The sequence below is a fragment of the Streptomyces sp. NRRL B-3229 genome, from assembly GCF_000719505.1.
Classification (GTDB): domain Bacteria; phylum Actinomycetota; class Actinomycetes; order Streptomycetales; family Streptomycetaceae; genus Streptomyces; species Streptomyces griseorubiginosus.
Genome location: NZ_JOGP01000003.1, coordinates 285,704 through 343,374 on the forward strand (window position 1 = coordinate 285,704; position 57,671 = coordinate 343,374).

Below are 57,671 nucleotides of genomic sequence, written 5' to 3' on the forward strand. Positions count from 1 at the left end.
GGGGGAAGATGTACGTATACGCCGTAAATATACGGTTTAGGACCGTGGTGGACGAGCGGTGGTGGATCATGCGGCACGGGACACTGGTCCCCGGTTCGGGACGTCCGGTCGGTGACGCCGACTGGCCGGGCACGCCCCCGCGGGTGGCGTCGGCGGCGGAGCTGCCGCCGTCGCCGTCGCTGCCCCGCGTCAAGGTCCTCCATGTCATCACCCGCCTCGAGGCCGGCGCCGGCGGCAACACCCTGCTGTCGGCCCAGGGCATGGACCCCGCCCGCTACGAGGTCTGGATCGCCGGAGTCCCCGGCGGTCCCCTCTGGGGCCGGGCCCGGGCCGCCGGCCTGCGCACGGTCGAGATCCCGGGGTTCCGGCACACGCTGACCCCGGCGGATCTGGCGGTGCTGTGGCGGCTGACGCGGCTGATCAGGCGCGAGCGGTTCACCATCGTGCACACCCACTCCGCCAAGGGCGGATTCCTCGGGCGGGTGGCCGCCCGGCTGTGCCGCACCCCGGTGGTCGTGCACACCTTCCACGGCGTCAGCTTCCACCCGTACCAGTCCCGCGGCCGACGACTGCTCTACCGCCGCCTGGAGCGCGTCACCCGGCGCTTCACCCACCGCTTCCTCGCCGTCGCGCCCCGCCTGGCCGAGCAGGTCGTCGAGGAGCGCCTCGCCCCACCGGGGGCTGTCCGGGTCGTCCCGTCGGCGGTCGACCTGGCGCACATCCCCGAACGGTTCGACCCGCTCGCCCGCCGCGTGCTCGGGACGCCGCGCACCACCGCCCTCGTCGGCACCGTCGGCCGGCTCGACACACAGAAGGCCCCCCTCGACTTCGTCCGGATGGCCGCCGCGCTGCGAGCCGAGCGTCCGGACACCGCCTTCGTGATGATCGGCGAGGGGCCGCTGGAGGGGGACGTGCGACGGCTCGCCGCGGAACTGGGCGTCGACCTCACGCTCACCGGGCACCGCACGGACGCCGCCTGGCTGGTGGCCGGGCTGGACGTCTTCGTGATCACTTCCCTCTATGAGGGACTCGGCCGGGCGCTCACCGAGGCCCTCGCCACGGCCCGCCCGGTCGTCGCCACAGCCGTCAACGGCGTACCCGACCTGGTGGAGCACGGCGCCACCGGGCTGCTCGTCCCCCCGGCCGACCCGGACGAGGCCGCGCGGGCCGTGCGCTGGCTGCTCGACCATCCGCACCAGGCGGCTGACATGGGCCGTCAGGGCCGGCGCCGGGCCCGCCGGGGCTTCACCCCGCAGGCCATGTGCGCCGCCGTCGACGCCTGCTACCGCGAGCTGCTCGGCCTCCCGCCGCCCACTCCGGCCCCCGCCCACTGACTCGGCCGCCCCCGCACGGCCCACCCCCGGCCCCCGGAGATCGACATGCGCCTCACCGTCATCGGCACCGGATACGTGGGAGCCGTCCACGCCGCCTGCATGGCGGACCTCGGTCACCAGGTCCTCGGCGCGGACGTCGACCCGGAACGGATCGCGGCGCTCACCGCGGGCCGGCCGCCGTTCTTCGAGCCCGGTCTGGGCGGACTGCTCAAGCGCGGCGTGGACAGCGGACGGCTGCGCTTCACCACCTCGACGGCCGAGGCCGCCCGGTTCGCCGCCACCCACTTCGTCTGCGTCGGAACACCGCCCCTGCCCGGTTCCGGCGCCGCGGACCTGCGGTACGTCGAAGCGGCCGTGGACGAGCTGGCCGCACACCTGCCCGAGGAACGGGACGAACGGGTCCTCGTCGTCGGCAGATCCACCGTGCCGGTGGGGACGGCCCAGCGCCTGACCGGGCGGCTCGGCAGCGCCGCCGACGTCGCCTGGAACCCGGAGTTCCTGCGCGAGGGCTGTGCGGTCCAGGACGCCACGCGGCCCCTGCGCATCGTGGCGGGCGTCGGGGCCGCGTGGGCGGAAGCACGGCTGCGGGACGTCTACGCGCCCCTGACGAGGCTCGGCACTCCCTTCGTCGCCACCGACCCCGCCACCGCCGAACTGGTCAAACTCGCCTCCAACTCCTTCCTCGCCACCAAGGTCTCCTTCATCAACGCCATGGCGGAGATCTGCGACGCCACCGGCGCCGACGTCCTGACCCTGGCCCGGGCCATGGGTGCCGACCCCCGCATCGGGCCGGGCTCCCTCGTCCCCGGGCTGGGTTTCGGCGGCAGCTGCCTGCCCAAGGACATCCGGGCCTTCGCGGCCGGGGTGGAGGACCTGGGCCTCGGGGAGTCGGTGGCCTTCCTCCGCCAGATCGACGCGATCAACTCCCGGCAGCGGCTGCGGACCGTCGAACTCGCCGCGCACCTGGTCGGCGGGTCCTTCACGGGCCGCCGGATCGGCGTCCTGGGCGCCGCCTTCAAACCCGGCAGCGACGACGTCCGGGACTCGCCCGCGCTCGCCGTCGCCGAGGCCGTACGACGGCGGGGAGCGCTGGTGCGCGTCCACGACCCCGAGGCGGCCGACAACGCGCGCGCCGTGCACCCGGCCCTCCTGTTCGCACCGGACGTCACCAAGGCGTGCGACCAGGCGGATCTGGTGCTGCACCTGACCGACTGGCCCCAGTACCGGGACCTCGACCCCGCCGAGCTGGCCGAGGTGGTGCGCACCCGCGCGATTCTCGACGCCCGCCACACCCTCGACGCGGCGGCCTGGCGCGCGGCGGGCTGGACCCTGCACGCCCCGGGGCGGCCCCGGCAGGCTGTGCGACGACAAGGCGGAGCACCATGACCGGGCCCACGGCGGCCACGCACCCACGCCCGCGCCCGCTCGGCTCCCGCGGCGGGGCCCGGCCCTCCACACGTGCGGCGACCCCGTCGGTGTGCCGCACTCACCGCAGGGCGCCGGTCCCGTCATGACGCGCACCCGCATCCTGGTCACCGGTGGAGCCGGGTTCGTCGGCTCGCACTACGTCCGTGCGCTGCTCGGCCCCGACGGCCCCGCCGACGTCACGGTGACCGTCCTCGACGCGCTCACCCACGCCGGCCGCCCGGCCGGCCTCGACGACCTGCGCCGTACGGATCACTTCGCCTTCGTCCGGGGCGACATCTGCGACCAGGAACTCGTCGACGACCTGCTCACGGCACACGACCAGGTCGTGCACTTCGCCGCCGAGACCCGCGTCGACCGACCGGGCCACGAGGCCGAGGCCTGCGTGCGCACCAATGTGCTCGGCACCCAGACCCTCGTCGACGCGGCCCTGCGACACGGCCCGAAGCGGTTCGTGCACATCTCCTCCGACGAGGTGTACGGCTCGATCCGCGCCGGATCCTGGCCGGAGACCGACCCGCTGCGGCCCAACTCGCCCCGCGCCGCCAGCAAGGCCGCCTCGGACCTGATCGCGCTGGCCTGGCACCGCACCCACGGCCTCGACGTCCGGGTCGCCCGGGGCTGCACCACCTACGGGCCCCGGCAGTTCCCCGAGCGGCTCGTGCCCCGCTTCATCTGCCTGCTGCTGGAGGGCCGGCCGGTGCTCCTGCACGGCGGCGGACACGACGTCCGCGACTGGATCCACGTCGACGACCACGTCCGGGGCATCGAACTCGTCCGCACCCGCGGCCGCCCCGGCGAGGTCTACAACATCGGCGCCGGGAACGAACGGTCCGTGCGGGATGTGACCGCCCTGCTGCTGCACGCGTGCGACGCCGACTGGAGCCGGGTCGGCATCGTCACCGACCACACGGTCCACGACCGGCGCTACGCGGTCGACGCCAGGAAGATCCGCGACGAACTCGGCTTCGACCCGCGCCGGGACCTGGCCGCCGGTCTCGCGGAGACCGTCGACTGGTACCGCACCCACCGGTCCTGGTGGGAGCCGCTGCTGCACCTGGCCGAACGCGACGAGGGCAGGGCGGGGGTGTACCTCCGGTCATGAACGCACCCATGAACACACCGATGAACACACCCATCAGCGCGCCCATCGAGGACTACGCCCTCGTCGGCGACCAGGAGACCGCCGCCATGGTCGGCAGGGACGGTTCCGTCGACTGGCTCTGCCTGCCCCGCTTCGACTCCCCGGCCTGTCTCGCCGCCCTGCTGGGCACCGAGGACAACGGGTTCTGGCGTCTCGCGCCGACGAGCGGCGGCCGCTGCACCAGCCGTGCCTACCGGCCGGGCACGCTGGTCCTGGACTCCCTGTGGGAGACACCGGCCGGCACCGTCCGCGTCACCGACTTCATGCCGCCCCGTGCCCGGCTGCCCAGCCTCGTGCGGGTGGTCGAGGGGCTCTCGGGCACCGTGACCGTGCGCAGCGCGCTGCGGCTGCGGTTCCACCAGGGGCGGGTCGTGCCGTGGGTGCGGGACCTCGGCCACTGCACCGTCGCGGTCGCCGGGCCGGACGCCGTCTGGCTGGGCGCCGACGGCATCGTCCGGGTCGCACCCGGCCCGGACACGGTCGACTGGGACATGACCCTGACCGCAGGACACCGGCTCACGCTGACGCTGGTCTGGGCCCCCTCGCACCGGCCCGAGCCGCCCGCACCCCTGCCCCTCCCCGCGGAGACCGTGCTCAAGGAGACCGTCGACCACTGGCACCGCTGGACCGCCCGCTGCCGGTACCAGGGGCCGTGGCGGGACGCGGTGGTGCGTTCCCTCGTCACCCTCAAGGCCCTCACCTACGCGCCCACCGGCGGCATCGTCGCGGCCGCGACCACCTCACTGCCCGGCAGTATCGGGGGAGAGCGCAACTGGGACCACCGGTTCTGCTGGCTGCGCGACTCGACCCTCGCCCTGTCCTGCCTCCTGCGCAGCGGGTACCGCGACGAGGCCAGGGCCTGGCTGGACTGGCTGGTGCGGGCCATCGCGGGGGACCCCGGCGACCTCCAGACCGTCTACGGCGTCGGCGGGCAGCGGCTCCTGCCGGAGACGGAGGCCCCCTGGCTGCCCGGTTACGCCGGCTCACGACCGGTCCGGTTCGGGAACTCCACAGCACACCAGTTCCAACTCGACGTCTACGGCGAGGTCCTGGACACGCTCTGGCTGGCCCTGCGCGCGGGCATCCCGATCGCCGCCCATATGTGGACCCTCGTCGAGGCGTTCATGGACCACCTCCGACGGCACTGGCGCGAACCGGACCACGGACTGTGGCAGGTGCCCGGCCCCGGCCGGCGGTTCGTGCACTCCAGGGTCATGGCCTGGGTGGCCGCCGACCGCGCCCTGCGCATGGGGGAGGCACTGGGCCGTACCGGCTCCTCGGCCCGCTGGCGGTCACTGCGCGACGAGATCCACCGCGAGGTCTGCCGGCAGGGCTGGGACCCCGGGCAGCGGTCCTTCGTGCAGTCCTACGGCTCGTCGGCGCTGGACGCCTCGGCCCTGCTGATCCCCCGTCTCGGCTTCCTGCCCGCCACCGACCCGCGCGTCCTCGGCACCGTGCACGCGATGCGCCGTCTGGAGCACGGCGGGTTCCTGCGCCGCTACGGCCAGGGCCGCACCGGCGACGGCGGGCAGGACCTCGACGGTCTGGGCGGCACCGAGGGCACCTTCGTCGCGTGCTCCCTCTGGTACGCCGAGGCCCTCTCCGCCACCGGGCAGCCGGAGCGCGCGCGGGAGCTCTTCGGACGGGTCCTGGACGTACGCAACGACGTCGGACTGCTGGCGGAGCAGTGGGACCCGGACGCCGGACGGCACCTCGGCAACACCCCGCAGGCGTCCAGCCACATCGCCCTCGTCGAGACGGCGTTCGCCCTGACTCCGGCGCTCAGGGCCTGACCAGCAGCTGGAAGTCGAAGGCGTACCGCGAGGCCCGGTAGATGTGGGTGCCGTACTCGACCGGGCGGCCGGTGTCGTCGAAGGCTGTGCGCTGCATGGTCAGGACCGCGCTGCCCTCCTGTTCGTCGAGCCGGGCGGCCTCCTCCCCGGTGGCGCGGCGGGCGCCGATGGTCTGGCGGGCGCTGTGCAGGGTGATGCCGGCCGTGCGGAGCATGCGGTAGAGGCCGGTGGACTCGAGGCGGTCGCTGTCCAGGGCGAGCAGCCCGGCGGGGAGGTAGTTGCAGAGCAGCGCGACCGGCTGGCCGTGGGTCAGGCGCAGCCGTTCCAGGAGCATGACCTCGCCGCCCTCCGGTACCGACAGCGCGGCGGCCACGTCGGCGGACGCCGGTACGGTCTCGTTGCGGACCACCCGTGTCGCCGGACCCTGGCCGGCCGCCTCCAGGTCGTCGTAGAGGCTGCTGAGCTCCAGGGGGCGCTTGACCTGGCTGTGCACCACCTGGGTGCCCACCCCGCGCCGCCGGACCAGCAGGCCCTTCTCCACCAGGGTCTGGATGGCCTGGCGGACGGTCGGGCGGGACAGGCCGAGGCGGATCGAGAGGTCGATCTCGTTGCCCAGGAGGTTTCCCGGGGCGAGCACGCCGTGCTCGATCGCCTCCTCCAGCTGCCGGGCGAGCTGGTAGTACAGCGGCACCGGGCTGCCCCGGTCCAGGGCGAAGTCCAGCGAGTCGAGCGCGGGCGCGGTCGCGGCACGGGACATGGCACCGGGCTTCGCCATGGGGGTACCTCCCTCAGCGGGTCGGGGGCGGGGCAGAGGTGGGTGCGGCGGGGGCCGTCTGCCGGTCGTGAGGTCAGAGGTGGGTGCGGCGCGCGGCCGTCTGCCGGTCGTACTCCGTCCGCGCGGCCACCGCGGCCTCGCGCGACGCCGTCTGGGCCACCGGTACGTCCCACCAGGCCTCGGCCGGGGGAGCGGCCGGGTTCGCGGTGTCCGTCTCGACGTAGACGCAGGTCGGGCGGTCCGAGGCGCGGGCCGCGGCCAGGGCCTCGCGCAGCTCCCGCACGGTCTTGGCGCGCAGCACGTCCATGCCGAGGCTCGCCGCGTTGGCGGCCAGATCGACCGGGAGCGGGGCCCCGCTGAAGGTGCCGTCGGCGGCCCGGTAGCGGTAGGCCGTGCCGAAGCGCTCACCGCCCACCGTCTCGGAGAGGCCGCCGATCGAGGCGTACCCGTGGTTCTGGACGAGCACCAGGTTGATCGGCAGGCCCTCCTGGACGGCGGTGACCAGCTCGGTCGGCATCATCAGGTAGGTGCCGTCGCCGACCAGCGCCCACACGGGGGTGTCGGGGGTGGCCTGCTGGACGCCGATCGCCGCCGGGATCTCGTAGCCCATGCAGGAGTAGCCGTACTCCAGGTGGTACTGGCGCGGGCTGCGGGTCCGCCACAGCTTGTGCAGGTCGCCGGGGAGCGAGCCGGCCGCGTTGATCACCACGTCCTCGTCGCCGACGGCCGCGTCCAGCGCGCCGAGCAGCTGGGTCTGGGTGGGGACGGCGTGCTCGTCGGGCGCCTCGAAGGCCCGCGCCACGACCTGCTCCCAGCGCTCTTTGCCGCTGCCGTACTCGGCCTCGTACGCCGCGTCCACGCGGTGGCCCGCCAGTGCCGAGGTCAGTGCTTCCAGACCCGCCCGCGCATCGCACACGACCGTCCGCGCGGCCAGCTTGTGGGCGTCGAAGGCGGTGATGTTGAGGTTGAGGAAGCGTACGTCCGGGTTCTGGAAGAGGGTGCCGGAGGCGGTGGTGAAGTCGGAGTAGCGGGTGCCCACGCCGATGACCAGGTCCGCGGTGCGGGCGAGGTCGTCGGCGACGGCGGTGCCGGTGTGGCCGATGCCGCCCAGGTCGGCGGGGTGGTCGTGGCGCAGCGAGCCCTTGCCCGCCTGGGTGGACGTGACGGGGATGCCGGTGGTGTCCACGAGGGCCTTCAGGGCCTGCTCGGCCTCGCTGTGGTGGACGCCGCCGCCCGCCACGATCACCGGGCGGGCCGCCGCGCGGATCACCCGGACCGCCTCCGCCAGTTCCACCGGGTCGGGCGCGGGACGCCGTACCCGCCACACCCGCTCGGCGAAGAACTCCTCGGGCCAGTCGTAGGCCTCCGCCTGGACGTCCTGGGGGAGTGCGAGGGTGACCGCGCCGGTCTCGGCCGGGTCCGACAGGACGCGCATGGCCTGGAGGGCGGACGGGATAAGGGCCTCGGGGCGGTGGATCCGGTCGAAGTACCGGGAGACCGGGCGCAGGGTGTCGTTCACCGACACGTCCGCCTCGGTGGGGTGCTCCAGCTGCTGGAGCAGCGGGTCGGCGGGGCGCGTGGCGAAGTAGTCGCCGGGCAGCAGCAGGACCGGGAGGCGGTTGATGGTGGCCAGGGCCGCGCCGGTGACCAGGTTCGTGGCGCCCGGGCCGATCGACGTGGTGACCGCCTGGGCCGACAGCCGGTTCAGCTGGCGGGCGTGGCCGACCGCCGCGTGGACCATGGCCTGCTCGTTGCGGCCCTGGTGGAACGGCATGGCGTCCTCGCCGGCCTCCAGGAGGGCCTGTCCGATCCCCGCCACGTTCCCGTGGCCGAAGATGCCCCAGGTCCCGGCGATCAGCCGGTGCCGTACGCCGTCCCGCTCCGTGTACTGGACGGACAGGAACCGCACCAGGGCTTGGGCGACGGTCAGGCGGGTGGTGGTGCTCATCAGGACTTCTCCGGTGCCGTGTCGAGGGGGAGGCGGTGGTACAGGTCGTACCGGCGGTACGGGGCGAGCGGGCCGGTCACCGCAAGGCGCCGTCGAGAGAGGTGCGGGCCGTGTGGGCGTAGCGGACGGTCCTCTCCAGCTCCCAGCCGGAGAGCAGGCCGTGGCACAGCGCGCCGCCGAACCCGTCGCCCGTGCCGTTGGCGGCCGCGGGGGCCTCCACGGGGGCGGACGGCACGTCGGCGGTGGTGCCGTCGCGGTGCACGGCGAGGACGCCCTTCGGGCCACGCTTCACCACGGCCAGCTCCACTCCCGCCGCGAGCAGCGCCTCGGCGCAGCCGTGAGGGTCACGCACTCCGGTGGCGATCTCGCACGCGTCGAGGTCGCCGACCGCGACGGTCGCGTGCCGCAGGGCCTCGGCGTACGCGCGCCGCAGGGCCTCCGCGTAGTCGGCACGGGGTTCGTCAGGGCCCGTCCGGGCCGGGTCGCTCCCCGGCGCGGGCCGCCAGTCCAGCTCGATCACCGTGGTGGCCGCCCGGTCCCGGCACTTGAGGGCGGCGAGCGTGGCCGACCGGCTCGGCTCCGCGCTCAGCCCGGTCCCGGTGATCCAGAAGATCCGGGCCGCGCGGATGGCGAAGTAGTCGAGCTCGTCCGTGTGTATCTCCAGGTCGGGAGCGTCGGCGACCGGCGTCGCGGAGGCCGCCGTCCGGGTCACCCAGCGGTTGTCGACGCCGGACTCGGTGAGGGTCTGGTGGAGATACGCGCCGAAGGAATCGGCGCCGGTGCGGGTGATGACGGCGGTGGAGCGGCCCAGCCGGGCGGCGGTGACCGCGACATCCGCGGCCGGACCTCCGAGGAACCTCCCGGAGGACCCGTTCCGGGGCCCTGGCACCCCAGGCCGGTGCGGGTGGAGATCAACTCCGATACGGCCCATACTGATCACGTCGAACTGCTGCACTGGCTCGACCATGCGCGACGCTCCTCGGTCCGGACTGGGGATGCGAGGCCCTCCGGGCCCGTTGCATCCCAGGTGTAGGACTCGAAGGGTGAGCCTGTCAATAGTTTGTACTTACATTCGGACCTGTTCGTGAAATGATGTCTTAACAAAGTATTGACAGCGGCAGCGCCAGGGGAGTTGTATCCCGTCCCAACACAAGTTGGCGCGTTTTCACAGCTCCCACCCCCTTTCCCGACGTACTCCCCGTCGCACAGTGAGGTGCAAGGAAAGATGGACCGCTCTTCTCTCTCCCGTTCGCGGAGATTCGCCCCCGTCGTGGCCCTCGCCGCGGCCGCGGCCCTGACGCTCGCCGGCTGCTCCAGCAGCTCGGGCGGCAAGAAGTCCGAGGAGAGCGCGGACGGCGCCTCCGCGGGCAAGGCCACCACGCCCCGGATGACCATCGCCCTGGTCACCCACCAGTCGCCGGGCGACACCTTCTGGGACATCGTCCGCAAGGGCGCCCAGGCCGCCGCGAACAAGGACAACGTCAAGCTGGTCTACTCGGCCGACCCGAGCGCGGGTGGCCAGGCCAACCTGGTGCAGAACGCGATCGACCAGAAGGTCGACGGCATCGCGATCACCCTCGCCAAGCCCGACGCCCTCAAGGACGTCGTCGCCAAGGCGAAGGCGGCCGGCATACCCGTCGTCGGCCTCAACTCCGGTGTCAGCGAGTGGCAGAAGCTCGGCCTGATGGAGTTCTTCGGCCAGGACGAGACGGTCGCCGGTGAGGCGCTCGGCAAGCGGCTGAACCAGGAGGGCGCCAAGAGCGCCGTCTGTGTCATCCAGGAGCAGGGCAACATCGGCCTCACGCAGCGCTGCGACGGCGTGAAGAAGACCTTCACCGGCAAGTTCCAGACGCTGAACGTCAACGGCGCCGACATGCCGTCGGTGAAGTCGACCATCACCGCCAAGCTCAGCCAGGACAAGTCCATCGACTACGTCGTGGCCCTCGGTGCGCCCATCGCGCTGACCGCGTCGCAGGCGGGGTCCGACGCGGGCAGCAAGGCGAAGGTCGCCACCTTCGACCTCAACAAGGACCTGACGACCGCCATCAGCAAGGGCACCATCGCCTTCGCCGTCGACCAGCAGCCCTACCTCCAGGGCTACCTGGCGATCGACTCGCTGTGGCTGTACAAGAACAACGGCAACTACATGGGTGGCGGCGAGCAGCCGGTGCTCACCGGCCCGGCCTTCGTGGACAAGTCGAACGTGGACGCCGTGGCGAAGTTCGCCGCGAAGGGCACCAGGTGATGGGTATGACCCAGCACGCCGAGCCGGCGGTGACCACACCGCCGGCCCCCGGCCCCGGCCAGGTGAAGGACGGCCGGACCGCGGAACGACCGCTCGCCCTGCGGCTGTTGGCGCGCCCCGAGGTCGGGGTGTTCCTGGGCGCTGTGGCGGTGTGGGTGTTCTTCCTGATCGCCGCTCCGCCGGTGCGCGAGGGCAGCGCGATGGCGAACATCCTCTACCAGTCGTCCACGATCGGGATCATGGCGCTGCCGGTCGCCCTGCTGATGATCGGCGGGGAGTTCGACCTGTCCTCGGGTGTCGCGGTGATCACCTCGGCGCTGACCGCGAGCATGTTCGCCTTCCAGCTCACCCTGAACGTGTGGGTGGGCGTCTTCGTGGCGCTGCTGGTGGCGCTGGGAATCGGGTTCCTCAACGGCTGGCTGGTCGTCAGGACCGGGCTGCCGAGCTTCCTGATCACCCTGGGCACGTTCCTGATCCTCCAGGGCGTCAACCTCGCGGTGACCAAGCTGGTCACCGGGAACGTGGCCACCGACGACATCAGCGACATGGACGGCTTCGACCAGGCCAAGAAGGTCTTCGCGAACTCCTTCGAAGTGGCCGGCGTCCAGATCAAGATCACCATCGTCTACTGGCTCGTCTTCGCCGCCCTGGCCACCTGGGTGCTGCTGCGCACCAAGTACGGCAACTGGATCTTCGCGGTCGGCGGCAACAAGGACTCCGCCCGCGCGGTCGGCGTGCCGGTGAACTTCACCAAGATCAGCCTGTTCATGCTGGTCGGCTTCGCCGCCTGGTTCGTCGGGATGCACAACCTGTTCTCCTTCAACACCGTGCAGTCCGGCGAGGGCGTGGGCCAGGAGCTCATCTACATCTCGGCCGCGGTGATCGGCGGCTGTCTGCTGACCGGCGGCGCGGGCTCGGCGATCGGGCCGGTGTTCGGGGCGTTCATGTTCGGCATGGTCCAGCAGGGCATCGTCTACGCCAACTGGAACCCGGACTGGTTCAAGGCCTTCCTCGGCGTGATGCTGCTCGGCGCCGTCCTGATCAATCTGTGGGTCAGCCGCACGGCGACCCGGAGGTGACCCACCCATGACCACTGAAGAGACCGGCACGCACGGCGCGATCCTCGCCGACACCCCCGACACCGCCGCGGGGGACGGGGCGATCGTCGAACTGCGCAACGCGGGCAAGTCCTACGGCAACATCCGCGCCCTGCACGGCGTCAGCCTGAAGGTGCACCCCAGCCAGGTGACCTGCGTGCTCGGCGACAACGGCGCCGGCAAGTCCACCCTCATCAAGATCATCTCCGGGCTGCACCAGCACACCGAGGGCGAGTTCCTCGTCGACAACACCCCGGTCCACTTCACCACCCCGCGCGAGGCCCTCGACAAGGGCATCGCCACCGTCTACCAGGACCTCGCCGTCGTCCCCCTGATGCCGGTCTGGCGCAACTTCTTCCTCGGCTCCGAGATGACCAAGGGCCCCTGGCCGATCCGTCGCCTCGACATCGAGAGGATGAAGAAGACCGCCGACGAGGAACTGCGGAACATGGGCATCGTCCTCGACGACCTCGAACAGCCCATCGGCACCCTGTCCGGCGGCCAGCGCCAGTGCGTGGCCATCGCGCGTGCCGTCTACTTCGGCGCCCGCGTCCTCATCCTGGACGAGCCCACCGCCGCCCTCGGCGTCAAGCAGTCCGGCGTCGTCCTCAAGTACGTGGCCGCCGCCCGCGACCGCGGACTCGGCGTCATCTTCATCACCCACAACCCGCACCACGCCTACATGGTCGGCGACCACTTCAGCGTGCTGCGCCTGGGCACCATGGAACTCTCCGCCTCCCGGGATCAGATCACCCTGGAGGAACTCACGAACCACATGGCCGGCGGCGCCGAACTCGCCGCGCTCAAGCACGAGTTGTCCCAAGTGCGAGGCGTCGACACCGAAGCCCTCCCGGAAGAGGGAGACCTCACCGTGGCGGCCGGCGGCGAGGGGAAGTCCTGACGTGGCGGCCCCGCTCGACCGCATCCGCGTCGGATCGGCCCCGGACTCCTGGGGCGTCTGGTTCGCCGACGATCCGGCGCAGGTGCCGTGGGAACGCTTCCTGGACGAGGTCGCCGAGGCGGGCTACTCCTGGATCGAGCTGGGGCCGTACGGCTACCTGCCGACCGACCCGGCACGGCTGACCGACGAGATCGCCAGGCGTGACCTGAAGGTCTCGGCGGGCACGGTCTTCACCGGCCTGCACCGCGGCCCCTCGGTCTGGGAGTCCACCTGGGCGCACGTCAGCCAGGTCGCCGCGCTCACCCAGGCCGTGGGAGCGCGGCACCTCGTCGTCATCCCGTCCTTCTGGCGGGACGACAGGACCGCCGAGATCCTGGAGCCGCCCGAGCTGACCCACGAGCAGTGGGCCCACCTCACCAAGGGCATGGAACGTCTCGGCCACGAGGTCAAGGAGACGTACGGACTCGACCTCGTCGTCCACCCGCACGCCGACACCCACCTCGACACCGAGGACCACGTCGAGCACTTCCTGGACTCGACGGACTCCGAACTCGTCAACCTCTGCCTGGACACCGGGCATTACGCCTACTGCGGCGGCGACAGCGTCAAGCTCATCGAGAGCTACGGCGAACGCATCGGCTATCTGCACCTCAAGCAGGTCGACCCGGAGATCCTCGCGGACGTCGTGCAGAACGAGATCCCCTTCGGCCCGGCCGTCCAGCGCGGCGTGATGTGCGAACCGCCCTCGGGTGTACCGGAGTTGGAGCCCGTGCTGGTCGCGGCGCAGGGGCTCGGTGTGGAGCTGTTCGCGATCGTCGAACAGGACATGTACCCGTGCGAGCCGGACAAGCCGCTGCCGATCGCGGTGCGCACCCGCAGGTTCCTGAGGTCCTGCGGCGCCTGAGAGGGATGACCATGACCGAGCGAGGCACCCTCGGTGTCGCCGTCATCGGCACCGGCAAGATGGGCGCCGACCACGTCCGGCGTCTCCACGAGGTGGTCAGCGGGGCCCGGGTGAGCGCCGTCGTCGACCTCGACGCGGACCGCGCCAAGCAGGTCGCCGCCCGCGTGGACGGCTGTACGGCCCACACCGACCCGGCCGCCGCGATGGCCGCGCCCGACGTGGACGCCGTCCTCATCGCCTCCTCCGGGCCCGCCCACGAGTCGGCGCTGCTGCTGGCCCTGGAGCACGACCTGCCGGTGCTGTGCGAGAAGCCGCTCACCCCCGACGCGGCCTCCGCGCTGCGCGTCCTTCAGGCCGAGCAGGCGCTCGGTCACCGGCGCGTCCAGGTGGGCTTCATGCGGCGCTTCGACGCCGAGTACGTGAAGCTCAAGTCCTGCCTGGACACGGGCCAGTTGGGGCGGCCGCTCATGCTGCACAACCGGCACCGCAACGCCGCCAGCCCGCCCTTCTTCACCAGCTCCATGCTGATCAGCGACTCCGTGGCGCACGAGACCGACGTGACCCGCTGGCTGCTCGGGCACGAGATCACCGCGGTGACGGTACTGCGACCGACCCCCTCGGCGAACGCCCCGGACGGCCTCCAGGACCCGCAGTTCGTCGTCCTGGAGACCGACGGCGGCGCCCTCAGTGACGTCGAGATCTTCGTCAACTGCGGCTTCGGCTACCAGGTCCAGGCCGAGGTGGTCTGCGAACGCGGCACCGCCCGCATCGGCGACGGCCACGCCATGGTCACCAACATGGCAGGGCGCTGGGGCGGCACCATCGCCCAGGACTTCGTCGAACGCTTCGCCGACGCCTACGACCGCGAGGTCCAGGCCTGGGTCGACGCCACCCGCCGCGGCGAGGTCACCGGACCCAGCGTGTGGGACGGCTACGCGGCGGCCGCGGTGTGCGAGGCCGGCGTGCGCTCGCTGAACGACGGCGGCCGGGTGCCGGTCGAACTCGTGGAGCGGCCCGCGCTGTACGGCTGACCGGCCGCCGCGCAGGGGGAGTTCGGCGAAGTTCCCTCGTGCTCGCTAAGCACTCCTCGAATCGCGGCATCTTCGGGACGCCCTGTGCCACCATGGCGCGGCTGTCCTCGGCGGGGCGGCGAGGGGGTGTGCATGGGAGTCGTACGGATACTGCTGCCGTTGCCGCGCGCGGCGGCCAGGTGGGCGCCGGAGAAGGGCGGACCGCTGCTGGGGGCCGCGCTGTCGTACTGCGTCACGCCGTCCTGGGCGGGACTGCCGCCGCCCTCGCCCGCGCGGCGGCTGGCCTGGGCCGAGGAGGCGGTCGCGGCCTACCGCGCGACGTCCGACACGGCCGGCCTGAGCCGCGCTCTGGCACTGCGCGCCCACGCGCTGCTGCTCTCCGGCCGCTTCGAGGAGGCGTGCGGGGCCGCGGACGAGGCGACCGTCGCACAGGCCCCGCAAGTGGACACGGCGGTCGGCGGCAGCGTCGGCGTACCGAGCGAGGTGTCGGCGGCGGTGGGTGCCTTTCTCGGGGATGTGCGGGCGCAGGCGCTCGCGGGGCTGGGGCGGGCCGAGGATGCCGTGCCGGTGGCGCGGGCGAGTGTGGCGGCCTACCGGCGGCTGCCCGCCCCCGAGCGGAGGGACCGGGCGCTCGGCAGTCTGCCGGGTGCGCTGCGGACGTACGGCATGCTGCTCGCCACGACCGGCCGCCGCGAGGAGTCCGTGGCCGTCTACGAGGAGTGCGCCGCCCTCCTGGCCGCCATGTCGCTGCGGGAGCTGGCGCACGTCGAACGGGTGCGGCCCCAGGTGCTCGCCGAACTGGTCGGTGTGCTGCGGGCGTCGGGGCGCCACGAGGACGCGCTCGGCGTCGGCCCTGAGGCGCGGGAGGCGCTGCGGGGGCCCCTCGCGTGGACCGTCCCCGAGACCGTGCTGCCGCTGCGGGTACGGCTTCTGGTCGATCTCGCCCGCTGCCACACCGCCACCGGCGACCCGGCCGAGGCCCGCGCCTGCGCCCAGGCGGCGGTGGCCGAGGCCCGCAAGCCGCACGGCACGCGCGAGTTGACCTCGGCGCTGGACTGCCTCGCCGACGTGCTCGGTGAACTGGGCCAGACCGACAAGGAGTCGCTCGCCCGGCGTGAACTGGCGGAACTGCGCGACGCCTAGAAGGACATGCGCGGCCGCGGCTCGAACCCCGCCGCCCGGTAGGCGGCGTCGACGAGGGTCATCGTCGCCACCGCGTCGTCCGCGTCCAGCGGCAGCGCCGCGCCCCCGCGCACCCGGTCCGCGAACGCCTCCAGCTGGTAGGTGTACGACGACCGGGTGCCGAGCCGCTCGGTGCGCTCACCGTCCGCCGTGCGCACCACGAGCCGGTCGTCGAGGTGCGGCAGCACGAAGTTCGGCGCGAGCACCTCGCCCAGGGACCCGGTGACCCGGCAGCTCATCTCCAGCCGGTCGTACGCCATGTGACAGCGCGCCGACCCGGTCGCCCCGCCGGGGAAGGCCAGGTCGGCGTCGAGCCACTCGTCGAGCCCGGGCGCCTGCGCCCGCTCCCCGCCCCGCGCGGAGACCAGCCGCGGTGTGCCACCCGCCCAGGGGGCCAGCATCCGCAGCGCGTGCAGGCTGTAGCAGCCGAGGTCCATGACCGCGCCCCCGGCCAGGGGCAACGACCAGCGCGGGTCGCTGTCGGGCGGTGCCGGGATCGCGACCAGGGCCTCGACGTGCCGCAGCTCGCCGATCTCCCCGCTCGCGAGGATCTCGTGGAGGCGCCGGGTGACCGGGTGGAAGAGGTAGTGGAAGGCCTCCATGAAGACCGTCCCGGCCTTCGCGGCCGCCTCCCGCACCTCGGCGGCCTCCTCCGCGTTGCTCGCCGACGGCTTCTCGCTCAGGACGTGCTTGCCGGCCGCGAGCGCGGCGAGGTTCCAGGGCCCGTGCAGGCCGTTGGCCAGCGGGTTGTAGACGACCTCCACCTCCGGGTCCGTGATCAGCTCGGCGTACGACGCCGCCACCCGCTCCACACCGTGCTCGGCCGCCCAGACCTCGGCACGGGACCGGTCGCGCGCGGCCACCGCGACGACCCGGTGACCGGTCGCCCGGGCCGGACCGATCAGCGACGACTCGCTGATCCGCGCCGCTCCCAGCACTCCGATGCGCAGCGGTTCACTCATGTCCGCGGTTCCTCCTGGCTGAGGGCGGGACGGTCGTCCCGCCGGATCGGTGTGCCCTGAGCGGGCGGGAAATGACGGCGTGCGAGGTCCTGGGCGTGGGCCACCACGCACTCGACGAGCTCGAAGGCGGGCAGTCCGCCGACGTGGTAGGTGCGGTCACGGCCCTGGAGCGCGTCGAGGCGGTCCAGCGCGCCGTCCCGGAGGTCGTCGGACCCGAAGTGCGGCATGAACGCCCAGCCGCGCACCAGGTGCACCTCGCCGAGCCGCCCGCCGAGCGCCTCGACGTCCTCCCGCAGCAGCGCGGTGACCTCGTCTGGGCGGCCGTAGGAGTAGAAGGTCCGCAGCTCGCTGCCCGGGTAGCGGTGGTGGTACGACACACAGTGACCGGTCGTCTCGCGGCTCGCCGTGTGGGCGGCGAGGAAGTAGAAGGCGTCCCCGGGCAGGCCGGACGCGCCGGCGAGGGTGGTGTGGTAGGCGTGGGAGCGGATCCGCGCGGCCAGGTCGCGTTCCTCGTCGTCGGCGTCCGAGGCCGGCAGGATCCGGTCCGGCGGCACGGCCAGCACCACGTCGTCCGCGTCGACCGGCCCCGAGTCGGTGTGCACCCGCACCCCGTCGGGACGCCGCTCCACCGAGGTCACGCGCACGCCGCACCGCACGTCCTTCAGCTCCTGAGCGACCCGGCGCCACAGTGTGGCGAACCCGCCCACCACCGTGAAGTCGCCCCTGTGGCCGAGGAGTTCGGGGGCGGGGTCCAACAGGCCGGTCATCTCCGCGTACTTGACGAAGTACAGCGCGGGTACGCCGTCGTCGAGGTGGCCGTACCCGGCGGCCGTGAAGCCGGTGCCGAAGGAGTCCGCCATCGACTCCAGGCCGTGCCCGGCGAGCCACTCGGACACGGGAGCGGCCAGGGCCCGGGCGGAGTGGGCGAGCCCGGGTTCGGCTATGCGCGGGAACTCCCGTTCGCGCAGCGCCCGGTAGCGGTGCAGGGAGCCGTCGCGCAGGAACGTCATCGGCTGCCGGGCCCCGGCTCCTCCGGGGGCGTCGAGGACGCGGTAGCGGCTGGTGCGCTCCGTCTCCACGTCCAGTTCCGTCAGCAACTCGGCGATCCGTTCGTACCTGTTGGTGCAGATGTGGCCGCCGAGGTCGTAGGCGCGGCCGTCGGCGTGCACGCTCTGGCACTTCCCGCCCACCGACTCCCGCTCCTCCAGGACGGTCACCCGGTGGCCGGCCCGCTCCAGTTCGCGGGCGACGGCCAGGCCGCCCGGTCCGGCGCCGACGACGGCCACGGTACGGGGGGCTGCGGTGTCGGGTAACTCCTGCATGCTCGTGACTCCTGGATCGGTCGGACGTGGCGGGCTCTCATGGTCGTACGGAGAGATCACGTGACCGTAAACGGGCGTCGCGGGCGCGTCCAGCGCCGGACCGGGCCCCGGGCACGGGCGCCCGGGACCCGGCGGTGGCGTCAGGCGGAGCGGACCTCGGCGATGGTCACCGGGCGGTGCTCGTGCAGGGACAGGGTGCACGCCTCGGCGATCCAGCCCGCCTCCAGGGCGTCCGCGATGGTGCACGGCGAGGGGCGGGTGCCGGCCACGACCTCCGTGAACGCGGTGAGTTCGGCGCGGTAGGCGGCCGTGAAGCGGTCCATGAAGAAATCGTGCGGAGTACCCGCCGGGAAGGTCACACCGGGCTCGACCGAGCGCAGCGGCAGCTTGTCCTCCAGACCCACCGCGATGGAGTCCTGGAAGCCGTGGATCTCCATGCGGACGTCGTAACCCCGGGCGTTGTGGCGGGAGTTGGAGACCACCGCGATGGTGCCGTCGTCCAGGGTGAGGATCGCCCCGGTGGTGTCGGCGTCGCCCGCCTCCTTGATGTACTCGGCGCCCCGGTTGCCGCCCACGGCGTACACCTCGACGACCTCCCGGCCGGTCACCCAGCGGATGATGTCGAAGTCGTGCACCGAGCAGTCCCGGAAGATGCCCCCGGAGGCGGCCACGTACGCGGCCGGCGGCGGGGCCGGGTCCAGCGTGGTCGAGCGCACGGTGTGCAGCTTGCCCAGCTCACCGCTCTGCACGGCGGCCCGCGCGTTGACGAAACCGGTGTCGAAGCGGCGGTTGTAGCCGATCTGGATCGGCACCTCGCTGCCCTCGACGGCCCGGAGGACCTCGACGCCCTCGCTCATGTGCTTGGCGACGGGCTTCTCGCAGAAGACGGGGATGCCGGCCTCGACGCCGGCCAGGATCAGGCCGGGGTGGGCGTCGGTCGCGGCGGCGACCACGATGCCGTCCACGCCGGCGGCCAGCAGGGCCTCGGGCGAGTCCACGACCTCGCCGCCGAAGCGCTCCGCGGCGGACTTGGCGGCCTCGGCGAACGGGTCCGTGAGGACGAGGGACTCGACGGCGTCGAGTCCGGAGAGGGTCTCGGCGTGGAAGGCGCCGATGCGGCCGAGGCCGAGGATTCCGATACGCATGGGGGTGCAGCTCCTTGAGGGTTTTCCGGTGAGCGGTGTGTTCGGTGAGCGGGGAGTCTCACGAGGTCTTGCGCGGGTGGGGAGGGGGGAGGTCAGTCGAGGCCGCCCAGGACGTTCTGGTCCCAGTCGATCACCGATCCGGTCACCACGCCCGACCGGTCGGACAGCAGGAGGACCACGAAGTCGGCGATCTCGTCGGGCTGGCCCAGCTTGCCCATCGGGAGCCGGGCCGCGGCCTCCTCGCGCCAGTCGTCGCCGGCGCCGTGGAAGGCCTTCTGGGTGGCGTCCTCGCCCTCGGTCGCCGTCCAGCCGATGTTCAGGCCGTTGATCCGCACCCGGTCCCAGCGGTGCGCGTGCGCCGCGTTGCGGGTCAGGCCGATCAGCCCGGCCTTCGCCGCCACGTAGGGGGCGAGGAAAGGCTGTCCGCCGTGCGCCGAGGAGGTGATGATGTTGACGACCGTGCCGGGCGCGCCCCGGCCGACCATGTCCGCGACGGCCGCCTGCATGGCGAAGAACGGCGCCTTCAGGTTGATCGCGATGTGCTGGTCGAACAGCTCGGGCGTGGTGTCGAGGAGGGTGCCCCGGGAGGTGAGCCCGGCGGAGTTCACCAGGCAGTCGACCCGGCCGTACGCCTCCACGACCCGGGTGACGGAGGCCTTGGCCTGCTCGGCGTCGGCGAGGTCGGCGCGCACGAAGAGCGCCTTGCCGCCGGCCGCCTCCAGCTCCGCGACCAGCGCCTCACCGGGTTCCGGCCGGCGCCCGCTGACGGCCACGACCGCCCCCTCACGGACGGCGGCCCGGGCGATCGCGGCACCGACGCCCTGGCTGCCGCCGTTGACGAGGACGACCTTGTCGTCGAGAAGTCCCATGGATGTGCCATGCCTTTCAGCTCGTGCGCCGCTCGGCGCCTGCCCGCAACGCGTCCCTGAGGACCCGCGCGTTCCAGTCCTCGGCGAGCGCCCGCCGCACGAGGTCCGCCTGCGAGGGCGGGGCCAGTCCGTCGACCGGGGGATCGCTGTCGAGGTTGGTCGGGAAGGGGTAGCCCTCGGCGCTCGCGGCGATCACGTTCTCCAGCCACTCCGCGTCCGCGCCCTCCGCCTTGCGCCGCAGCAGCGCCGGGTAGACCGCGTTGGACACCGCCTCCCGGTCCACCGTCTCCATGGCCCGCCCGAACGCCGAGGAGATCTGGAGCAGGTTGGCCGTGCGTCGCACGTCCGTGGTGCGGTTGGTCCCGGCCGCGTGGAACAGCGCCGGGTTGAAGAAGGCGGCGTCGCCCTTCGCGAGCGGCAGCTGGACGTGGTGCTCCTTGAAGTACGCCTGGAACTCCGGCCGCCGCCACGCCAGGTACCCGGGCTCGTACGCCTGCGAGAACGGCAGGTACAGCGTCGGCCCCGACTCCACCGGCATGTCGCAGTGCGCGACCGCGCCCTGGAGCGTGAGCACGGGGGAGAGACGGTGCACGTGCGCGGGGTAGGAGGCCGCGACCTCGTCGGAGAGGAAGCCGAGGTGGTAGTCGCGGTGCGCGGTCTGCGCGAGACCGCCCGGGTTGACCACGTTGACCTGCGAGGTGACCTGGTAGCCGGGGCCCAGCCAGGCCTCGGACACCAGGGCGAGGACGGGGTTGGCGTAGTAGTCGGCGAAGGCCGCGGGGTCGTAGAGGGCCGCCTTCTCCAGCGCGTTCCACACTCGCTCGTTGGCGCCGGGCTTCGCGAAGTGGTCGCCCGCCGTCGCGCCCGCCGCGTACTGCTCGCGAATCAGCGAGTCGAAGACCTCGGTGAACCGGTCCACCACCGCCGGATCGGGGAACGCCCCCCGGAAGACCACCACCCCCGGCCCGTCGGTCAGGGCCCGCACCAGCTCCTCCTGCACGTCACGGCGGTCCCTCGCGCCGCGGACGCGCTCGGCGTCGTACAGCAGCACGTTCCGTTCCACGGCACGGGCGTGCGGGTACTCGGCGGGATCGGCCGTCCGCTCGACGAGCGCGCGGAAGGAGCCGAGGTCGCAGTCCTGCTCGGACAGCCAGGCGCGGCGGTGTACTGCGGTGAAGGACATCGGCGTCCTCTCGGTGACAGGGGCGACTCAGCGCTGTCATTCTTGTCATGACAAAGCCGTCGAACAACCGGCAGGCGGCCATCAAAAACCCCTCAAGGAGCAGACGCGTGGGACACCCGTTCCCCATTCGGGAGATCGCACGACAGGCGGGGCTCAGCGAGGCCACCGTCGACCGGGTCCTGAACGGCAGGGGCGGGGTCAGGGAGAACACCGTCCGCGAGGTCCATCAGGCGATCACCGACCTGGACCGGCAGCGCACCCAGGTCCGCCTGGTGGGCCGCACCTTCATGGTCGACATCGTGATGCAGACGCCGGAGCGCTTCTCCACCGCCGTCCGCGCCGCCCTGGAGGCGGAGCTGCCCGCGCTGCACCCCGCCGTCCTGCGCTCCCGCTTCCACTTCCGCGAGACGGGCCCGGTGACGGAACTGACGAGGATCCTCGACCGCATCGCCCGGCGCGGCTCCCAGGGCGTGATCCTGAAGGCCCCCGACGTCCCCGAGGTCACGGCCGCCGTCGGCCGGCTCGCCGAGGCCGGCATTCCCGTGGTCACCCTGGTCACCGACCTGCCCTCCACGGCACGGCTCGCCTACGTCGGCATCGACAACCGGGCCGCCGGGGCGACCGCCGCCTATCTGACCGGCCAGTGGCTGGGCGACCGGCCCGGCAACGTCCTTACCAGCCTCAGCAGCGGGTTCTTCCGCAACGAGGAGGAACGCGAGATGGGCTTCCGCAGTGCCATGCGCGCCCGGCATCCCGACCGTGCGGTGGTGGAGATCGCCGAAGGCCAGGGCCTGGACGCCACCCAGTACGAGCTCGTCCGGGCGGCCCTGGAACGCGACCCGGACATCCGCGCGGTCTACTCGATCGGCGGCGGCAACATCGCCACCCTGAAGGCCTTCGAGGACCTGGGCCGGGAGTGCGCGGTGTTCGTGGCCCACGACCTCGACCACGACAACGACCGCCTGCTGCGCGAACACCGCCTGTCCGCCGTGCTCCACCACGACCTGCGCCAGGACATGCGGGAGGCCTGCCACATCGTGATGCGCGCGCACGGGGCGCTGCCACCGGCGGGCCCCACGACACCGTCGGCGATCCAGGTGGTCACGCCCTACAACATGCCGTACTGAACAGGCCCTTCACAGCTCCACCCACGCACCGCTCTCCGCGGACCGCGCCATCGCGTCCAGTACGGCCGCGCTGTGCACGGCGTCCGTCAGCGTGGCCCCGTACGACGTGCCCTCGGCGACCGAACGCAGGAAGCGGTACGCCTCCACCACCTTGAGGTCGTCGTAGCCCATGGCGTTGGCCGCGCCCGGCTGGAAGGCCCCGAACTCGCCGTCGCCCGGGCCGACGTACACCGTGGAGACCGCCTGGTCCTGGTAACCGGTGCCGCGACCGACCCTCAGCTCGCCCATGCGGCGGAAGTCCCAGAACACCGCGCCCCGGGTGCCGTGCACCTCGAAGCCGTAGTTGTTCTGCTCGCCGACCGAGACCCGGCAGGCCTCCAGGACACCCCGGGCCCCGGAGGCGAAGCGCAGCAGGCAGTTGACGTAGTCCTCGTTCTCCACCGGCCCCAGTTCCCCGGTGGCGAGGGTGTGCCCGGCGGTGGCGCCGGTCGGGCGGGCGCGCTCGGGGACGAAGACCGCGGTGTCGGCCGTGAGGGAGGTGATGTCGCCGAGCAGGAAGCGGGCCAGGTCGGCGCCGTGCGAGGCGAGGTCGCCGAGGACTCCGCTGCCGCCGCGCTCCCGCTCGTAGCGCCAGGTCAGGGCGCCCTGGGGGTGGGCCGCGTAGTCGCTGAACAGCCGCATGCGGACATGGGTGATCGTGCCGAGCTCGCCGGCGGCGATCAGCTCGCGGGCGGCCTCCACGGCGGGCGCGTTGCGGTAGTTGAAGCCGACCGCGCTGCGCAGGCCCGCCTCGGCTACCGCGTCGGCCACCGCGCGGGCGTCCTCGACCGTCAGGCCCACCGGCTTCTCGATCCACAGGTGCTTGCCGGCCGCGGCCATCGCGACACCGATCTCGCGGTGCAGGAAGTTGGGCGCGGTGACGCTCACCGCCTGGACGCGCGGATCCGCGGCGACCTCCCGCCAGTCCCGGGTCGCGGAGGCGAACCCGAACTGCGCGGCGGCCTCCTCGGCCCGCCCCGGCACCTCCTCGGCGACGGCCACCAGCTCGGGGACCAGCGGGAGCCGGGGGTAGTGGTGCCGTACACGGGCGTAGGCCTGGGTGTGCACCCGTCCCATCCAGCCGAATCCGACGACGGCGACACCGAGCGTATCGACCATGGGGAACCCCTCTGTGAAACCCTTTTTGGACCGTTCCATAGCGTGTCCAGGTCACCTTGAGTGCCGTCTTCCACCCATGTCAAGCCTCCCTCGCCCGCAGCCAGGCCTTTGACAAGCCACCAGAGCTCATGGAACGGTCCATCCCATGAGACCGCCGACGATCCGCGATGTGGCCGAACGGGCCGGAGTGTCGAAGTCGCTGGTCTCGCTCGTGCTGCGGGGCTCGGACCAGGTGCGCCCGGAGAAGCGGGAAGCCGTGCTGAGGGCCGTGCGCGAGCTCGGCTACCGCCCCAACGCCGCCGCCCGCAGCCTCAGCGAGCAGCGCACCCGCACGGTTGGCGTCCTCCTCCACGACCTGCGCAACCCCTGGTTCGTCGAACTGCTCGACGGCATGAACTCCCTCCTCCACGACAACGGCCTGCGCATGCTCCTGGCCGACGCCCGCCTCAACCGCCGTACCGGACAGGACCCGGCCGGCCCCTTCCTGGACCTCGGCGTCGACGGACTCGTCGTGGTCGGCACGCTGCCGGAGGCCACCGCGCTCGGGGCGGTCGCCGAACGCCTTCCCGTGGTGGTCGCGGGCGCGCGCGAGCCGCACCTGCCGGGGGTGGACGTCGTCGCCAACGACGACGTGCGGGGCGCCCGCCTGGTCGCCGAGCATCTGATCAGCCTCGGGCACCGGCGCATCGCGCACATCGCGGGGTACGGGGCGGTGGGCGAGCTGCGCCGGGAGAGCTTCGAGGCGACCATGCGGGCCCACGGGCTCGCCGACGGGGCCGTCGTCGAACCGAGCGACATGACCGAGGAGGGCGGCTACCGCACGACGGTCCGGCTGCTGAGCCGCACGGACCGGCCGACGGCCGTCTTCGCCGTGAACGACATCGCCGCGATCGGCGCGGTGTCGGCCGCCGAGGAACTGGGCCTGCGCGTGCCGCGCGACCTGTCCGTCGTCGGCTACGACAACACCAGCATCGCCCGGCTGCGGCACGTCTGGCTCACCACGGTCGACAACGCGGGGCACGAGGTCGGCCGTCGTGCCGCGCGATGTCTGCTCGACCGGTTCGAGAGGCGCGGGGGAGCGGGCCGTACGGAACTCGCGGTACCGGTGCTGGAGGTGCGGGGGACGACGGCGGGGCCGCCGGACGGTGACGGCCACGGCTCCTGATCCGGCGCCGGTCAGAGGTTGATCGCGTATGCCTTCCGCAGGGTCTCGTGGACCGTCCAGGTCGTGCGGTCGCCCTCGCGCAGGACGGCCATGTCGCCGGGCCCCACCCTCAGCGTCGGGCCGTCCTCGACCTCGATGGTCGCGGAGCCGCTGACGACGACGAACAGCTCGTCCGCCTCCGTGTCGGTGACGACCCCGGGGGTGATCTGCCAGATGCCCCGGATCTGGCGTCCGTCCGGCGACTCCCAGATCACCTTGCCGGTCACCTCGGGCGTCCCGGAGACGATCTGCTCCCGCGCGAGGGGCTCGGACTCGAGCTCGGCGTCGGGGACGTGGAGTACGAAACTGTGGTCCATGGGGCGACCCTAGCGAGATCGTCCGCGGCCGGTCCGTCGACAGTGTGTGGAGTGTCGGCGCAGGTGGGAGGACACTTCGTCGCGGACTGGCGGGGTGTGTCGGCCCGGGTGATCGTGGAGGGCATGGCGGACACCCAGGCTGCCGCGCCTCCGGCGCACCGGCACGACACCCGCGAGGCGGTCCTGTTCGGCGGGGTCTACGGCTCGGTGCTGGCCTGCTCCATGGTCGCGGCGCTCACGCAGTACGGGCACACGTCCCGGGACAGCCGCCGCTACGACGCCGCGTGGCTGCTGGTCACCGCGCTCGCCTCGGCCCTCGCGCACGGCTACGCCCACTACATCGCCGAGCGCACCCCGCACCGGCGCGGGGACGCCCTGCGCGTGCTGACCGACGAATGGCCCCTGGTCGCGGCGGTCGTGCCGACGGTCGTCCTGCTGGCCGGCGCGGGCTGGGGCTGGTGGCCGGCCAACGGCGTCGAGTACGCCGCCTTCACCCTCAACATCACCCTCCTGTTCACCCTCGGCCTGGTCACGGCCCGCTGGTCCCACCGCGGTTGGCTCCCGGCGGTGACGATCGGTGTGGTGGACGCGATGCTGGGGGTGGTGGTCGTGGTGGCGAACGCGGTGATCAAGTAGGGGGCGGGGCGGGGCGGCGGGCGCCGGCGAAATCGGCTGCGGCCGGCCGGTCGAGGGGACAGCATGAGCTGATGCCCGACCTGTTGTGGGACGACGTCAGGAACTTCTTCGACCCCGATCTGATGGGAGCGCTGCCGGACGTGCGGGTGCCGGGTACCTCGGTGGCGGACTGGCAGGCGGTCTTCGATCTGGTGCGGTCGCGCGGGTGGGCGTACGCGTACTCCGAGGACGGCGTCGCCGGGCGGCTGCCGCGAGTCGAGGATCTGGTGGCGCGCGGCGCTGGGACGTGCGCCGAGCTGCGGGTGCGGCCAGAACCCGGCTTCCTCGTGATCTTCCGGATGTACGAGGTCGAGGCGATCGACTTCGACGTGGATCTGCGGGAGTTGCAGGGGCAGGCCGGTGTCGACGTGCTCTGCCGGCTGTTGCGGGTCATAGGGCGGCGGCTGGGAAAGCCGGTGCTGGTGGCCCCGGAGTCGGATTCGTCGCACCCCGTGCTGGGCTTCGATGTCGCGGTCGGGCGGGTTGTGCTGCTCGCCGAACCGTAGCCGGAGCCGGGGATGCGCTCATCGTGGCGTGGAAGCCGGTTGAACCGAGGCCCGGTGCACCCGGCCAGGGGCGCGGGGAACTGCGCGACCAGCCCCACGACCCGCACCCGCGAGCGGCGACACGGACCCGGTTTCTCAGGCGTCCGCCGCTCCCCGCACCCGCACGCCGTCCAGCGCGATCGCCAGCACCCGGTCGCGCTGGACGTCGTCGTCGAAGGTCGTCGCCGTGATCCCGGCGACCATCCGGAGCAGGTCCACGAAGTCCATGTCCCGCCGTGCCTCCCCGGCTTCCTGGGCGCGCTCGAACAGCGGACCCCCCGCCGCGTACATCGAGTCCCGGCACGCGGCGAAGATCTCCGACTCGTCGTTGAGCGCCTCGCGCACCGCCCGCTTGGTCACCATGTAGCCGGCGAACCGGTCGAGCCAGGCGGTGAGCGCCTGCCAGGGCTCTTCGTCGGCGAGCTGCCGGGCCACCTCGACGAGCGTGTTCACCTCGTCCGCGTAGACGGTCTCGAAGAGGTGCCGACGGGTGGGGAAGTTGCGGTAGAGCGTACCGATGCCGACGCCGGCGCGCCGCGCGATGTCCTCCAGGGACGCCTCCGCCCCGTGCTCGGCGAACGCCTCGCGCGCGGCGGCCAGCAGGGCGTCGTAGTTGCGGGCGGCGTCCTTCCGGTGGGGCCGGCGGGACGCGACGATCTCGCTGACGGGGAATGACGACGGGGCGGTCACGGCTGCCTCCCGAGGCGGAAACGGAGGTCTACCTCCGGAACGGGTTGAAGCGGAGGTGTGCCTCCGCTAGAGTGGAGGCGTACCTCCACTTTAGCAGTCGAGGTGCTCCCACCGTCCTTTCCGCGACCGCTTCCCCAGAGGCTCCGGCCGCACCCCGTTCGTTCGGAGAGGCTCTTCATGCGCCGCAAGTCCACCCGTCTCACCTTCGCGGTCCTCGCGACCGGTGCAGGCGTGTTCTCCATGCTCCAGTCGCTGATCGCGCCGGCCCTGCCGACCGTCCAGCACGCACTGCACACCTCGCAGTCCACCGCGACCTGGGTGATGACCGCGTATCTGCTGTCCGCCTCGGTCTTCACACCGATCCTCGGCCGGGTCGGCGACCTGGTCGGCAAGAAGCGCACGCTGGTCGCCGTCCTGGTGACCGTGGCCGTCGGCTGTCTCCTCGCCGCGCTCGCCCCGAGCATCGGCGTCCTGATCGTCGCCCGGGTCGTCCAGGGCGTCGGCGGTGCCCTGTTCCCGCTGTCCTTCGGCATCATCCGCGACGAGTTCGCCGCGTCCGAGGTCAGCGGCTCCATCAGTAACCTGTCCGCGGTGATCGCCGCCGGCGGTGGCGTCGGCATGGTCGCCGCCGGGCCCATCGTGACCGCGCTCGACTACCGCTGGCTGTTCTGGATCCCGGTCGCCATCGTGATCGCGGTGACCCTGATCGCCGTACGGTATGTGCCCGAGTCGCCCCGCAGGGCCGAGGGGAACGTGAACTGGCCCGGTGCCGTGCTGCTGTCCGCGTGGCTGGTCGCGCTGCTGCTGCCGCTCAGCCAGGCGGGCAAGTGGGGCTGGGGTTCGGCCCGGGTGCTCGGCCTGTTCGCCGCGGCCGTCGTGCTGTTCGCGCTGTGGCTGTCCTCCGAGGCCCGCTCCCGCACCCCGCTGATCGACCTGAAGGTGATGCGCCTGCCCGCCGTCCGGACCACCAACACCGCCGCGCTGCTCTTCGGCGCCGGGATGTACTCGATCTGGTCCTTCCTGCCGGGCTTCGTGCAGACGCCGTCGTCGGCCGGGTACGGCTTCGGGGCGAGCGTCACCGCGGCCGGACTGCTCATGCTGCCCATGCTCGTGGCGATGTTCCTCTCCGGGGTGCTCAGCGGCCGGCTCGAGCCGGTGGTCGGCGCCAAGTCCCTGCTGGTGACCGGTGCCGCGCTGGGTGCGGTGGCCTGCGGCTTCCTCGCCCTGTGGCACGACGAGCGGTGGCAGATCGCCGTGGTCGCGGGCTTGTTCGGCCTCGGTATCGGACTCGCCTTCGCCTCCATGGCCAACCTGATCGTGGGCAGCGTCCCGGCCGACCAGACCGGCGCCGCGACCGGTATGAACGCCAACATCCGCACCATCGGCGGCTCCATCGGCGCGGCCGTCACCAGCGTCCTGGTCACCGGTCATCTCCAGCCCTCGGGCCTGCCGTACGAGTCCGGCTACACCCACGGGTTCGCCCTGCTGGCGGTGCTGTGCCTGGCCGCGGCGCTGGCCGCCCTGCTCGTTCCGGTCCGGCGGGCAGCCGTCCGCCGGGTCGTCACCGAGGCCCCTGACGTGCGGGAGTCCGTCGCCACCCGGGGCTGACGCGGTGCCCGCCGGCCCGGCCGCAGGCGTGAGGTAGGGTTTACCCGCGCGATCACACGGACGACCCGTGGGAGACGCGGCCGGGACGTGGCGCAGCTTGGTAGCGCACTTGACTGGGGGTCAAGGGGTCGCAGGTTCAAATCCTGTCGTCCCGACTTTGTGAAGTCGGAGATCAGGGGCCGCTTCAGGAGAAGGCTGAAGCGGCTCCTGATCATTCTTGGGGACCAGTTGGGGACCAGGATGCTTGGCGGCGGTTGGAGCGCACTTTGACCCGGTCAAGATGCGCCATGGAGCGGGCAGTAGGGCGCAAGCGCTCGTTTGACGCTTGTTCTGATGGCGTGTCAGGCGCCTGACCGGCTGGTCGGACCCTGTCAGAAGCGCGAGCATCGATAAGCCCACGGGGCAGGTGACGCCGACCGTAGACCTGCTGCGTTGTTTTCCCGGCCGCCTGCGGGCAGCCCCCGGTGAGCTTCACGCCACCGGCCTGAGCCCGGGCCGGATTGCATGCGGCCGCCGGGCGCGATCCTCCTCGACGGTGCCGTGCTCGGCAGCGGCCTGCGCGGTCGCGACCGGGAACAGCGGCAACCTGTCCAAGCCGTGACGCAGCTCTCGGCTGTCGGTGCGTCGGGCTGAGCACGCTTCAGAGCTTCGGGATCCTCAGTGCGGCCCAGGTTCTGGGGCCCGGAATCCCGTCCGCGTCGCCCTCCAGTCCGGGCCGGGAGCGCTGGAAGTCAGCGACGTTGAGCCTGTCCGCCTCCGACCATGCGGGCCCGGGACCGGAGGTGTAGTGCTTGCCGAAGCCGAGGTCCACCAGGCGCCTGCCGAGGGCGGTGACCAGGGGGCTGCGGCGACCGGCATGGAAGAACGCCGCCCCGGGAAACGGCTCGTACAGCGGTGTCGGCGGCTTTGCCGGGGCCGCCGTCGGCAGTTTCAGTCTCTGTCCCACGGTGATCTCGTCGGCGTTCTTGATGCCGTTGAGAGACAGCAGAGCACTCACGGTGGTCCGGTGCGCGGCCGCGATGGAGGTCAGGGTGTCGCCCGCCTTCACGGTGCAGGTAGCGGAACCGGTGTCCGGGCTGGTTCCCTCGCCGGCGCTGCGGAGCCTGCCCGGCACGATCTCGGTGTCGATGGCCCCGGGGTCCCAGTGGTCCTGGCCGGGGATCTGGGAGTGCCCGTAGTGGCCGCCCTTGTTCTCCCAGGTGGTTCTGGGACGCTCCGTCGCGAGGGCCGCGGTGGCCGGCGGGGCCCCGACGGGCCACACGTCCGGGATGCCGTGCGCGCGTAGCGCGGTGAGCAGCCGCTGGAAGTTCGGCTTGGCCTTCGGGGCGAACCCTGTCGTCCACGGAGCCCGCGCGCGGCCCAGCACCTCGATCTGGATGCAGACCTTGCCGGTTCGGTTCGTGCGCTTCGTGCCGTCGTTCCTCAGCGCCCTGGACGACAGGTTCAGGGGGCCGAACTGGCCCAGCCGGTCCGTGACAGGGCAGTAGATCACCTGCGGTTCCACCCCGGCACGCATCAGGAAGGCGGCCACGGACGTGAAGTAGTCGCCGCCGGCCGGGGATTCGGTGGTGTGCCAGACGGCCCGTGGCGGCTCCAGCGGGGTGTCCATCGGGCCGCCGATGCGCTGGTCGCCGAAGCGGGTGACGCCGTCGATGTACGCGGGGCCCGAGGCGGGGGGCGGGGCGTCGGTCAGGGTGGGGCGGCTCTTCGGTAGTGGGCTGGTGGCCGGTTCGGCGGGCTCGTAGACGTCCAGGGCGCCGTCGTCGCGCAGGACCATGAAGGCGCCCGCCTGCCGGGGGTGCTCCTTGACGTGGCGCGTGGAGCCGGGCAGGGCGGCGATGGCGCGTACCTCGTCGATGTGGGCCTGGTCGACGGTGCCGAGGCAGGTGGTGGTGACGGCGTGGGTGCCGGGGTCCGGGTGGTCGACCGCGACGTGGAAGGCGGGCATGGCGAGGCTCCGTTCTCGGGGCAAAGCGAAATCGGGTGGTGGGCCGTGGAAAAGGCGAGAGGGGGCGGGCTCGGTCAGGAGCTGAGGAAGCTCACCCGCTCGGCCGTCTCGATCATCTGGCGGGCGAAATCGCCGGAGCCGATGCTGCCGCGTTTCATCGTCGAGGCGATGCTGTCGGCGAGGTCCCCGATGGGCAGCCGGCCGCCCGGGCCCAGGGGGAGAGGCGCCAGGGCCGGACCGCTGCCGCCGTCGGGCCCGCGCAGCGACTTGCCGAACCGGCCGTCCCCGGGGAGTTCCACCGCGAAGTGCACCGCCTCGGGCCGCTGCCGGACGTCGAGGCGGGTCAGGGTGCCGGCGAAGAGGCAGAGCATGATGTCGGGGGTCAGACGGGTGGCGCTGAGCTGCTCCAGCGGAACGTCCTGATCCGCGCCGAACGCCTCGACGGCCAGGCCGGGGTAGCCCGACACGACGCCGGACCTGATCAGGGCCCCGGTCACCGTCTTCGCCAGGTCCACCAGTGGCCCCGACCGGTCCAGTTCGGCGTCCGCCGAGGTCAGGCGGCCAATGCTGAACGCACCGTCCAGCAGTTGGCGTATCCACTGCACGTCGAGGCTGACGAAACGGATGCTCTCCACCGGCAGCAGCCGCTCGTCGGGCACCAGGTACATCAACGGGACGCCGGACAGGCCCGCCAGGCCCTTCAGCCAGGTACGGACGGTGTCGGGGAGCGCGTCGTCGATGGCGGGGACGTCGAGCGGGTAGCCCGTGACGGGTTCCAGGGTCGCCCGGAGCCGTTTCTGGCTGCGGCGGCGTTTCCAGTCGTACAGCGCGGTCGCGTAGTCGGTGCTCTGGAGCGCAAGGAGTCTGCCCAGTTCCCAGGCGGCGGCGTACCCGGTCTCGAACATGCCGATGTCCGGGCGGAAGCGCAGCAGGCGGTCCGAGGTGCGGGTCGCCTGGAGGGGAGCCGTCGCCACCGGGCCCGTCGTCAGGGGGCCTCGGTACCAGGACACCGTCGTGCCGCCCTGCCGCAGGGTGTGCCGTACGGGGATCTGGCCCTGGCGCAGCAGGTCGTCCGCGGCGGCGTTGCCGCTGTCGGGCAGCCGCAGGGGGCTGCCGTGCCGGGCCAGGTCACGGACGAGGCCGGCGAAGTTCTGGTTCTCGGCCACGCAGGCGAACCGCCAGGTGGCGAGGGTGACCAGGCGTACGGACGCGTCGGGTGCATCGGGGCCCAGGTCGAACCCGTCGGCGCCGTAGCGGCCTTCCAGCGACACCAGGTGCACGGTGCTCGACTCGTTCGACGGGGGCAGCCTGTTGCCCAGGACCACGGCGACGTCGGGGGCGCCCTCGGTCCGCCGGAGGTGCGCCAGGTAGGGCAGGTCCGCGGCCGAGGGGAGGACCTCCGCCAGCACGCTTCGGGGGACGTCGATGACGGTGGCCCGGTCCTCGGGGGACTGATGTGCCTCCAGCGGGGCGGCGGGGAAGTACGCCGGCCCGGCGGCGAGGTCCGCGAGCCGGACGGACGTCGGGTCGGGCCGCTGGGACTCGTCGAACAGGAGCAGCGCGAGCCAGGGGCCCTCGATGCCGGGCGAGCGTTCCCAGGGCAGCGTCGGGCGGTCCAGCATGACGTGCGGCAGGACGTTGTGGTGGTCGCCCAGGCTGCCGTCCGGCGGGAAGAGCGCCGTCACCCGGGCCGCCGGCAGCGAGAACCTGTCCGCGCTGACGGTGAACCGGCGGGTCGCCGCGAACGGTTCCGGGCTCTCGGCGATCGTCTGGGTGGTAGTGATCTCGTACTCTCCGGCCGGCAGGACCGGCTTGGAGTGATCGACGAACGTGATGGTGTCAGCCATGGGTGACCACCTGCGGGACCTCCAGGAACTGGTCGGCGCCGAATCCGCCGAGGTCGATCGGGACGCCGCCGAGCACCGCGTCGATCAGGGACGCGCGGGCCGTCGTCACAGCGGGGTCGTGGAGCGCGCCGGTGATCGCGGCGGCGTCCTGTACGAGGACGGGGCCCGGTTCCGCGGACGCCCAGCGGATCGCGTCCGGTTCGGTGAACAGGGGGGTCGCGCTCTGGAGTGCGGCGGCGGGGAGGGTGGGTGAGACGGACGGCTCCGTCGGCGGCAGCGGCCGTACCGTGTAGCCGGTGAGCAGCTCTCCCACCAGCTGCGGCCGGTTCAGCGAGGCGCCGAACTCGCTTCCCCACAGCGCCGACGGGAGCTGCTTGCCGACGGGCGCGAAGTCGAACAGGCCGTCCATCGGCCTGCCGTCCCTGGTGATCTCGATCCGGTGCGTCGCCGTCGTGGACGCCACGTCCATCGGGCTGATCCCGAAGGCCGTACCGGCGGTCCCGGCCGGCAGCGTCCGGTCCTGGCCGTCCGGGCCGCGCAGCGCGCGGGTACTGGGGACGACCGAGTCGGTGACCAGCACCAGTCCGTGCGGGTCGACGACACCGAGATCCGTGCCGCCGCCCGGGGCCAGCGCTCCGCCGCCCAGCGAGACGGTGGTGATCTCCTCGGCGGGCGGCAGCAGGGTCGCCCGGAACCGGTCCCAGGGCATGGGGGCGGGCGCGGCGGTGCCCGAGGCGCCGAAGGAGATGGTGAACGAGATGACGCTCAGGTCGATGTGGGCGCGACCGCCGAAGTCCGGGCCCCAGAAATCCACGTCCGCGCCCACATGGGCGCTGATGGTGTGGCTGCCGAAGAACGAGAACGTGTACGAGGCGCCGACCGAGATGTGCGCGGACGCCTCGTAGTGGTACGGCTGCCACGCGATGAGGAAGTCCATCGACGCGTCGAACCACGCCTGGAGCGAGCCGTCGTGCCAGGTCGCGCTCAGGCTGCCGCCCGCCATCAGCGCCGCCGGTGTCAGCGCGAAGTAGGCGCTGCCGGTGAGCTGGAGGTGGGAGCTCACCTGCCAGTGGAAGCCGAGGCGCGGGACGGCCGGGTAGTGCGCGGGCACGGTGAAGTGCGGGTGGTAGCCGCCGACGCTCAGGACGAAGTCGCCGCTGTTCGGCCCCGCGAACCAGGTGCTGAACGCGAAGCCGCCGGTCAGCTTGCAGTCCCGGGACAGCAGATAGGAGTTCGGGGTGAGCTGGGCGGCGATCGAGAAGAACCCGTCGTCGGGGACGAAGGTGCCGCGCAGCGCCAGTTGCACTTCGGCGACCGGGGTGACGTTCGCCGCGCCCGCGTCCGACGCCGGCAGGATCAGCGTCGACAGCCCCATCATGTTCAGCTCGAACCGGTGACCGAAGCCGGCCGACAGGAGCAGGAACGAGTCGACCATCTCGAACGAGGTGAACCGGATCCCGAACATCAGGAAGATGTCACCGGGGGACGGCGGCAGCGAGTCGTTCAGCCGCGCCAACTGCCCGCCCACGTCGGTGGCGGGCGAACCGCCCCCGACGACGTCCGCGATCAGTGGGAACTCGGCGAGCCGGTCCACAGCGGGCGGGATCAGCCTGCGGTTGTAGCCGAAGCCCGCGGCCAGCCCGCGCACGAAGAAGAACGCCGGCCCGCCGATCGGTTTGTCGAGGAACGCGTACACGAACAGGGAAGGGCCCTGCGGGAGCTGGAGGTAGGACCCGATCGCGCCGATGGAGAAGTCGGCGGTCTGGATCGTCGCCGCCCCGCCGTACGCCGGGTAGGACGCGCCCTCGAACTCGACGGTGTCCTTCAGGAACGAGCCGCCGATCTCCACCGGCCCCGCCGCGTACGCGAGATCGAGCCCCGCCAGCCCGAAGGCCGGTGTCGCGGCGGGGTCGGACAGCGGGACGCCCGCCTCCAGGCCGGTCAGGGCGAGGGTCAGTCCGGCCGCCGCGATCGAGGCGTCCAGCAGGACGGCGAGTTCGGCGCCCTGGCCGGGCGGGTGGTCGTACCGCATGCCGACCCGCTGGATGTGGATCGGCCCGAAGGAGCGCTGCACCTTGTACCAGAGGGCGCTGTCGGTGGTCTGCGTCGACTTGTCAGGTACAGGTGCCGTGGGTTGGCTCCCCGCCACCGGCAGGGCCAGGGGCTTCTCCAGCGCGCCGAGCTTCAGCAGCCCGCTGATCAGGAACCCGGCGGACAGGTCGCCGTCAGGAAGCTTGGCCACCCGGTCCGGGAGCATTCCGTTGACGGCGGTGACCTCGGCCGAGGCCAGGGCGGCGGAGGCCGCGACCAGCCGGAGCGGGTCGAAGCCCATCTCACCCGCGCCGAGATGGTCGCCGACGACCGGCAGGTGCGACAGGTCGACCGTGAGGGCCAGATCGGCGCCGAACAGGTACGCCGGCCCGTCCACGGCGAGGAAGGCGTCCTTCAGGTCCACGGTCAGCCCGTCCGGGACGAAGGCGGCGGCGGACGGCAGCAGGGCCGCGACCATGTCCTTCAGCGCGGGAACGGGGTCACCGGCCGCGTGGCTGTAGGCGGCGGTGAACAGGGTCGCCCCCGGCGCCTGCGCGAACCTCAGGTCGAACCGGGGCCTGAAGGGGCCGTGCGCTGTCGGTACCGTCGCGGCGAGCGCGGCGGTGAGGCTGCGCTGCCCGGTGTCGATCGCGAGGGTGACGTCCACCTGGGCGGTGTCGAGGGGGAAGAGTGCCTCGCCGGTGAAGAAGACGCGCCCGGTGCCGGTGGTCACCTCCATGCCGAGGTTCTCGATGACCAGCTGGGCGATCGGCGCGGGCAGGGCGATCGCGCCGAACCGGTCGGCGATCTCCTGGAACAGCGCGCCGATCGCGACCTGCTGGTCGGGTCCGGTGTCGCCGGTGAACTGCCACCCGCTTGCGCCGGGGTCGTGTGTCGCGGAGATCCTGAGGAAGACATCGGCAATGACGAAGATCGCCAGGGCCCGGAAGGTGGTGTCCTGGGCGTGGTCGACGGAGAACATGACGTTGTGCAGCGCGACCGAGTCCGTCAGCTGCCACTCGCCGTCCAGTTCCAGGAAGGCGTGGTAGACGGCCGCCTGGTCGTTGGTGGGGAGGGTCAGGCCGAAGTCGAACTTCAGTACCGACAGGTCCGGCAGCGGCGAGGGGTCGGCGCCGGTCAGGTCGGTGTAGACCTCGCGCATGCTCAGCGGGCCGTCGCCCTCGCGCAGCGCGCCGCCCAGTGTGCCGGTGAGGGTGTCGGCGGTGATCTCCAGGGTGCCGTCCCTGCCGATGCCGAACAGCCCGGTGACGAGGGCGGACGGACGCGGGGAGGACAGCGGGCTGTCGATCCGGAAGGTCAGGTCGATCGCCTGCAAGTCCAGCAGGTCCGGGACGACCGTCCACTCCTCCTGGGTCTCCACGGTCAGGCTGATGGAGTCGATCGACAGGGCGGCCGGGGTCACCCGCATCGAGACCTTGGTGAGCCGCACCGGGCTGGTGACGGCGAGGCCGAACGGGACCGGCAGGGCGGACTGGCCGGCGAATCCGGCGACGTCCGCGAGGCTGATGGCACCGAGTTCCCTGAAGTCCCCGGTGAACAGCAGGCTGTCGCCCCAGCCGAAGATCCGCGTGTCGATGAGGATGTCGTGCCGTGTTCCGGCCACCGTGATCGGGACGGCCGCGGTCACCGTGACCGAGCAGCGCGCCGTCCAGTCGATGTGGTGGTAGTTGAAGACGGGGTCCGCGGTGATCTCGTACCGCAGCTCGGTGAGGGTGAACAGGCCCAGGTCGAGGGTCAGCTTCTCGGGCCCGAACAGCATGATGTCCGGCACGGGAGTCGTCGGGAAGCCCAGCTCCTCCCGGCCGTTCACCATGGTGATCTTCCCGGTGAGGGTGTGGGTGACGCCCGGCATCAGCAGGTCAAGCGGCGCCATCGGCGTGGTGATGACCAGGACGCCGCCGAAGGTCATGGCGGTGGCCGTCGAGTCCAGGACCAGCACCGGCGACCCGAACCGCAGGGTGTCGAAGACCGAGCCGCGAAGGGCCGGGAACGCCCGCGAGAACGTCCAGTCCGCGGCGCCCGCGGCCCGCACCACGACGTGCACGGAGCCGGGTGCGGCGCTGAAGGTGACGTCCAGAGCCATCCCGGTGAACGGGCCTGACGCACCGGTGCCCGTCACCCTGACCCCGTCGGCGGTCTCCGTACGGGCCGTCACCGGGTCGATGACGAAGCCCTCGTCGGGGAAGAACGAGGCGAAGAGGGCGCCCACGCCGGTCAGCGCGCCGATCGCCACCTCGATCCTGGGGCCGGTCTGCCGCACCGCGGTCCGAATCTCGTCGGGAGTCATCGGCTCGCCCTGAAATCGCGGGTGATGGTGCCCCGGGACCCGGTGGAGAACACGCTCTTGGTGCTCGGGTAGAGATATGCCTCCCCCAGTCCTTTAGCCGGCCAGACGTACGTGACGTGCTGGGTGATGTCGGGGCGCTTGTCGAGCCTCTCCACGTACCGCAAGATCACCTCCTTGCTCGGGTGACGGTGTTTCACGAGTTGCCGTCCGGAGCTCGCGACAGCCTCGACCGGGTTCACCGCTTTGACGAAATCCTGGGAGGACGAGGTCAGGACGCTGCCGTGGTGAGCGATCTGCACGATGTCCAGTCCCGCGATCCGCTCCGCGGCCGTGTTCAGCAGGAACTTCTCGGTGTTCTTGGTCGAGTCGCCCATCATCAGCAATTTCTTGCCGTGGGCCTGGACGAGGGTGACGATGCTTCCCCGGTTGGTTTGGTTGCTGCCGTCGTTCACGTATTCATACGTGACGCCGGCGGCGATGATGGATATCTGGCAGCTCTCACCTTCGTCCACGATCAGGATGCCGCCGTCGTCGTCCAGCCGGTCGACGGTGACAGGATCGACGATGACAGGGACGTCCTTTTTCCGGACGGGCTTCCCCTGAAGGGTGACCTGCCCTTTCACCTTGCCCGCCTGGTCATCGTTCTTGACGACCTGTTGAGTGAGTCTGGTGCGGGAGAACAGGAACTCGCTTGTTTTGGCCGCAGTGTATTGATCGAAATTGTCGCTGTGATAGCACTTGTCGATCGTGTAATCGTTGCCCAGTACTTCTACGAGCTTGTTGTAGTGGTCGCCGTCCGGGTGGGTGAGGATCAGGATGTCGATCAGGTTCTTTCCGCCGAGGTACTTCGGGTCGGCCAGGACATCGCGCATCCGCTTGATGACGTCGGCGTCGCTGCTGGGGAGTATGTTGCCCTCCATGCTCTTGTGGTCTGTTCCCAGCGAGCCGCCGTCGAAGAGGATGACCTTCCCGCCCGGTGTGGACATCACGGCGAAGTCGCCTTGGCCGACTTCGACAAAGGAGACGTACAGATTGCCGTCGCCGCTGTCGCCCTTCGGGTCCGGGGTGCGCTTGCGTATCTCGGACCGCAGCTCCTCCAGGAACTGGAGGCGCTTCTCCTCGGCTTCTCGCTCCGCCGCCTCTTTCTGTTCTCTCCGTGCTTCCTCCGCCTTCTTTCTCGTGCTGCGCCTCACGGGCTGAGAGAGCTCGTGATCGGGGCGTTTCCGTTTCTTGGTGGGCATCGGTCACCTCAACTCGGGTAGGCGATCTGCCAGCGTCCCTGGGTCACCCGCTCGCCCTTGGTGGCCCAGGTGGCCATGGCGCGCCGGTTGTCGCCGATGAAGTTGAAGCCGGCGAAGGCGTATTCGTCGTGCACCACGTTCCGCAGGTCGAACTCCAGGAGCCCGTCCGCCAGTTTCTTCAGGAGCTGGAGCTCACCGGCGCCGATGGTGACGTCCCCGATCCGCAGGCTGTTCACGACCGCGGTGTTCGCGTACACGTTGGAGAAGTCGTCGCTGCTGAGGTCGCCGGTCTTGAACGTGAACCCTTCCTGTCTGGCCTCGATGCGGTGCCAGAAGCGTTGGTGCTGGTGGAAGCGCAGGACCGGGAAGGTCATGGGACTCGTGCTGTCCTGGAACAGTTCGAGGTACAGCGTCTTCCCGTCGACGGTGTCGGCCGTCGCGTTCTGCCGGCGCACCTGGAGGTGCCCGCTGCCGGTGTCGGCGACCAGCGGAGTGTTCGCGGTCAGACCGCTGCGCAGGCCGTTCACGACAGCGGTGTTCGCGAACACGTCGACAAGGCCGTCGCTGCCCAGGTCACCGGTCTTGAACATGAGCCCTTCGGGCCTGGCCTCGATGCGGTGCCAGAAGCGGTTGCCGTGGTGGAAGCGCAGCGAGGGGTAGACCGGGTCGGAACTGCTCTCCTGGAACAGTTCGAGGTAGAGCTGCTTGCCGCCGCCCGCGTTCGACTCCCTGCGCAGTTGCAGGTGGGAGGAGTCGGCACTGACCGTCAGCCTGGAGCCCGGTGCCGTGGTGCCGATGCCGACGTTGTTGCCGAGCGGGTTGAGAGCCAGCGGCTTCGAGCCGTGCGACTGCACCCAGCTGTAGTCCTGGTGGTAACCGAGCCGCAGGTTCGACTGGCCGGTCGGGCCGAGGATCAGGGTGTTGCCGTTCGCGTCCTGGTTGCCGTTGACGACGTGCAGCTTCGCCTCGGGCGCGACGGTGCCCACACCGGTGTTCGCGGGCCCGTAGAGCAGCGGTGACTTCTCGGCGAACAGGGTCACCGAGCCGTCCTGGTACCCCGGTACGTTGCGGTAACCGACGACGATCGGTGCCAGGCCGAGTGACGGGGCCGCGACCACGGAGGACAGGGGGACCACCAGCGTCCCGTTGGGCGCGAACGCGGTCGCCGATGTGGGGGTCAGCGTCCACTCGGCACGCTGCCCGAGCCTCTCCGAGGTGATCGCCCAGTCGGAACCGACCCCGTTCGCCTTCAGTTCGCCCACCGACGCGCTCTGCGCCGCGCCCGCGTTCTCCAGGGCCCACTCGTGGGTCTCGCCGGCCTGCTGAAGGTCGTACGAGAGCGTGAACGAGGCGCCGGCCAGGGAGAGCGCGGTGTCTCTCGACCGGTTGGCGATCCGGAAACTCAGGGTGTTCGCTGTGACCCCGTCGCTGAGCACCCGGTTCCCGCCGACGAACCCGATCGCGAGCGGGATGTCACGGCGGCCCCGCCGGTTGACGACGTCGAGGAACGCGGTGCGCTGCCCGGTCAGCTCGCTCTGCTCACCCGCGTACCGCATCCGCTGGTGCGTCAGCTCCACTCGGGTGCCACGGGTCCCGCGGCCCCCGTCGGCCGCCAGCCCCCGCAACGCCAGATCGAAGGACGTGCCCCGGGCGATGACCATGGACTTCGCAGCCCCCAGATACAGCACCGTGCCGCCGGTCGCCTGGTCCGGGGCCCGCAGCAGCGTCCACCCGGAGGTGGCGACGGCCGGTTCGGGCGGGGTCGTGAGCGTGCCGGGTCGCAGCCGCAGCGCGACGTGGTGCTCGGTGGCCGACGCGGGGCCCGTCAGGGTACCCAGCTCTATGTCCTGCCGGGAGGTGTTGGTCAGCCGCAGGGTCATCGGCTGCCCTGCGGGGGTGTCGTCGATGAACAGCACCGGCTGCTGGTCCACGTCGAGGAGGGCGAAGTCCAGCGGATGCGCCCGCACGAACGCGGCCAGCGCCGCTTCGTCGTCGGCCATGTCCCGCTGGATCTCGGCCTGGGTGAGCGCGTTGTCGTAGACCCGCACGTGGGACAGGAGTCCGGTGTACCGGTTCGTGCCGTCCGTGCCGGCCAGCAGCGGGCTCTGGTTGGCGGCCCGGTCGCCGGTGAACGTGTACTCGCCCGCCTTGACCCCGTCGACGTAGATCCGGGCGGTGTGCCCGTCGTTGACGCACGCCACGTGGTGCCATGAGTCCGTCGGGACGGTCCCGGGCGCGGTGGCGTGCCCGTCGCCGGCCTTCACCGTGGTGTCGAACCGGTGCCTGAGCGTGCCGTCCGCGTCGAGGACGACGGCGAAGTCGCCCTTCGTCTTCGCCACCAGGCCCACCCGCGCGGCCCTCTTGGACGACGGGTTGACCCACGCCTCGACCGTGTACGCGCCGAGTTTCAGCAGTGGTGTCTCGGCGCCGGCGACCTGGACGGTGGTGCCGTCGAACGCCAGCACGCTGCCGAACCGGTCGTCGGGGCGCGTGCCCGGCTTTCCGGAGACGGCGCCGGCCAGATGGTTGTCGGAGCTGTCCGTGACCTGGTTGTTCGAGGTCAGGGCGTCCAGGTGCCAGTGCAGCACCAGGCCGGCCGTCATTCCGCGGCTCCATCCAGGGCGGTGGCGGACTTCTCCGCCTGCTGGTGGATCTTGCCGATCAGCTCGTACACCTGCGCGTACGGCTGGGTACCGAGCGCCTCCAGCAGGAGGTTCGTCTCGGCGAGCGTCAGCTCCAGGGTGATCATCGTGCTCCTCGGTCGTTCTGAAGGTCGCGCACCGGACGCAGCGTCAGCCAGCCCTCGCGCAGGGTCGCCCGGGCCGGGAACCGCGCGTCGGGCCGTGGCGGATCGGCCTGCTCGAACCGCCCGGACTGCCGCTGCTCCTGCCACGACCAGGCGTAGCCGGGCTCGTCCGGCAGGGGTACGGCGAGATGGTCCGCGTCGGTGAGGACCGGCGCGGTACGGAAACTGACGGCCATGCCCTCCAGGGCGCCTTGGAACATCCCGGTCGGGATCCGCAGCGAACGCGTCGGCAGGACCCCCGCCGTCGCGTGCACCGTGCCCCGGGGGTCGATCAGCATCGTCAGGTACTGCGGCGGCGCGTCGAGCGCCTGGACCAGCGGATCCCCGGGGGAGCGGACGTCGTGCCAGAGAGGGCCGAGGCGCTGCGCCGAGTCCTCCAGCCAGAACCCGAGGACCCCGTCGTCGAGGACCTGGTGCTCGCCGATCCTCACCGGGAAACGGACCATCGGGAAGTCGTTGGTCTCCCGGCAGGCACGCCCCATGTCCTGCCGGAACACGTTCCAGTCCTGGTGATTGGCAGGACGGCCCATCAGCTCCAGGGACACCCGGGCGCGGACCACCGCGAGCGGCCGGCCCATCAGCACGGCCCGGCCCCGATGCTGGGCGTAGTCCTCCGGTTCGATGTACTGAAGAGTGGCGTCCAGATCCTCCAGGAACGCGCCCAGAGCAGTGGGCCCGGTGTCGTACAGCCGTTGCACGACCGCCCGCAGATGAGGGTTCGAGATCGCCGCGATCGGGCCGAAAGCGGCCCCGGGCAGCTCCCGCCACTGGGCGGACTGCGGCTGGGCGGCGTCCGGCAGGGCGTGCAGCGCGCCGACGGCCGAACCGTCGGCGGCGTACACGGCCAGACCGGCGTCCAGGTGATCGGGGATCAGCCAGCCGCAGATCGGGGAGGTGTCCGGCAGTCCGTTGGTCTGCCGGATGTCGTCCTCCGCGTCGAGCCACTCGAACGACAGCCGCGCGGGCTGCGCCAGCCGGGGCGGCAACGCGACCCAGTCCGCATGCTCGGGCATCCGCAGCTGCGTCGTCGTCCGCAGCCGGCTGACATCGACGTCCATGGCGGTGCCGAAGTTGTCCAGCATCCGCATCCGCAGCACCCGCAGCGCCCCCGCCCGGATCGGGTTGAAGTCGCTGAGCGGCTGCGGCGCGTGCCGGGTCTCCCCGCCCACCGCCTGCGCGACGTCGGCGGCGAACTGCTGGTGGTCGGGGAAGCCCAGCGGATCGGCTATCGGGAGCTGACGGGTGAGCTTGCGCATGAGCAGGGCGTCGTTGAAGCCGCTCAGGACGGCGGACAGGTTGCTGTCCTCGTGCGCCGCGAGATGCCGGTAGATGCGGATCAGCAGAGCCAGCCGCTGGTCCGACCCGTGGGAGTCGAACCAGTCGAGCACGGGGGAGGGGTCCGCCAGGAACGCCTCGCGGGTCACCTCGGGCCGCCCCGACGCGTTGTGCAGCGGCAGCACCGAGCCCTGGAGGTAGCGCAGCACCCGCGAGGACAGCACCGGGCGGGCGCCCGGCGACAGGATCGTCGTACCGGTGTAGACGTTGGCACCCTTGTCGGGAATCTGCCGGACCGGCTGGAGTTCCACGTCACGGGGTGGCAGCACGTAGTTGCCGGTGACGAAGTCCTCGCTGTACCTGCGGTCGCGCGGGTCGTTGTTGTTGCCGATCGTCGCGGGGAAGAACTCCACCTCCCACTCCAGCACCGTGGGATGCCAGGACGGGCCGGTCCACTCGGTGACCGCGAAGTTCGGCACCGGCAGCTTCGCCACGGCCGCGACCGCACTCGCCCGCAGGGCCCGCACGGCTTTCGGCGTGCTCACGTCCGGCTGGCCCTCGGCGGACAGTACGCACTCCAGCAGCCCCTGCGGATGCAGCGCCCCGTCCTGCCCGTGCCGGTCACCGGGAGTCGCCGCCCGCCCGGTGAGCAGCACCACCGGATCATTGGGGAGCTGGTACGCCGGTGCGGGAATCTCGTGCAGGACGAAGGTGCTCCGGGCCCGCGCGGCGACGGTGTTGAAGTCCTTCAGCGAGACGTCGACGGCCGTACGCGCGTCGCGCAGCCGCTGGGCCAGGAGTCCGGCCCTGGCGGAGTCCTGGTCGAGCCGGCCCATCGTGCGCCGGAGGAAGAACGCCACCTGGTCCTGGTCCGGATACGAGTCCTCCAAGGCGTCGTACGGGTGGGCGCAGAGCTGGTACTTGTACCAGTCGGCGAACAACCGCTCGCGCTCCGACGTCAGTTGATGGCGTGCCCGGTCCACGTCGGTCTGGGCGACGTTCAGGAGGTTCAGCAGGTCGCTCAACGCGTGCGGCACGGTGAGCTGTTCACGTGCCTGCTTGTCCTCGGCGGTGACGCCCTCGGTGTCGTCCTGCCGCCGCAGGGACCACTGGATACCGGAGGCCACGTCGTGGAAGGTGGCCGAGTGCCGGGACTCGCTCAGGCCGAAGCCGAGGTCCAGTGGCTTCGACTCCAGCTCGTCGGCGAAGGCCAGCGCCTCCAGGAGCTCCTCGACCTGGTCGGCGGACTCGGAGGTCAGGACGCCTCCCAGGTGCGCGGCGAGCGCCTCGGTGGCGGTGTTACCGACGCATACGCCCGTCTCGTCGTCCACGGCGGACAGCCGCGGACCCGGTGCGATGCCGGTGGCCGCGAAGGTCAGCCGCGCGTAACAGACCACCCGGCCCGGCGCCGGAGCACCGGGAGCGGCCGAGGACGCCGTCCAGCCGAACCGCAGCCGCGCCGCCTCCTGCCAGCCGTCGCCCAGCGCCGTGGCGGGATCCTGGCCGGGGTCGTCGAACCAGCCGAGCACCTCGTACCGCAGGCCCTTCGGCGGGACGCCCCGGTAGTCGGGGTCGTGGAAGCCGAACACGCTGTGACAGTTGCCGTACTGCGCCGCGAACGTGGGCTCCCCGTATCCGACCGCCGTCAGCTCGGGCAGATACCGCGAGCGGTCGGTGGAGCGGCTCCACACGTCCAGCGGAACCTTCCGGCCGAGCCGCCGGTACGGACGGCCCGACCCGGGCACCGGATAGAGAACGGCGCCGGGATTGTCGTCGGACAGGTAGTCGCTCTCGACGACCCACTCCGCCTCCACCTTCCCGTCCCTGCTCCGGGTCACCAGCCAGCGGTCGGGCACTGCCGGGACAGCGGTGGTGCCGTCCGCGCGCTGGACCATCCGGGTCAGACCGTCGGGCAGCGCCCAGTGGAGATGGACGCCGGCCCTGAGCCGGAGGTCCTCGTCCTGGAAGGGGGTCCGTACCATGATCTCGCTGACGTACGGGAGATCCTCGTTCTGATCCAGGCCGGTGGCCGGATCGCGGTACGGGAGCCGGCTGAGGTCGTTGTCCGGTCCCCGCACGTCGAGATCCTCGGACAGACACAGCGCGTCGAGGTGGACCGGCACGACCAGCGGTCCGCCGACGCTCACCGGCCTTCCGCCGACAGGCTCGGACATGCGGCGGCCATCCCTTGCGACACGGTTCCCCCAGAGGTCGACTACTGACCGAAAGGTGTCCCGGCCGGTTCAGAGAGCGTCACCGTAGTGGCCAAGCAGCCGTCTGGAACGCGCAGTTGATCGACGACGGCAGGGGTTGCCACGGGGGCATCGGACCGGCGCGGCGTTCACGATTGTGCGACCGCAACAGCCACTGGAGACGAGGCTGTTCGCGTTTCTGGAGGCCCAGAGCCTGGGACGGGGCTCGCGTTGAAGTTCCCCCTTCGCAGAACGAGGGCGTCCCGATCCTCGTCCTCGGACGTGCCGCCACTGCCGGTACGGCCGATCCGGACGACGGGAACGGCCCCGGCACCGGAAGGTTCCGGCGCGGTTCTTCCGGTGGTCCCTCCGGTGGTTCTTCCTGGTGCTCCCGCTCGTCAGTACACGGTCAAATGGAGGGCGGCCGGTCTGCGGTGATCGCCGATGAGTACCATCCGCTGCACGGCGAGGCGCAGGAGCCTCGCCCGGACGCTTAGAGCAGACGAAGTGGTGCGGAGGGCCAGGGAGTTGACGACATTCGGGGAGATGCTGCTGGTCTTCCGCCGGGCCGCTGGACTGACCCAGGAGGAACTGGCCGAAGCCGCCGGGATGGCGGCCCGGTCCATCCGGGACCTGGAACGCGGCCGACGAGAACGCCCGCAGCGCCGCACGGCACAGTTACTGGTGTCGGCGCTGGGACTGAGCGGCGCCGACGCCGCCGCGCTGCTCGCGGCAGGGCGCCCCGGCAGTCAGCCGGTTCCCTCCACCGGTGGCGGCATGACGCCGTCCGGGCTGCTCGGCCGTCAGGACCAGCTGATGGTCCTGGAGCACGCGGCCGGTGAGGCACGGGCAGGCCGGGGCGGTGTGGTGCTGGTGCGGGCGGGCGCGGGGATGGGGAAGACCGCGCTGCTGGATGCCTGGGCACCGCAGGAGATCAGGGTGGTGTCCGCGAGCGGGGCCGAGCTGGAACAGGGCTTCGCCTTCGCGGTATTGCGGCAACTCATCGAACCCCTGCTCGCTCGCGCCGGTGACGAAGGGCGGGCACGGCTGCTGGCCGGTCCCGCACAGTCGGCTTCACACGCATTGCGCGTGGAGGGCACCGGCGAGCTGTCGCCCGAGGCGTCCCTGGGCCTCCTGCACAGCCTGTACTGGCTGATGGTGCACGCCACCGACGAGGGGCCCCTCGCCCTGGTGGTCGACGACGTCCACTGGGCGGATGCACCGTCCCTACGGTGGCTCGAATACCTGGCCCGACGCCTGCGGGGCCTGCCTCTGCTGCTGGTGCTGGCGGGGCGGCCGGACGAGGGGGCCGGAGCTGGGCCGGTGCTGGTCGGGCGGCCGAACGACGGTGCTGGGGCCAGGTCGATGCAGACGGGGCGGCCGGACGACGCGACCGGCACCGGGCCGACGCTGGAACGGATCGCCGCCCAGCCCCACTGCCGGCGCATCGAGCTGCCCGGCCTGGACATCGGCAGCGTCACCCACCTGGTGCGGGCAAGTCTCGGCCCCTGCGAGTCACGGTTCGTCGCCGCGTGCGCCTCTGCCACCGGAAACAACCCGCTGCTGCTGCGGGAACTGCTGCGGACCCTGGCGGACAACCAGGTCCGGCCCACCGACGACCAGGCCCATCTGGTCGAGGAGTTCCGGGGCCGGATCCTGGCCGAAACCGTCGTCAAACGGCTGGCCGGCGAGCCGGAGCCGGTCCTCTCCCTGGCCCGGACCCTGGTCGTTCTGGGGGACGACGCCACCTGGACGACCGCGGCAGAGCTGGCGGGGCTGGGCGAGCCGACGGCACGGGAACTCGGCGGCAGACTGCGGCAGATCGGCGTGCTGGCGCCGGGCGAGCCGGTGCGGTTCGCGCACGCCCTGGTCCGCACCACCGTCGCCGAAGCCGTCCTGGGGCCGGTCGAACTGGCCGCTGGTCACGCGCGGGCAGCCGGACTGCTGCGCGCCGACGGAGCGGCCGACGACTTGGTGGCGGCCCACCTGCTGCTGGCCGAACCGGGCGGTGAGAGCTGGTGGGTGGACGCCCTGCGGGAAGCGGCGCGGGCGACTCGCGGCCGAGGGGCCCCGGAGGTCACCACCGCCTATCTGCGCCGGGCCCTGCGCGAGCCGCTGCCCGCCGAAGCACGCGGTCCCCTGCTCCTGGAGCTGGGCAAGGACGAGATACAGATCGACGCAGGCGCCGCCAGACACCACCTGACCCAGGCGTCGACAGCGCTGGCTGACCCGTACGCGCTGGCCGAGGCCGCCTCACTCCTCGCCAGCGCGCAGTTCCTCAGCCACGAGCACGAGCGCGCCGTCGACGTCCTCGCCCGCGCGGTGGACGACCTGGAGCACACCGACGACGGCATCGGCCTCGCCCGCGAGGTGTCGTGGTACCTCCAGGCACAGATGCTGCTGATCGGCTACGACCAACTGTCCACGCTCCCCGCCGCCCGCCGGCACGCGCGACGGCTGCGGGACCACAAACTGGCCGGTGACACCCCCGGCGAGTGCGTGGTCCTGGCCGCACTGTCCGCCTGGGCCACCACCGGGGAGGCCAGCGCCCAGGTCGCCAACGACCTCCTTGACCGGGCCCTGCGAGGCGGACTGGTCGCGGCGGACGCGTCCCACATGTTCCTGACCCTCGCCGGGCTGGCCTTCGTGGCCACCGACCGGCTCGACGACGCCGTCGCGCGCTTCGACCACGTCGCCGAGACGGGCGGACGGTGGGGGTCGTTCCTGATGGTCTCGTCCGCGCTGACCTGGCAACTGCTCGTCCAGGCCCGCCGCGGTCGGCAGCTCCCCCTCACCCCCGACTTCGGACACCCCGCCACCAAGGCGGACCAGAGCCTGGAGCCTCGGGTCAGGTTGTCGATGACTACTCAAGTGGGCGAGTCGCTGATCGAGCGGTGCGATCTGACCTCGGCGACGGCGGTACTCACCGCGGACGCCGACTTCGACCGGGTCGGCTGGACATGGCAGGGACCCGCGCTTCTCGCACGCAGCCGACTGCACGCCGCCCGCGGCAACCCGGCCGCCGCCCTCGCCGTCCTGCACGAGTACGGCGCGCAGGAGAACCGGGCCCAGGTCATGAACCTGGCCGGGGTGCCCTGGCGGTCGCGGGCGGCCCTGCTGCACCTCACGCTCGGACAGCGGACGGACGCGCTCCAACTGGCCACCGAGGAACTGGAGCTGGCCCACCAGTGGGGCACCGAGCGGGCGATCGGGGTGGCCTCACGCTGTCTGGGCGTCATCCACGGCGGACACCGGGGGCAGGCCCTCCTGCGCGACGCCGTGGCCGTACTGAAACGGTCCCCCGCCCGGCTGGAACTGGCCCGCGCCCACTACAGCCTGGGCACCGCCCTCATACGCGGCGGCGAGACCGACGAGGCCCGCCAGGCCCTCACCCAGGCGCTCCACCTCGCGGACACCTGCGGCAGCGTCCTGCTGGCCGGCCAAGTGCGCGGAGCGCTCGCCTCGGCAGGAGTACGCCCCAAGCCGGCTCCACCGGCGGCCCCGAGCCTCTCCCCGACCGAACACCGGCTGGTCGAGCTGCTCCGCGCAGGTCACAGTGACCGTCAGATCGCCCAGGCCCTGCTCCTCACCCCGCACGATGTGACTGGACTCGTCGAGCAAGCAGGCCGCAAACTGGGGGTGACCAGCAGGGCGGAGCTGGCGTCCCCGGCCCAGTCCCAGGCCCACCAGCGAACCGGCGGAGACAGTCGCAGATGAGGGCCGGTTTCGGAGGTTTCCGAGACCGGCCCTCGATCATTTCGGCCCCCGCGCCGGATCCGCCCGCCATCATGGGCCCCTTTCCGGGTGTCTCGTCCAGATGTGCGAACAGTGGGGGCTCGTCGTCGAGAGGCCATGGGGCACGTGGGACTAGGCCCTGTGGTCCCTTCGTAGCGCGGTTCGGCCCTCTGGCGGGACCAGTGGGGCCCTGTGCGCCAGGTGAGTGTGCGGGAAGAGTGAGAAGCTGATCGAGAGGGGGGAGCGTTGCCCAGGACCTGACGACGCGTGGTGGTGAGCACCGTGGCAACAGGCGACAGGACCATCGGGGTGCCGGCCGAGAGCCGGGTCGATCCCTTCGGCGATCCCTTTTTGCGCACACGGTTCGCCGTGCCGTCGAGGCCCGCCACCTTCCTTCCCCGCCGCCGGCTGACCCGGCATCTCGGCCAGGCCCTGCGGACCCCCCTGACCATGGTCAACGGCTCCGCGGGCGCGGGCAAGACCCTGCTGGTCGCCGACTGGACCGCGACCCTGGACCGCCCGGTCACCTGGCTCACCGTCGAGGCCGAGGAACAGCGACCCGGCATGTTCTGGGCCTACTTCCTCCAGGCCCTGGACGCCTCCGGCACCCCTCTGTCCGACCGCGTCCACGTCCCGGCGGACCCGAGCCGGGTGAGCCGCAAGGTGCTCTCCGAGATCGCCGAGGACCTGGTCGGACGCGACCCGGCCCCGCTCGTCGTCCTCGACGAGTTCGACCGGGTGAGCGCGTCCAGGATCGCGGAGCAGCTGGAGTTCGTGCTCCAGCACGCCGGCTCCGGCCTCCACCTGGTCCTCGTCACCCGCAACGAGCCCATGTTCTCCCTGCACCGGTACCGCGCGGCCGGAGCACTGACGGAGATCCGCGACGCCGAACTCGCCTTCACGCCCGAGGAGGCGGCGGCACTGCTGGAGCTGCACGGACTCAGCCTGCCCGGCGACGCCGTGCACGCCCTGGTGGAACGGACCCGCGGCTGGGCCGCCGGTCTGCGGCTGTGCGCCCTGGCGGCACAGGAGAGCCCGAACCCGCAGGCCTACCTCAAGGAGTTCGAGGCCGACCGCAGCACCGTCGCCGACTTCCTGCTGGCGGAGGTGCTCAGACGCCAGCCGCGGGAGACGCAGGACCTCCTGCTGCGCGTCAGCGTCCTCGACCGCTTCTGCCCCGACCTGGTGAACGGACTGACCCACCGGACCGACGCGGCCCGCATCCTGGCCGAACTGCACCGCGACAACGCCTTCGTCGAACAGCTGGGACAGGGGTGGTACCGCCTGCACCCGCTGTTCGGGGAGATACTCCAGACCCACCTGCGGGTGCGCAGCCCCGGCCTGGAAGCCGATCTGCACAGGTCGGCGGCCCAGTGGCTGCGCCGCCGCGGCACCCTCCCGGAGGCACTCTCGCACGGCGCCGCGGCCGACGACTGGAACTTCACCGCCAGTGCACTCGTCGACGACCTGGCGATAGGACAGTTCTTCACGGGACTGCGCTCCGACGACCTCAACGAACTGTTCTCCCGGATGGGCCCCGAGGCCGTGGGACCCGCGCCCGAGCTGGTCCGGGCCGCCCGCGACCTGGCCCAGAGCGACCTCGACCGGGGCATGGCCCACCTCCACCACGCCGAGGCACGGCTGGCCGGCGAGGCGGGCGACCCGGCGGCCGCCCAGCTGAGCTGGGCGCTCCTGGAGGCGGTGGCCGCCCGGCTGACCGGTTCTCCCGCGCGGGCCGAACAGGCCGCCGAGGCCGCCGACGAGGTACGGCCGGAGATCCCGGCGCACCTCCTGGACAAGCACCCCGAACTTTCCGCCCTGCTGCTGACCCACCTGGGCTCCACCCGGTTGTGGGCCGGACGCTACGAGGATGCGCGGGCCGCTCTGGCCGAGGCCGCCGAGTGCCCCGGCGGCGCCCAGACGGTGCTGCCCCGGGAGGAGTCGATGGGGCACCTGGCCCTGATCGACTACCTGAACGGATGGCCCGGCAGGGCCGAGCACAAGGCCCTGGCGGCGATGACCGAGACGGAGCGCTTCAGCCTCCCCCAGCCGGCCGGCTCGGGCATCGAGCGGCTGGTGCTGGCGGCCGTGGCCGTCGACCGCAACGAACTGGGCCGGGCCCAGTCCCTCCTCGACGAGGCCGACGAACTCGCCCCCGAGATCCAGGACCCCGTCCAGGCCGCAGGGCGGGCCATCGCCACGGCCCGGCTCCAGCTGGCCCGCGGCAACACGCGGGCGGCCATGGAGGCGGCGACCCCGGCCGTCTCCACCGCCGTCGCCTCCCCGTGGGCGGAGGGCCTGCAACGGGTGGTCGCCTCCGCCGTCCATCTGGCCGAGGGGCGGACCGGGACGGCCGCCGAGCTGCTGCGGCAGCTGCCGGACGACCGCCCCGCGTGGGTGGTGGAGGCAGCCCGGCTGAGACTGGCCGCGGGCGAGACGGACGCCGCCCTGGACCTTCTCGACAGCCTGTCCGCCGACAGCCGGCCCGGGCCCGCGGTGACCGTCCGCGCCGCGCTGGTGAGAGCTCAGGCCGCGGCGGAGCGCGGAGACACCGAGACGGCCCGCAGACTGGTCGCCCAGGCACTGCTCGGCGCCCGGCGCGAACGGCTGCGCCGCCCCTTCATCGACGCCGGACGCTGGATCAGGCCGTACCTGGCCGCGGCACCTTCGCGGTCGCTGGCCGCCGGCTGGCTCATCCCCGCCTCCGACCCCCCGCCCGCCGCCGGACGGGCCGCTGCCGGGCCACCCCCCGCGCCGGTCGTCGTGCAGGAGCTGAGCGAACGCGAACGCGACGTGCTGCGCGGACTGGCCCAGATGATGTCGACCCAGGAGATCGCCGCGGACCTGTACCTGTCGGTGAACACCGTGAAGACCCACCTCAAGAGCCTGTACCGGAAGCTGGCGGTGAACCGCCGCAGCGAGGCGGTACGCCGAGCACGGGACCTGCGGCTCCTGTGAGGAACCGGCAGGTCGCCCGTGACGGGTGAGGCGCCCGCGCACCCCGGTCCGCTGCCATGGGAGGAGCGGCCGTCTCCATCGAGCCGCCTACCGATTCTGGCGAGGTGGTCACCATGCGGCGTTGGCGCGCTCTGATCGTCCTGGGGACGGCCCAGTTCCTCATGGTCCTGGACACCTCGGTCATGAACGTCTCGATCAGCCAACTCGTCGAGGACTTCGACACCGAGGTGACCACCATCCAGGCCGTGATCACCCTGTACGCGCTGGTCATGGCCGCCTTCATGCTGATCGGCGGCCGGCTCGGCGACATCCTGGGGCGGCGCCGGCTCTTCTTCCTCGGACTGGTCGTGTACGGCACGGGATCGGCGCTGACCGCCCTCGCCCCCACCGTGTGGGTCCTCGCCCTGGGCTGGTCCGTCGTCGAAGGGCTCGGCGCTGCGATGGTGCTGCCGGCCATGGCGGCCCTCGTCGCCGAGTCCTACCGCGGGCCGGACCGGGCCGTCGCCTACGGCGTCATCGGCGGCCTCGCCGGCGCCGGGATCGCGGTCGGCCCGCTCCTCGGCGGCTGGGTGACCACGTATCTCACCTGGCGGCTGGTCTTCGCCGGGGAGGTCGTCGTCGTCCTCGCCATGCTGTGCTGCCACCGGATGATCGCCGAACCTGCCCATACCCGGACCCGCCCCCGGCTCGACGGGGTCGGCGCCGCGCTGTCGGCCACCGGGCTCGGCCTGGGCGTGCTCGGGGTCCTCCAGAGCAGCACCTGGGGATGGGTCTCGCCCCGCAACCCGCCCTTCACCGTCCTCGGGTTCGCCCCGACGCTGTTCGTCGTAGGAGCCGGAGCGGCCGTCCTCGCCCTCTTCGTCCGCTGGGAGCGACGGCGCGACGAACGGGGCAGCGACCCCCTCGTCCACCTGGACCTGCTGGGCCGGCCCGCGCTGCGCTCGGGACTGATGGTCCTGCTCAGCCAGAACCTCATCCTGCTGGGCCTCTTCTTCGTGATCCCGCTGTACCTCCAGGTGGTGCAGGGCTTCGACGCCTTCGAGACCGGGCTCCGGCTCCTGCCGGTCTCCGTCACCATGCTCGCGGCCTCGCTGCTCGCCTCCTCCCTGGGCCGCACCGTCGGACCGCGCCGGATGATCCGGCTGGCCCTCGCCACCCTGACCGTCGCCATCGTCTGGCTGCTGGCCACCATCGACCCGGTCATCGACGACGCGCAGTTCGCCGGCGCCATGGCCCTCGTGGGCGTGGGCACGGGGCTGCTCGCGTCGCAGCTGGGCAACGTCGTCCAGTCCAGCGTGGGCGAGGAGGAACGCAGCGAGGTCGGCGGGCTCCAGTTCACGGCGCAGAACCTGGGCTCCGCGCTGGGCACGGCCCTCATCGGCTCGATCCTCCTCGGCGCCCTGGCGCACGCCTTCACCAGCCAGGTCGCCGACGATCCGCGGCTGTCCGAGGAGACCCGCGCCGAGACCGGAGTCGCCCTGGAAGCCGGCATCTCCTTCGTCACCACCGACCAGGTGCGCTCGGCGGCGGCGAACGCGGGGCTGCCGCCCGCCGAGGCCGAGGCCGTCACGGACTCCTACGCCGCCGCGCAGCTCGACGGCCTCAAGGCGGCGATCCTCGCCACCGGAGGCATCACGCTGGCCAGTTTCCTCGTCACCTCGAACCTCCCGGCCGGCCGCAGCGGCCGTCGCGAGACGGCGGGCACCGCCGCGCCGTCCCCCTCGGCCGGACCGACGCGCTGACCCCCAAGGAGCGTCCATGTCCACGACGGACCCCACGACGGTACGCGGGCCCGGCACCGGGATCCGGGCCCGCGCCGACTACTCCGGCGGCGTCTACGGCTCCATGCTGGCGGCCTCCGTGGTGATCGGAGCCGGCGCCCTCGGCTCGTTCCCACGGCTGGAACTGGTGCTGCTGTTGCTGCTCACCGGGGTGGCGTTCTGGATCGCGCACGTGCATGCCCAGCTGTTCGGTGCGCGTCTGGCGCAACAGGCCCTCGACCGGCACGTCGTGTTCGAGGCCTGCCGCGAGGAGTGGCCGATCGTGAAGGCCGCCGTGCCGCCCGCCGCGGCGGTGGCGGTCAGTCCGCTGCTGGGTCTGGACGTGCAGGGTGCGCTGTGGCTGGCGCTGTCCGTCGCCGTGGTCGGACAGGTGGGCTGGTCGGTGGCCGCGGCCCGTCGTGCCGGTGCGTCCTGGCGCCTGGTCGCCGGCACCGCGTCCGTCAACCTGGTGATCGGCCTGCTGATCATCTCGTTCAAGGTGTTCCTGAAGCACTGACCAGGTCGCCCGAGCGCCGGCCGGCGGATCACCTCCGCCGGGTGAGGCAGGAAGGGGGTGTTCGAATGGACCATCGGAGTACAGGGCGCCGACCGCCCGCCAGGCCGCCTGCGGGAGTACAGCCCATGCGCTACGAGATCCGAGTCGACGGACACATGTCGGACACACTGGCCGAAGCCTTTCCCGAGCTGGAACGCGTGGTCATGTCCGGACAGACGGTCCTGTTCGGCTCGGTCATCGACGAGGCGCACCTGTTCGGCCTCCTGGCCCGCTGCCAGTCCCTGGGGCTGCACGTGGTGGAGATGCGACGCATGCCGGAGTGACACCGCCGTCCCCCAGGACCGACGACCACTCCCGACCGACCGCCGGCGGGGGCCCGCCCACGGCACCGGCCGACCGTTAGGGCGGGGGACCGGTCAGCCGCACCGGCCCGCCGCCGGTGGACGGCGCCCGGCAGTCGCACCGGGCCGCCGCGGGAGCGTCGCGAGCACGGGCCTTTCAGCTGCCAGCCGTCCGCCCCGGCGCGCGGGTGGCTCACTTGCCCGGGTGTCGCCGTGGCCCACCCACTGCCGGAGTTCGCGTGCCCCAGCGCACGCTCGTCTGCCCGAGGGCGCCTCACGCGGCCCGCGCCTGCCCTCCCCTCGCTCCCGGACTCCCTGGGAGCTTCCGCCGAACCCCGAACCGAACCCACGTCGGCCACTGCCTCGCGCCACCCCGCGCGTTCGCACCGCCCATCGCGCTCACCCCCGCCCACGCGCCTCCCGCGTCCGTTCCGGGACCACCCGGCTTCGCTCGCACAGCCGTCCACCGCCCCCAAGCACTGCATGCACGGCCGTCTACCGCCCCCAACCAGCGCACGCACAGCCGCTCTCCCGCCCCCCCCAGCAGCGCAGCGTGGCCGCTGCTGTTTCTCTCGCTCAGAGTGTCTCCGCCTGTACCCGGCCCGAGCGGACCGCGCCTGCCAGTGCCTCGAAGTCCCGTTCGTTCTGGTCGGCGTAGGACTGGGCGTAGCCGGTGAGGGCCTGGTCGAAGCGGTTGCCGGAGCCCAGGTAGGCGGCGATGGCGATCGGGTCGCCGGACCGGGCGTGGGCGCGGGCCAGCGAGGCGCCGCACACCCGGGCGAACAGGGCGAGCATCGCGGGGTCCATCATCTCCGGCCGGGCGATGCCCTTCCAGTCCCGCAACTGCCGTACGTAGAAGTCGCGTTCGACGCCGTCGATGCCCACCACATGGGTCCAGCCGAGGAAGATGTCACTGGTCGTCTGGATCAGATGCTGGCCGTCGACGACCCGCCGGCCCTGGTTGTCGAAGCGGTCCGCGCCGGTCTGCGCGGCCAGCACCGACTCCTGGGCCTCCTTGGCCTGGAGGAGCAACGGGTCGTCGTCGTTCCTGCCCAGCAGGAGCAGGATCCAGCAGCGGGTGCCGACACTGCCCACCCCCACCACCTTGCGGGCCATGTCCACCAGGTGGAAGTGGTGCAACAGGTGCTGCCGTTCGGACGGCAGGGTGCGCGCGTACTCCTCCAGAACGGTCTGGAGCTCCTTCTCCTGCTGGTTGTCCGCCGCGTAGGCCAGCAGATCCCTCAGCGGTGTGATCAGGGGCGGGTCGGCGGCGATCCGGCGGCCCTCGGGGGTGTTCCGCGTGAGCTTCTCGAAAGCCTGCATGTGGGTGCGGGTACGCGCCTGCTCGGTGGCCCGCTCGGTACGGCGTCTGGCCTTCCTGTCCATCGAGGACGCCAGCAGCGCACGCAGGTGGTCGGCGTCGTCCTGGGCGTACCAGATGTCCAGGGTGCGCATCCCCGCGAAGTCGTGCATCCGCTTGCGGTAGGCGCGGACGCAGGTCCGCACAATGGTGTTCTGCTCCTTGAGGGAGAAGCCGTTGGCGCGGGCCGCGATGGCGAAACTGGCCGCCAGCCGCTTCACGTCCCATTCGAAGGGGCCGGGCAGCGTCTCGTCGAAGTCGTTGATGTCGAAGACCAGATGACGCTCCGGCGAGGCCAGCAACCGGAAGTTCAGCAGATGCGCGTCCCCGCACAACTGCACCCGCAGCCCCGTGTTGGGGGCGGCACCCAGGTCGGCCGCCATGATGGCTGCCGCGCCGCGGTAGAAGCGGAAGGGCGACTCGAGCATTCGCCCGTAGCGGATCGGCACCAACTCGGGCACCCGCGTGGCCGACTGACGCTCAATCACCTCGATCGGGTCGAACCGCGCCGGGTCCGTCTCGAAGAAGCCGTGGCTCGAACGGGGCACGCGGGCGCGGGCGTTCCTGCCGATCGCCGCCCGTTCCGAGGGCGACAGAAGGACCGTCGAGGAGTTCGGTACGGTCATGGCTGGACCTCCTGGATCGTAGACGAGAGGCCGCACCACGACCGGTGGGCCGCGCACCCGCACGGTGCGGGCGACGGCCTCGCACATCGCCCGCCGGACCCGGGCGGGCGGTGCCCCGTCCGGGCGCTCGGGAGAGCGCTCATCTCGTCCCTCTTCGTCCGGGCCGCCGCCGGGCCGGCGTACGACCTCGTTACCAGCCCACCGGCACGGCCGGATCCGCGGATCACCCACGACGGGTGACCCGGGCACCGGCGCTACGCGGGACGCTGGCCGCGTGAGGGGCCCCGCACCGCTCCGGCGGTGCGGGGGACGACCCGTTCGAGCGGGCGAGGAGAAGCCATGACCACGCAGCGGGGCCCGGCACCACACACCGCGACGGACCAAGACCCCTACGGGGGCACCCACGGCGGCACCCCCGCAGGCACGGTCGCCGGAGCGGACGTACTGGAGCGGCTCGGCCGTTCCTGGACCTGGATCCTCGGATCCGCGATCGCCACGCTCGTGCCCGGCGTCCTCGTCCTGGTCTGGCCGGACGAGACCCTGCACGTCCTCGCCGTCCTGATCGGCCTGTACCTGCTGGTCGCCGGGTCGTTGCGGTTCGTCTCCGTCTTCGCCTGGCACGCACCCGGCGAACGGCTCCTCGGCCTGATCATGGCCGTGCTGTACGTCCTCGCGGGTGTGCTGTGCCTGCGCAATCCGCTCCAGACCATCGCCGCCCTCTCGCTGGTCGTCGGGGTCGTCTGGCTCGTGACCGGCATCCTCACCCTCTACACGGCGATCACCGCCGAGGACCTGCCGCACCGGGCCTTCGTACTGGGTTCGGCCGTGATCGGCATCGTCGCCGGGATCGTGGTGCTGGCCCTGCCGACCGAGTCGGCGCGGGCGCTGACCCGGCTGCTCGGCCTGTGGCTCGTGCTGCTCGGCCTGTTCGAGCTGGTCCTCGCCCTCGCCTGGCGGGCCGCGCTGCGCCGCTCGGGCATCACGGACCGCCATGAACCGGCGGACGCCTGAGAACGAGCCAGGCTGCTCCGACGAGGGAGCCTCCATGAACCCCGCCTCGGCCCCCGGCACCCCGGGCGGCGACGCATCCCCGGGCTCCGCCCGCGCCGTGACCGCGGACGAGCACGCCGAGTACCAGCGGCTGCGCCGCGCCGCGTCGGTACGGCACCGCAGGGCGCGCTACGCGGGAGCCACCGTCCTCCTGGTCCTCACCCTCCTGCTCGCACCGCTCGCCCTCGCCGCGACCTGGGTGCACGACCAGGTCGCCGACACCGACCGGTACGTGCAGACCGTCGCCCCCCTGGCCTCCGACCCGGCCGTGCAGGGCGTCGTGATCGACCGGCTGACCGACCGGGTGGTTGCCCAGGTCGACGTGGAGGCCATCACGGCCGCGCTCACCAGGACGCTGTCGGACAACGGGGCCCCGCCCCGCGTCGTCGAGGGCTCGAAGTCCCTCACCGCCCCGCTGCGCTCCGCGGTGCGCTCCGTCGTGGAACGCACCGTGAGCCGCGCGGTCACCGGCGAGCTCTTCCAGCAGGCCTGGGAGGGCGCCAACCGGCGGGCCCACGCCACCGTGGTGAACATGCTCACCGGCGACCGCGAGGGCGCGGTGCAGGCCGAGGGGGACACGGTGCAGCTGGACATCGGCGCCGTGGTCGACCAGGTGCGGCAGCGGCTCGTCGAGGCCGGCTTCGAGAAGGCCGCCGCCATCCCGGACACCGACCGCACCGTCACGCTGTTCCGTACCGAACAGCTCGCCAAGGCCCAGGACGGCATGCGCCTGCTGGACGTCGTCGGCACCTGGCTGCCCGTCCTGACGCTCGCTCTCGCCGCCCTCGCCGTGTGGGTCGCTCCAGGCCACCGGGTGATGGTGATGATCACCGCGCTCGGGGTGGGCGTGATGACGGTGGTGGTGCTGGTCGCCCTGGTCGTGCTGCGGCGCGTCTACCTGGACTCCGTGCCCGCGACGACCCTGCCGCCCGACGCCGCCGCGGCGATCTTCGACACCTTCCTCCGCTTCCTGCGCGCGAGCGCCCGCACCCTGCTCGTCGTCTGCCTCCTCACGGCCCTCACCGCCTACCTCTACGGCCCCGGCCGGGTCGCGCGCGGAGTGCGCGCACTGGCCGGGCGGGGGGCCGCGGG

41 protein-coding genes and 1 tRNA gene (1 of these 42 cut by a window edge) are annotated in these 57,671 nt (G+C 72.1%); 23 read left to right on the top strand and 19 right to left on the bottom strand.

What is annotated here, in order from left to right; translation table 11 throughout:
- The first annotated feature begins 44 nt into the window (after positions 1 to 44).
- From IF54_RS0106250 to IF54_RS0106265, 4 genes are all read left to right on the top strand, one after another.
- Positions 45 to 1,334: a glycosyltransferase gene (locus tag IF54_RS0106250; RefSeq protein ID WP_159002080.1), complete on the top strand. Its 1,290-nt coding sequence runs from the start codon at positions 45 to 47 to the stop codon at positions 1,332 to 1,334.
- Positions 1,335 to 1,379: 45 nt separating this feature from the next.
- Positions 1,380 to 2,720, top strand: coding sequence for a UDP-glucose dehydrogenase family protein (locus IF54_RS0106255; protein WP_030315350.1), 1,341 nt, complete (start codon positions 1,380 to 1,382; stop codon positions 2,718 to 2,720).
- 124 nt (positions 2,721 to 2,844) lie between these two features.
- A complete protein-coding gene (locus tag IF54_RS0106260) occupies positions 2,845 to 3,864 on the top strand; it encodes a dTDP-glucose 4,6-dehydratase (RefSeq protein ID WP_030315352.1) in 1,020 nt (339 codons plus the stop codon).
- A gap of 20 nt (positions 3,865 to 3,884) precedes the next feature.
- A complete protein-coding gene (locus IF54_RS0106265) occupies positions 3,885 to 5,696 on the top strand; it encodes a glycoside hydrolase family 15 protein (protein ID WP_234438919.1) in 1,812 nt (603 codons plus the stop codon).
- On the opposite strand, the gene IF54_RS0106270 is transcribed toward IF54_RS0106265, so the two are convergent.
- The 3 genes from IF54_RS0106270 to IF54_RS0106285 all read right to left on the bottom strand — a co-directional run bounded on the left by IF54_RS0106270 (position 5,686) and on the right by IF54_RS0106285 (position 9,386).
- Entirely contained in the window at positions 5,686 to 6,471 is a 786-nt protein-coding gene (locus tag IF54_RS0106270; RefSeq protein WP_030315357.1) for a GntR family transcriptional regulator, read from the bottom strand. The genes IF54_RS0106265 and IF54_RS0106270 overlap by 11 nt on opposite strands.
- Positions 6,472 to 6,544: 73 nt before the next feature.
- Complete coding sequence (gene iolD, locus IF54_RS0106275) at positions 6,545 to 8,419, bottom strand: 3D-(3,5/4)-trihydroxycyclohexane-1,2-dione acylhydrolase (decyclizing) (protein ID WP_030315358.1); 1,875 nt, start codon at positions 8,417 to 8,419, stop codon at positions 6,545 to 6,547.
- Positions 8,420 to 8,495: 76 nt separating this feature from the next.
- Positions 8,496 to 9,386, bottom strand: a complete 891-nt coding sequence (locus IF54_RS0106285; RefSeq protein WP_051735344.1) for a PfkB family carbohydrate kinase — start codon at positions 9,384 to 9,386, stop codon at positions 8,496 to 8,498.
- A gap of 258 nt (positions 9,387 to 9,644) precedes the next feature.
- Here IF54_RS0106285 and IF54_RS0106290 point away from each other — a divergent pair, with 258 nt between their 5' ends.
- The 6 genes from IF54_RS0106290 to IF54_RS0106315 all read left to right on the top strand — a co-directional run bounded on the left by IF54_RS0106290 (position 9,645) and on the right by IF54_RS0106315 (position 15,740).
- Positions 9,645 to 10,664 carry a sugar ABC transporter substrate-binding protein gene (locus tag IF54_RS0106290; protein ID WP_028809242.1) on the top strand — a complete coding sequence of 340 codons (1,020 nt, stop codon included), beginning with the start codon at positions 9,645 to 9,647 and terminating at the stop codon, positions 10,662 to 10,664.
- Positions 10,664 to 11,743: an ABC transporter permease gene (locus IF54_RS0106295; protein WP_030315361.1), complete on the top strand. Its 1,080-nt coding sequence runs from the start codon at positions 10,664 to 10,666 to the stop codon at positions 11,741 to 11,743. The genes IF54_RS0106290 and IF54_RS0106295 overlap by 1 nt, the downstream gene beginning before the upstream one ends.
- Positions 11,744 to 11,750: 7 nt before the next feature.
- Positions 11,751 to 12,662, top strand: coding sequence for an ATP-binding cassette domain-containing protein (locus IF54_RS0106300; protein ID WP_030315364.1), 912 nt, complete (start codon positions 11,751 to 11,753; stop codon positions 12,660 to 12,662).
- Position 12,663: 1 nt separating this feature from the next.
- The gene (locus IF54_RS0106305; RefSeq protein WP_030315366.1) at positions 12,664 to 13,566 is read left to right on the top strand and encodes a sugar phosphate isomerase/epimerase family protein; all 903 of its coding nucleotides are present in this window, start codon (positions 12,664 to 12,666) and stop codon (positions 13,564 to 13,566) included.
- Positions 13,567 to 13,577: 11 nt separating this feature from the next.
- Entirely contained in the window at positions 13,578 to 14,597 is a 1,020-nt protein-coding gene (locus IF54_RS0106310) for a Gfo/Idh/MocA family protein (protein WP_030315369.1), read from the top strand.
- A 132-nt stretch (positions 14,598 to 14,729) separates the two neighbouring features.
- The gene (locus IF54_RS0106315; RefSeq protein WP_030315372.1) at positions 14,730 to 15,740 is read left to right on the top strand and encodes a hypothetical protein; all 1,011 of its coding nucleotides are present in this window, start codon (positions 14,730 to 14,732) and stop codon (positions 15,738 to 15,740) included.
- On the opposite strand, the gene IF54_RS0106320 is transcribed toward IF54_RS0106315, so the two are convergent.
- The 5 genes from IF54_RS0106320 to IF54_RS0106340 all read right to left on the bottom strand — a co-directional run bounded on the left by IF54_RS0106320 (position 15,737) and on the right by IF54_RS0106340 (position 21,260).
- A complete protein-coding gene (locus IF54_RS0106320) occupies positions 15,737 to 16,741 on the bottom strand; it encodes a Gfo/Idh/MocA family protein (protein ID WP_030315374.1) in 1,005 nt (334 codons plus the stop codon). The two genes, IF54_RS0106315 and IF54_RS0106320, sit on opposite strands and share 4 nt — an antisense overlap.
- The gene (locus tag IF54_RS0106325; protein WP_030315376.1) at positions 16,738 to 18,063 is read right to left on the bottom strand and encodes a protoporphyrinogen/coproporphyrinogen oxidase; all 1,326 of its coding nucleotides are present in this window, start codon (positions 18,061 to 18,063) and stop codon (positions 16,738 to 16,740) included. Before IF54_RS0106325 ends, IF54_RS0106320 begins: the two co-directional genes overlap by 4 nt.
- Before the next feature lie 140 nt (positions 18,064 to 18,203).
- Entirely contained in the window at positions 18,204 to 19,208 is a 1,005-nt protein-coding gene (locus IF54_RS0106330; RefSeq protein WP_030315377.1) for a Gfo/Idh/MocA family oxidoreductase, read from the bottom strand.
- Between the two features lie 92 nt (positions 19,209 to 19,300).
- Positions 19,301 to 20,077: an SDR family oxidoreductase gene (locus IF54_RS0106335; RefSeq protein WP_030315382.1), complete on the bottom strand. Its 777-nt coding sequence runs from the start codon at positions 20,075 to 20,077 to the stop codon at positions 19,301 to 19,303.
- A gap of 16 nt (positions 20,078 to 20,093) precedes the next feature.
- Positions 20,094 to 21,260, bottom strand: a complete 1,167-nt coding sequence (locus tag IF54_RS0106340; protein WP_030315384.1) for a phytanoyl-CoA dioxygenase family protein — start codon at positions 21,258 to 21,260, stop codon at positions 20,094 to 20,096.
- Positions 21,261 to 21,367: 107 nt separating this feature from the next.
- On the opposite strand from IF54_RS0106340, the gene IF54_RS0106345 reads away from it, so the two are divergent.
- Positions 21,368 to 22,387, top strand: coding sequence for a LacI family DNA-binding transcriptional regulator (locus IF54_RS0106345; RefSeq protein WP_020135336.1), 1,020 nt, complete (start codon positions 21,368 to 21,370; stop codon positions 22,385 to 22,387).
- 9 nt (positions 22,388 to 22,396) lie between these two features.
- Here the strand turns inward: IF54_RS0106345 and IF54_RS0106350 are convergent, their stop codons facing one another.
- Positions 22,397 to 23,545, bottom strand: a complete 1,149-nt coding sequence (locus tag IF54_RS0106350) for a Gfo/Idh/MocA family protein (protein WP_030315387.1) — start codon at positions 23,543 to 23,545, stop codon at positions 22,397 to 22,399.
- A gap of 145 nt (positions 23,546 to 23,690) precedes the next feature.
- Between IF54_RS0106350 and IF54_RS0106355 the strand changes: the two genes are divergently transcribed.
- On the top strand, positions 23,691 to 24,710 hold the full coding sequence (locus tag IF54_RS0106355; protein WP_030315389.1) for a LacI family DNA-binding transcriptional regulator: 1,020 nt from the start codon (positions 23,691 to 23,693) through the stop codon (positions 24,708 to 24,710).
- An 11-nt stretch (positions 24,711 to 24,721) separates the two neighbouring features.
- Here IF54_RS0106355 and IF54_RS0106360 read toward each other — a convergent pair whose 3' ends face one another.
- A complete protein-coding gene (locus IF54_RS0106360) occupies positions 24,722 to 25,066 on the bottom strand; it encodes a cupin domain-containing protein (protein ID WP_030315391.1) in 345 nt (114 codons plus the stop codon).
- A 123-nt stretch (positions 25,067 to 25,189) separates the two neighbouring features.
- On the opposite strand from IF54_RS0106360, the gene IF54_RS0106365 reads away from it, so the two are divergent.
- Positions 25,190 to 25,702 carry a hypothetical protein gene (locus IF54_RS0106365; protein ID WP_030315393.1) on the top strand — a complete coding sequence of 171 codons (513 nt, stop codon included), beginning with the start codon at positions 25,190 to 25,192 and terminating at the stop codon, positions 25,700 to 25,702.
- A gap of 71 nt (positions 25,703 to 25,773) precedes the next feature.
- Positions 25,774 to 26,247: a hypothetical protein gene (locus IF54_RS0106370; protein ID WP_030315395.1), complete on the top strand. Its 474-nt coding sequence runs from the start codon at positions 25,774 to 25,776 to the stop codon at positions 26,245 to 26,247.
- Positions 26,248 to 26,382: 135 nt separating this feature from the next.
- Here IF54_RS0106370 and IF54_RS0106375 read toward each other — a convergent pair whose 3' ends face one another.
- On the bottom strand, positions 26,383 to 26,976 hold the full coding sequence (locus IF54_RS0106375; RefSeq protein WP_030315397.1) for a TetR/AcrR family transcriptional regulator: 594 nt from the start codon (positions 26,974 to 26,976) through the stop codon (positions 26,383 to 26,385).
- A gap of 177 nt (positions 26,977 to 27,153) precedes the next feature.
- On the opposite strand from IF54_RS0106375, the gene IF54_RS0106380 reads away from it, so the two are divergent.
- A complete protein-coding gene (locus IF54_RS0106380; protein WP_030315398.1) occupies positions 27,154 to 28,584 on the top strand; it encodes an MFS transporter in 1,431 nt (476 codons plus the stop codon).
- 81 nt (positions 28,585 to 28,665) lie between these two features.
- Positions 28,666 to 28,739 (top strand) — tRNA-Pro (locus IF54_RS0106385).
- Between the two features lie 485 nt (positions 28,740 to 29,224).
- Here IF54_RS0106385 and IF54_RS43250 read toward each other — a convergent pair.
- The 7 genes from IF54_RS43250 to IF54_RS0106420 form a co-directional block, all read right to left on the bottom strand.
- Positions 29,225 to 30,532, bottom strand: a complete 1,308-nt coding sequence (locus tag IF54_RS43250) for a peptidoglycan-binding protein (RefSeq protein ID WP_051735345.1) — start codon at positions 30,530 to 30,532, stop codon at positions 29,225 to 29,227.
- A gap of 74 nt (positions 30,533 to 30,606) precedes the next feature.
- Positions 30,607 to 32,379, bottom strand: coding sequence for a hypothetical protein (locus IF54_RS0106395; protein WP_037819390.1), 1,773 nt, complete (start codon positions 32,377 to 32,379; stop codon positions 30,607 to 30,609).
- Entirely contained in the window at positions 32,372 to 36,718 is a 4,347-nt protein-coding gene (locus tag IF54_RS40445) for a DUF6603 domain-containing protein (RefSeq protein ID WP_030315404.1), read from the bottom strand. The genes IF54_RS0106395 and IF54_RS40445 overlap by 8 nt, the downstream gene beginning before the upstream one ends.
- Complete coding sequence (locus IF54_RS0106405) at positions 36,715 to 37,959, bottom strand: ComEC/Rec2 family competence protein (protein ID WP_030315406.1); 1,245 nt, start codon at positions 37,957 to 37,959, stop codon at positions 36,715 to 36,717. Before IF54_RS0106405 ends, IF54_RS40445 begins: the two co-directional genes overlap by 4 nt.
- 8 nt (positions 37,960 to 37,967) lie before the next feature.
- Complete coding sequence (locus IF54_RS0106410) at positions 37,968 to 40,562, bottom strand: LamG domain-containing protein (protein ID WP_030315408.1); 2,595 nt, start codon at positions 40,560 to 40,562, stop codon at positions 37,968 to 37,970.
- The gene (locus IF54_RS42660; protein WP_159002082.1) at positions 40,559 to 40,708 is read right to left on the bottom strand and encodes a hypothetical protein; all 150 of its coding nucleotides are present in this window, start codon (positions 40,706 to 40,708) and stop codon (positions 40,559 to 40,561) included. Before IF54_RS42660 ends, IF54_RS0106410 begins: the two co-directional genes overlap by 4 nt.
- Positions 40,705 to 44,214: a hypothetical protein gene (locus IF54_RS0106420; protein WP_030315410.1), complete on the bottom strand. Its 3,510-nt coding sequence runs from the start codon at positions 44,212 to 44,214 to the stop codon at positions 40,705 to 40,707. The genes IF54_RS42660 and IF54_RS0106420 overlap by 4 nt, the downstream gene beginning before the upstream one ends.
- Positions 44,215 to 44,760: 546 nt before the next feature.
- On the opposite strand from IF54_RS0106420, the gene IF54_RS39465 reads away from it, so the two are divergent.
- The 5 genes from IF54_RS39465 (at position 44,761) to IF54_RS0106445 (ending at position 53,525) form a co-directional block, all read left to right on the top strand.
- Positions 44,761 to 47,949, top strand: coding sequence for an AAA family ATPase (locus tag IF54_RS39465; protein WP_159002084.1), 3,189 nt, complete (start codon positions 44,761 to 44,763; stop codon positions 47,947 to 47,949).
- A 285-nt stretch (positions 47,950 to 48,234) separates the two neighbouring features.
- Entirely contained in the window at positions 48,235 to 50,925 is a 2,691-nt protein-coding gene (locus tag IF54_RS0106430; protein ID WP_030315412.1) for a LuxR C-terminal-related transcriptional regulator, read from the top strand.
- A 113-nt stretch (positions 50,926 to 51,038) separates the two neighbouring features.
- Positions 51,039 to 52,667, top strand: a complete 1,629-nt coding sequence (locus tag IF54_RS0106435; protein ID WP_030315413.1) for an MFS transporter — start codon at positions 51,039 to 51,041, stop codon at positions 52,665 to 52,667.
- A gap of 16 nt (positions 52,668 to 52,683) precedes the next feature.
- Positions 52,684 to 53,202, top strand: a complete 519-nt coding sequence (locus IF54_RS0106440; protein ID WP_030315416.1) for a hypothetical protein — start codon at positions 52,684 to 52,686, stop codon at positions 53,200 to 53,202.
- A gap of 125 nt (positions 53,203 to 53,327) precedes the next feature.
- A complete protein-coding gene (locus IF54_RS0106445) occupies positions 53,328 to 53,525 on the top strand; it encodes a hypothetical protein (RefSeq protein WP_030315424.1) in 198 nt (65 codons plus the stop codon).
- A gap of 594 nt (positions 53,526 to 54,119) precedes the next feature.
- Here the strand turns inward: IF54_RS0106445 and IF54_RS0106450 are convergent.
- Positions 54,120 to 55,529, bottom strand: a complete 1,410-nt coding sequence (locus tag IF54_RS0106450) for a DUF2252 domain-containing protein (protein ID WP_030315425.1) — start codon at positions 55,527 to 55,529, stop codon at positions 54,120 to 54,122.
- A 339-nt stretch (positions 55,530 to 55,868) separates the two neighbouring features.
- Between IF54_RS0106450 and IF54_RS0106455 the strand changes: the two genes are divergently transcribed.
- Both IF54_RS0106455 and IF54_RS0106460 read left to right on the top strand, forming a co-directional pair.
- Positions 55,869 to 56,540, top strand: coding sequence for an HdeD family acid-resistance protein (locus IF54_RS0106455; RefSeq protein ID WP_030315427.1), 672 nt, complete (start codon positions 55,869 to 55,871; stop codon positions 56,538 to 56,540).
- Between the two features lie 34 nt (positions 56,541 to 56,574).
- Positions 56,575 to 57,671, top strand: partial view of a hypothetical protein gene (locus tag IF54_RS0106460; RefSeq protein WP_030315429.1) — the 5' portion only. 256 nt of this gene lie beyond the right edge of the window; only the first 1,097 of its 1,353 coding nucleotides appear in the window; its start codon is at positions 56,575 to 56,577; its stop codon lies beyond the right edge, outside the window.

What these genes read in the sequence shown, in the direction of transcription:
- IF54_RS0106365 (WP_030315393.1), top strand. Translation starts at nt 25,190, where the DNA reads ATGGCGGACACCCAGGCTGCCGCGCCTCCGGCGCACCGGCACGACACC.
- IF54_RS0106445 (WP_030315424.1), top strand. Translation starts at nt 53,328, where the DNA reads ATGCGCTACGAGATCCGAGTCGACGGACACATGTCGGACACACTGGCC.
- IF54_RS40445 (WP_030315404.1), bottom strand. Translation starts at nt 36,718, where the DNA reads ATGACTCCCGACGAGATTCGGACCGCGGTGCGGCAGACCGGCCCCAGG.
- IF54_RS43250 (WP_051735345.1), bottom strand. Translation starts at nt 30,532, where the DNA reads ATGCCCGCCTTCCACGTCGCGGTCGACCACCCGGACCCCGGCACCCAC.
- IF54_RS0106395 (WP_037819390.1), bottom strand. Translation starts at nt 32,379, where the DNA reads ATGGCTGACACCATCACGTTCGTCGATCACTCCAAGCCGGTCCTGCCG.
- IF54_RS0106455 (WP_030315427.1), top strand. Translation starts at nt 55,869, where the DNA reads ATGACCACGCAGCGGGGCCCGGCACCACACACCGCGACGGACCAAGAC.
- IF54_RS0106370 (WP_030315395.1), top strand. Translation starts at nt 25,774, where the DNA reads ATGCCCGACCTGTTGTGGGACGACGTCAGGAACTTCTTCGACCCCGAT.
- IF54_RS0106340 (WP_030315384.1), bottom strand. Translation starts at nt 21,260, where the DNA reads ATGTCCTTCACCGCAGTACACCGCCGCGCCTGGCTGTCCGAGCAGGAC.
- IF54_RS0106350 (WP_030315387.1), bottom strand. Translation starts at nt 23,545, where the DNA reads ATGGTCGATACGCTCGGTGTCGCCGTCGTCGGATTCGGCTGGATGGGA.
- IF54_RS0106440 (WP_030315416.1), top strand. Translation starts at nt 52,684, where the DNA reads ATGTCCACGACGGACCCCACGACGGTACGCGGGCCCGGCACCGGGATC.
- IF54_RS0106360 (WP_030315391.1), bottom strand. Translation starts at nt 25,066, where the DNA reads ATGGACCACAGTTTCGTACTCCACGTCCCCGACGCCGAGCTCGAGTCC.
- IF54_RS0106310 (WP_030315369.1), top strand. Translation starts at nt 13,578, where the DNA reads ATGACCGAGCGAGGCACCCTCGGTGTCGCCGTCATCGGCACCGGCAAG.
- IF54_RS0106300 (WP_030315364.1), top strand. Translation starts at nt 11,751, where the DNA reads ATGACCACTGAAGAGACCGGCACGCACGGCGCGATCCTCGCCGACACC.
- IF54_RS0106335 (WP_030315382.1), bottom strand. Translation starts at nt 20,077, where the DNA reads ATGGGACTTCTCGACGACAAGGTCGTCCTCGTCAACGGCGGCAGCCAG.
- IF54_RS0106405 (WP_030315406.1), bottom strand. Translation starts at nt 37,959, where the DNA reads ATGCCCACCAAGAAACGGAAACGCCCCGATCACGAGCTCTCTCAGCCC.
- IF54_RS0106380 (WP_030315398.1), top strand. Translation starts at nt 27,154, where the DNA reads ATGCGCCGCAAGTCCACCCGTCTCACCTTCGCGGTCCTCGCGACCGGT.
- IF54_RS0106330 (WP_030315377.1), bottom strand. Translation starts at nt 19,208, where the DNA reads ATGCGTATCGGAATCCTCGGCCTCGGCCGCATCGGCGCCTTCCACGCC.
- IF54_RS0106265 (WP_234438919.1), top strand. Translation starts at nt 3,885, where the DNA reads ATGAACACACCCATCAGCGCGCCCATCGAGGACTACGCCCTCGTCGGC.
- IF54_RS0106270 (WP_030315357.1), bottom strand. Translation starts at nt 6,471, where the DNA reads ATGGCGAAGCCCGGTGCCATGTCCCGTGCCGCGACCGCGCCCGCGCTC.
- IF54_RS0106325 (WP_030315376.1), bottom strand. Translation starts at nt 18,063, where the DNA reads ATGCAGGAGTTACCCGACACCGCAGCCCCCCGTACCGTGGCCGTCGTC.
- IF54_RS0106435 (WP_030315413.1), top strand. Translation starts at nt 51,039, where the DNA reads ATGCGGCGTTGGCGCGCTCTGATCGTCCTGGGGACGGCCCAGTTCCTC.
- IF54_RS0106320 (WP_030315374.1), bottom strand. Translation starts at nt 16,741, where the DNA reads ATGAGTGAACCGCTGCGCATCGGAGTGCTGGGAGCGGCGCGGATCAGC.
- IF54_RS42660 (WP_159002082.1), bottom strand. Translation starts at nt 40,708, where the DNA reads ATGATCACCCTGGAGCTGACGCTCGCCGAGACGAACCTCCTGCTGGAG.
- IF54_RS0106450 (WP_030315425.1), bottom strand. Translation starts at nt 55,529, where the DNA reads ATGACCGTACCGAACTCCTCGACGGTCCTTCTGTCGCCCTCGGAACGG.
- IF54_RS0106290 (WP_028809242.1), top strand. Translation starts at nt 9,645, where the DNA reads ATGGACCGCTCTTCTCTCTCCCGTTCGCGGAGATTCGCCCCCGTCGTG.
- IF54_RS0106410 (WP_030315408.1), bottom strand. Translation starts at nt 40,562, where the DNA reads ATGACGGCCGGCCTGGTGCTGCACTGGCACCTGGACGCCCTGACCTCG.
- IF54_RS0106255 (WP_030315350.1), top strand. Translation starts at nt 1,380, where the DNA reads ATGCGCCTCACCGTCATCGGCACCGGATACGTGGGAGCCGTCCACGCC.
- IF54_RS0106355 (WP_030315389.1), top strand. Translation starts at nt 23,691, where the DNA reads ATGAGACCGCCGACGATCCGCGATGTGGCCGAACGGGCCGGAGTGTCG.
- IF54_RS0106260 (WP_030315352.1), top strand. Translation starts at nt 2,845, where the DNA reads ATGACGCGCACCCGCATCCTGGTCACCGGTGGAGCCGGGTTCGTCGGC.
- IF54_RS0106285 (WP_051735344.1), bottom strand. Translation starts at nt 9,386, where the DNA reads ATGGTCGAGCCAGTGCAGCAGTTCGACGTGATCAGTATGGGCCGTATC.
- IF54_RS0106315 (WP_030315372.1), top strand. Translation starts at nt 14,730, where the DNA reads ATGGGAGTCGTACGGATACTGCTGCCGTTGCCGCGCGCGGCGGCCAGG.
- IF54_RS0106295 (WP_030315361.1), top strand. Translation starts at nt 10,664, where the DNA reads ATGGGTATGACCCAGCACGCCGAGCCGGCGGTGACCACACCGCCGGCC.
- IF54_RS0106420 (WP_030315410.1), bottom strand. Translation starts at nt 44,214, where the DNA reads ATGTCCGAGCCTGTCGGCGGAAGGCCGGTGAGCGTCGGCGGACCGCTG.
- iolD (WP_030315358.1), bottom strand. Translation starts at nt 8,419, where the DNA reads ATGAGCACCACCACCCGCCTGACCGTCGCCCAAGCCCTGGTGCGGTTC.